Source organism: Dyadobacter jiangsuensis, assembly GCF_003014695.1.
Lineage (GTDB): Bacteria > Bacteroidota > Bacteroidia > Cytophagales > Spirosomataceae > Dyadobacter > Dyadobacter jiangsuensis.
The window spans coordinates 1-57,671 of record NZ_PYAS01000019.1 but is presented as its reverse complement, the minus strand read 5'-3'; the positions used below and the strand labels follow the sequence as shown (position 1 = coordinate 57,671).

Genomic DNA, 57,671 nt, shown 5'->3' with positions numbered 1-57,671 from the left:
GATCCGGAGTCGACCTACTCGAACGGAAACTCACAAGGCTTCGACTATTTCGGTTTCCCTTCTACACGCAGTTATGGTTTCAACCTGAGAGCAACATTCTAATTCCAAGAACATGAAAGACTTCAAGAAATATATCAAATATGGTTTGGCAGCGGTGTTGATAACGGGTTGCGATACACAGGAACTGCATGACCTCAACATCAACCCACAGGCGCTGAACCAGGTGGACCTGAATTTTATCTTTACTTCTGCGGAGCTGGGGATTGCTTCCAACGGATCCAGCGGTGATAACCGTTACATCGACTGGCGGACGAATATCGGCTGGTGCGCCTACGCGATCCAGCAACTGGGCAATGCGAGTGGCGGCATCGCTCCCGGTGACAAGTACACGGTGAATCTCGAAACCAATGCAGCCCCGTTTGAATTTACCTATAACGACCAGTTGAAAAACATCGCCGAGGTCCTGAAACAATCGGGTCCGGGTGGATTTGCGGAGGGCAAGTATGTGAACATGCGCAATGCAGCCCGCATTCTCCGTGTGTTCAGCTTTGCCCGCCTGACCGATTTCTACGGCAGCGTGCCGTACACAGAGGCCAACAAAGGTACCGAGGGCATTTTCTTCCCTAAATATGACACGCAGGACGTCATTTATGCCGACTTGCTCAAAGAGCTGGACGAGGCAGCCGCAGCGATGAACACCTCTAACGGGGACGAAGGTTTTTCCGATGCCGACTTCATTTACAAGGGGGATATTACCAAATGGAAGCGTTTCAGCTATTCCCTGATGCTACGCCTGGCTATGCGCATTTCGAATGTGGATGCTGCCAAAGCTGCTACTTATGTCAACAAGGCGGTAGCCGGTGGCGTTTTTACCAGTAACGCCGACAATATGTGGGTTCCCCTGGCCGACGGCCCCAGCGAATGGGTAAATCAGAACGGTATTTCACGTGCATTTGACCCTGGCGATGGCGGACAACCCGCGTTCCTGAGCGCTACGCTGGTGAATTTCCTGAAAGGCGCCAATGCAAACAGCGCAGCCGACGATGACCCCCGTCTGATGATCCTCAGCAGTGGTATCGGCGACTGGGCGGGAGGTGTCTTCACGCCTGTCTCCGTCGACCCGCTGAAACAAAAAGGACTACCAAACGGATACGACCAGGCCATGCTGGATCAGCTGGAAGGCAAACCGGTGATCGCTTCAAAGACCTACTCCCGCATCAACGTCAAAATGTTGCAGGATTCCGATCCTTACATAATCATGAATTACGGTGAAGTGGAGCTCCTGCTGGCCGAGGCGATCGAAAGGAAAATCGGAAGCGGAATCAGCGGAACGGCGAAATCGCATTACGAAGCGGGTGTGAAGGCGTCCATGCAAATGTACACGCCTTACGATGCCTCCCTGACCGTCCCGGATGCCGCAGTAACTGCTTACCTTACCACCTATCCTTATGGCACGGCTAAACCGGCCCTCGAAATGATCGGTGAACAAATGTGGATCAACAAGTTCTTCAACTGGTGGGAAGCATGGAACGATTGGCGCAGAACCGGCTTTCCCAAGCTGACACCTACCAACTACCCGGGCAACGTTACCAACGGAACGATCCCCGTAAGGCTCAAATATCCGACCAGCGAAGTGGCAGGCAACCCGAACTATCAGACGGGCGCCACATTGCCCGACGACTTTACTACCAAAGTTTGGTGGGACAAATAGGAAAAATTAGTAGATATAATTCAAAAGGTGCCCTGAATATTTTGGGGCATCTTTTTGTTTTTTATCCTAATTTTGAAATTCACCTGAATCACTAATTACTCACGGTTATGATACAATCCTTTGCGGCTGATGCCGATAAAAATGAGGTTTTCGAAAAAGTACAGCAGTTTATAGATGAGCAGGGATTCACGGTCGTAGCCAAAGACCACTCCCGTCCGTGGGGCGGTTTCTTCGTACTCGACGAAGCCCAGGCTCCCAAATTCATCTCTACATTTTTCCCGCATTTGTCGCTCGCCGACTTTGCCGGATATGAAAAATTGAGCCCAAAAATCCTCGTGGTGGCGCCCAACAAACGCCTTTCATGGCAGTACCACCACCGCCGCGCCGAAATCTGGAAAGTAATCGGTGGAAGCGCCGGCATCGTAATCAGCGATACCGATGAAGAAACCGAATTGCAGCAACTGCCGATCGGCACGGTTATTAATCTCAAAAAAGGAGAGCGTCACCGCCTTGTGGGTGTTAATGAATGGGGTTTTGTAGCTGAAATCTGGCAACATACCGACCCTTCCAATCCTTCGGACGAAGACGATATCGTTCGCGTGCAGGACGATTTCGGAAGATAATATCGCCATTATCAATATCTGGCAGGTCGGAGAGGCCTGCCAGATCGGTTTTTACTCATCCTAACCTGACCAGTCATGAAATTTGGAAAAGTCGACGACGCCGAAAATATAGATTTTACATTACCGCCCGAGAATCCCGCCAATCAGGCGCTGCTCAATGCGGCAAAGGGCGGGAAACCCGGAATCTACATCGGATGCGCCAAGTGGAACAAAACCGATCTCAAAGGTTTCTATCCTAAGGGCACCAAAGACGAACTGGCGTATTACGCTACGCAGTTCAACAGCATCGAGCTGAATGCGACCTTTTACAACAACTTCCCGGTCGAAACCATCGAGTCGTGGTACGGAAAAACACCGGCCGGCTTCAAATTTTTTCCAAAGTTGCACCAGGGCATTAGCCATTGGAAAAGACTGAAAGATGCCAAGGAACCGACAGATATTTACCTCGACGGCATCGCCCATTTACAGGACAAACTCGGAATGCTTTTCCTGCAAATGCCTGATAATTTTGGTCCTAAAAACTGGGAAATACTGAAAGCGTATCTGGAAGAATGGCCCTCGGGTTTTCCGCTCGCACTGGAATTGCGGCATAAGGGCTGGTATGACGATTCTTTCCATGCCGACGACCTGTACAGCGTCCTCGAAAAAAAGAACATCACGCATATCGTCACCGATTCGGCGGGCCGTCGCGACCTGCTGCATATGCGACTCACCACCCCGACCGCATTCATCCGCTACAACGGCGCCAACGTGGATTCGGATTACACGCGCCTTGACGACTGGTTCGAAAGACTGAAACTCTGGATCGAAGAAGGCATTCAGAATATCTACTTCTTTGTGCACCAGAACCATGAGGAAGCTTCACCATTACTATCCTCGTATTTAATCCAAAAACTGAACAAAGAGCTTGGAATGGAACTACAAGTCCCTTACGACCCCAGGGTCGCGAGTGGGCAGGTTAGTTTATTCAAATAGCAAAAGAGGCAGTCCCACAATGGACTGCCCTTTTGCTTTCTATTTTAGCTCGAATTTTACGCCTTGCTCCGGGAAGATCAGTCGCAGATCCAGATTATTGGCCGCCTTTAGTTCCTTTCGGATCGTTTCTTCATTATTTCCCACGGGTTTAATGTGGGTGACAACCACATTCAGGTTCCTTAAATGCTGCTTTCCGGCGAGTCCTGCCAGCACCTCAAACTCTTTCATAAACCATTTCGGTGTCAGGTGGCCGTATAAATGTCGATCGGGTTGTGCATTCGGATAGGAGACTTCCAGAAAAATCCCTTTCAACTTTCCCGATTTCACAATCGGTGCCACCGCTGTCCAAACCCGCTTCATATGGTCGGTCTGCTCCACCTCATCCGCACCGGTATCGCCAAAATAGAGTATATAATCACCTTGATGCTTTACCAGAAATGCCGTACTCGTGTAAGGCTTTGAATGGCTCAGCGGGAATGCCTGCACCGACATTTGCGTTTCCCTAACCGGCATTTCCACCCCTTCCGTCAACTGCTGGTAGCGGTACTTGTTCAATGCGGGAGCATTGCCATCACTCGCCAGATTGGGCCAGCTTTGCCAATTGAAGTAGTGCGCTTTGATCACATTAATGCAATGCTCCATAGCGTAAACCTGCTTCACCGTATCGTCCACCGAATTGATAATCATCCCCGAAATGTGGTCGAGGTGGGGGTGTGAGATGAGGTAACCCTTGATGTATTTTTTCAGAACTGTCTCCGCATTTGCGCTAAACGCCTTCTTCTCAATCGCTTTTTCGATCCCATTACTCACCGTGCCCGCATCCAGGCACACGTACGCATCCGAGCCCGCGGGCGCGAGCATGTATGCGGAGAGGTTTCCATCAGTAGCGCCGCCATTGACGCCTAATGGAATTATCTCAAAACCTGTTTGCGCAAAAACGGTGAAGCATTCTAGCAGGGATATCAGCAAACAGAAAATACGGAACATATACAGGTAGGGGTAGACTTCCCGACAAAGCTAAGGGACGTTAGCATAAAATGCACATGCTATGCAAATACTCCTTGGCTTTGCATTGTATTCAAATACACCGTTGGAACCAAATATTAACTAGCGCCAACCGGATATTCATTCGTCTTTAACAAGCTTTCAATAAGTGCTGTAATTAGCCACACTAATTGTGAAAAGCGCAACACCGATAAAAAACTGCTCTATGAAAAAAGTTCTTCGCGTATTGGCCATCTGTATAATAGGTATCCATGCTGCTTACGGTCAGGTTTTTCCGGAAACTTTTACAAGTTCGGTGTGCAGCAACTGTGCACCTTCCGGATATAGCATCGTTTCCGGAGAGCCGGCTATTTCGAACATCGTTGGCTATCCTGGTGTCTGGTGGGGCTTCGGAGTTCCAGATCCTCCGTCCAAAAATGAAGTACTTTTCCCCAACACAAATGGGGTATTTGTCTCGTTAAAGAGTATTGGCAATCAAAGCGCCAAAGTCTCAGTCGTTTCAGGAGGCTTCGTCCCGGGGTTCCAATACACCCTGAAATACTATGTACTTTCTTCAAAAGAGCAGTCTACGCATTACGGCACCAGTGCCACCCTGCGCGTCGCCACCACCGATCAATTCCCGGCAATTATTGCTACCAAGGTAACTACTTTCGACGCGAGCAACATCCATCAATGGTTACTACAAGAGCTAACCTTTACAGCTACGAACACGCAACTCGAATTTACACTTTACGGAGCTTGCAACGCAGGAACCGGCTACGTGAACTTTGATATTTACTCAAGGCCGTTTGCATGTAAGATCCCCGGTGGGCAGGTTAAATTCATAAGAGATTCGGAGGTAACACCATTTTCCTGTGCGACAGAGAATCTTTACGAAAATGTACAACTCCCCATTCCGACAGGCACTCAGGTAATATGGAAAACCAACCCAAGTGTATCTTGGGGCACACTAACAACGCAGCAAGCCCCCCAGGCAAGTCCATTGCCTTCCGGACAGTATTACTATGCCTTTTTAAAAGGGGAAAATATCTCTTATGAATGCTATAACACAGAAGTGTCCTCAGCCGCATTTTCTTTTAACACTGCTGAAACGCAAGCCGCGCTTAAAAGCAATACGGCTGCGATTAATTGTGTCGACCAGAGCTCATTCAATCTGAAAAGCCAGGAAGCGCAATCGCAATATGAAGTTCGATGGTTCAACAATGACAGCCATGTCGGCCCAATGGTTGCCAACCCGACGCAAGTCCCTATTGGCAGTTATTACGCGTTTTACTACAACCCTACCGGCAACTGCTATTCCACAAACAAAGCGTTGCTAACTTCCGCCTTTTCGGTTACGGCGGCCACGATCTGCTGCAACAATCCCAACAATCCGGCCAGTCAAATAGCACTTTCCGGTTCCAGTATCAATGTCGCGTGCCCTATGCAGACAGCCGACCTGATGAGTTTCCTCCCTCAGCCACTGAGCCTGCCACCCAATACAGTCGTTGAGTGGTTTACGAGCCCCGACCACACGACTGGCAAGGTCGATAATCCTTCGGCGGTAACCACTGGCACCTACTATGTTTTTGCTCACGATCTTACTTATGGCTGTTACAACACGAACCTTTCGACTTCTTTTATAAACGTCACTACTCCGTGTGCGGCAGCGGAACTATCTCCCACATTGGAAATAGACGGGTTGAATTTCAACGAAGGAGCCGAACGAGATTTTATCGTTAACATTTTTGAAACCGCAGGCTTCGGCACCAATGGGAATGTTTCCTTCCGAATTGGTAAAATCGGCGCTTTCGATATTACCTACCCTACAAGCAGTGGGATTTCAAACGTATCAGGAGGCGTAAATAACAGCAATGGTAACTGGAGCTTTTCAGAAAACGCTGATTTCATCACTGTCAGCTCGAATATGGTTTTGCCCGCCAATAGCCAGTCAACGATTGGATTCAAGATCACCAGGAAAGCTGACAAGCCCGCAGGTGTGACGCAAAATTTGACCACCGTAATCGTTACCGACTCGGGAGGAGAGAAGAATAGTTACAACAATGTGGTTGTAATGGCTGTTTCGACAAACTAAGTGGCTTTCAACGATGAGCACTGTACAGTCTACACACACTTCCTATCCGACCATGAACATAAAAATCAGAGTATTAATCATACTGCTGGCATTCAGCTTGTTTGCGCGTAAAGGCAACGCGCAAGACCTCGACATCAATCTGAATCCGCAACAGGCTCTTATTCTGGATAAGACTAATGGAGCCTTAGAAGTCAAGATATGTAATTGTCACACCGCAAATGTTGCTTCTGGGAATGATAAGCTCAGACCACAAATCAGTTTCCCCGAAAATCTCACGATTCAAGATATCACCAACACCGACGGTTCGGCACTAACAGGCTTCTCGATACAAAGTTTGAACAACGCCCCCGGCAATCATACCGTGCGTCTTTTGATGAACACCTCGCTAGCAAATGCCTCATGCGCTTCATTCTTAATACAAGTTAAGGGCAATGGCGTGGGCGCCGGAATCATAACAGCGACACTCGGCTTCCAGGGGCCTCAGACCGTTGGCAATTTCACTGCAAACGATAATGCACTGGCTACAATACCAGTTCAAGTAAATTTCCCAGTTGAACTTAAAGAATTCCGGGCAAAAAAAGAGGGAGGTAGCACCATTCTGGAATGGACAACCAGCGAGGAAATCAATGCAAGCCATTTCGACGTCCAACGTAGCGGTAATGGACGAAATTGGCAAACGTTCGCAACCGTGAAAGCCAAGGGAGATTCAAAGTCGCAGATCAACTATACGACCAGGGATTCCACCCCATTAAATGGTGAAAATTTTTACCGCCTTCACATGATCGACATAGATGAATCATCCACTTATAGCGCCATACGCAAAGTGAGATTTGAATTTGAACCAGTACTGGTCTTCCCTAATCCTGCCACAAATATCCTAAATGTCAAAATCAATGATTGGAGCAAGGTTCGCTACATAATCATCAGAGGTATAAATGGGCAGGAATTTTATCGTTCCACAGACAAGCGAACCTCACAGATAAATCTGATGCCGTTCGCCCCTGGTAGTTACATTGTAGAAGTCACTATGCACAATGGTGAAGTCAATACATTCCGAATTGCCGTTTCAAAGTAACATTAGGCCAATGCTTTCCTGGTAATGAAGCTGTATCTTCGTGAAAATTATCAGGTACCAACCAATGCCCCAATTCATCCGCACCACCAGCGACAATCCCGATTTCCAGAACCTCACCAGCGAGCTCGACGACGAACTCTGCCGTATTTACAATACCAACAAAGAAGATTACGAAGAATACAATCGCATTACGGGCTTACCTACCGTTGTGTTGGCATACGAAAATAATGTAGCCATCTCCTGCGGCTGCTTCAAACAATTCGACACCCACCGCATCGAGCTGAAAAGGATGTTCGTAAAACCCGAATTCCGCGGCAAAGGCATTGCTTCGGTCATGGTCGACGAGCTTGAAAAATGGGGAAAAGAGCTTGGTTACGAAACGATGATCCTCGAAACGGGCAAAGGACAACCCGATGCAATTGCATTGTACCGGAAGCTGGGCTACACCGACATTCCGCATTTCGGAGAATTTCCGGAAGAATCGCGGAGTGTTTGTTTGGGGAAAAATTTAATTTAAGGTGTTAATAGCATTAAACGCAACGTGAACACCACCGCCCCACAACCCTTCTACCAAAAACTCTCCCTGACTCTCCTCGCGATTGGTATCATTATGCTCGCGATTTTTCTTGGGCAGGATATTATTGTACCGCTGGCCCTAGCCGGATTGCTGGCCGTATTGCTCCGACCGCTCGAAAGGGTGTTTATCCGAATCGGGATTCCGAAACTGCTTTCGATCACACTGGCACTGTTGATCGCAATCCTCGTCGTTTCGGCAGTAACAGTGCTTATTTCCATGCAGCTGGCCGACTTCTCCGACGAATGGCCAAAGCTTAAAAGGAACATCGACCTCTTTTACCGCGACGCACGACGGTGGATCCGGCGCGAGTACAGCCTGAGCTACCGCCAGCAAGCCGAGTATTTGAAAAATGCCCAAAGCAAAACGCTCGAGACATTCCAGGGACCAGAAACACTTGGCGTAGTAACCGGCCCACTGGGCACGTTGGTACTCATTCCCATTTACACCTTCCTGCTGCTTTACTACCGTGCTATGCTGATCCATTTCACCGTCGTGCTTTTCGCAGAAGAGCAAAAGCAGCGCGTACTGGAAATACTGGGACAGATCAAATCCATTATTCAGAGCTACATGGTGGGGCTCCTGCTGGAAACGACGGCAGTAGCAGTCCTCAATTCCGCGGGATTGCTGATCCTGAATGTACAATATGCGATTCTATTGGGTGTAATGGCCGCGATTCTCAACTTGGTCCCCTACATCGGCGGCCTCGTTGCGACGGCGCTGGCAGTCATGGTGACGTTCATCAGCCACCCTGAAATCGATGTGCTGTTGGGGGTTGTGGGGGTATTTATAGCCGTGCAGGTGATTGATAACAATTTCCTGGTACCATTCATTGTAGGCTCGAAGGTACGGATCAATGCGCTGGTATCGATCGTGGGCGTGCTCGTGGGCGGCGCGCTTGCGGGATTGTCGGGGATGTTCCTCTCAATCCCGGTGATTGCCATGATGAAAGTGATTTTCGACCGCGTACCGGGGCTCGAACCGTGGGGCATTCTACTCGGCGACCAAACGCCCGAGCAGGCCAACAACAACCTGTTCCGTTTCGTGAACCTGAAAAAAACGGCGACCGGCGACCCGGCGGCAGGCGATCCGGCGACCGGCGATCCGGCGGCAGGCGACCCGGCGACCGGCGATGATAATGGGAAGTCGGAAGAAGAAAACCAGTCGTGAAAGATCCACGACCGGTTATGATTGGTGTCAGCTTACAAATTGCTTGGTATCCACCACCGCTTTAAGGTCATGCAGCAGGCTGAACAGCCCGAAGAACGTGCGGTTGATGTAAATAAAATGTTTCGAGCCACGGTTCATATTCATTTTACGCAGCTCTTTATCATTGGCATATTTCTCGCCCAATGCAGCTAGTTTCAGGAAGAATTCTTCATCCGAAAAATCAAAAGTCTCGGCCTGGAACGGCTGTGTGAGCAATGCCAGTATTTCTCTGAAAAGATTAGAGAAATAGATCGTTTCCGCCTGAGTATCCCTCTCCGTGAGGATTTCCAGTTCAACCAGCTTGGCGTGGAAAATCGCGGGATTATTCAGGTTTTCAGGTTCGGCGAGCTCGAAATACGGGATGTAGAAATCCTCGGGAATCTCTTTGATACAACCAAAATCGATGGCGATCAAATTGTCGTTTTCATCAATCAGGAAATTCCCCGGATGCGGATCCGCGTGGACTTTGCGAAGCTGATGCACCTGGAACATATAAAAATCCCATAATGCCTGCCCTATCTTATTGGATGTGTCCTGGTCGGGATTCGTTTTGCAAAACTCCGACCAATGCTGACCGCTCATCCAATCCATCGTGATCACGCGCTCGCTCGAAAATTCGGGGTAATATTTCGGAAAACGGAGATTCGGGATATGCTCGCAAGCCTCGGCGATTTCGGTGCTATTGGCTATTTCGAGAATGTAGTTCGTCTCTTCGGTCAGCTTCGTTTCGACCTCCTTGAAATACTTATCCGAATCCTTGGCTTGGATATTGAACATCTTCATCGCTATCGGCTTCACCAGCGCGAGGTCGGAGGAAATGCTTTCCGCCACGCCGGGATACTGGATTTTCACTGCCAGCTCTTTACCCTCATGCACGGCCTTATGCACCTGACCAATGCTTGCCGCGTTGATCGCATTCGGATTGAATGTATCGAACAGTTCCAGCGGCGACTTCCCGAAATACTTCCTGAAAGTTTTCACCACCAATGGAGCCGAAAGCGGCGGTACCGAAAATTGTGAAAGCGAAAACTTCTCGACATAAGCCTGCGGTAGGAAGTTCTTCTCCATACTCAGCATCTGAGCGAGCTTCAACGCACTGCCTTTCAAACTTTTGAGGCTGTCGTAAATGTCTTCTGCATTGTTATTATTGAGATTATCCCGTGCCGTTTCAGGGCTGGTAATCTTCTCACCGTAATACTTCAGATAGTTCCCCCCAATCTTGACCCCTGTCGAAATAAGCCGGGTGGCACGCCGTATTTTGGAAGTAGGTATGCTATCAATTGTCTCCATTCCTACTTCAATTTTTCTTTAATCAAAAACTTCCCGAAATCGATCACGCTTTCCAGAGGCGTTGTATCGATCAGGTCAAACGTAGCGCGGATCGATTTTTCGATGAACAGGTCCGTTTTCTCAAAACCTACGGATTCATCGTCGATCCAGAATTTCAATGTGAGTAACAGCTGAATCCACGCACCTTCTTCCAGCGCGTCCTGCTGTGCCTTGCGAATGCGTTCACTTTTTGCTTTCAAGTAACCGTCGCTGATTTCATGGATATAATCCTTAAAACTATTGCGGAACTCTTTCAGCTTCAGGATGCCGTTCAGCCTATTCTTTTCTTCCTTTAATGCAAAAACCACGTAGCTGCGGTTGGCAGTCAGTATTTCAACCAGTGTAAAGTAGTAAGCCAATAACTTATCCCGAAAACCGACACCGTCGATCTCACCGCTCTGGTTAATCAGGTTTACGGCCAGGTTATGGAAACTCACAAAAACGCGTCTTTCCAGCGATTCGATGGAAGTGAAGAACTTGTAAAAATCCTTTTCCGCAAAACCGTGCTCCTTGGAAAACAGGTAAACCGATTCCGGCTTCTTGTGATTTTCCAGGCAGTAATGCATGTATAACTCGGTAATCTTGTCGGCGGTGAGGTCCACGCCAGCGGGTGGTAATGCCTTCGTTTTGGTAGCCATCAGAAGTATTTGTTTACTTATGGAAGATGAGTCACGTTTAAGTAAACGCTCTACGCAGCTATTTAATTCGCAAATACATTCAAATTCAGGAACGCATTGCGAAATTTCCCTTTCGGATCCATCTGCGCTGCCAGCTCCCTGAATTCCGGCAGTTTCTCGTACCGTTTTTCCAGCAAACCGGGCGAAACGGTAAACAATTTCCCCCAATGCGGCCGCGGATTGAACGGCGCCAGTTCCTTTTCAATAACAGGCAGTAATTTACTCACAGCCGGCCAATCCTGCTTCCAGGTAAAATGGATCGCCACAGAATCCTGTTTATAACACGGGCTCAGCCAGAGATTATCCGCCGCGATAGTCCTTACCTCAGATGTAAACAAATGCGGGCTGATTTGGCTGCCCATTTTTGAAATGGCCAAAATGGCATCCACCGCATTCTTCCGCGGAACGAAGTATTCCGTTTGCAATTCCTTCCCGCTGCTGGGCGTAAAACCCATTTTGAAGTGCGGCATACGCTCATACCACGGCCCCGGCACGCCCATCTGCTCGGTGCAGTTTTCAGCCGAAAGTTCGGGAATTGGATGGAGATTTTTGGTAGCCAGTTTTCCTCCGAAAAGCTCCTTGTCGGGGCGTGTTTTCAAAGGCTTGTCACTATTCGTCTTATACTTTATCCAAACCTCCGTTATGTCCTCCGTAGCCCAGTTTGTAAAAAGGCTTACGCTATCGCCTCTCGATTCTATCTCATCAAAATGCGCCTTCAACTGGCTTAAAGGCAAATTTTCATACACAACCTGAGCCATAAAAAACGTCGGCTGCACGTCCAGTGTCACCTTTGTCACCACACCCAACGCACCCAAATGTACCACCGCCGCATTGAATTTCTCCCCGTCTTTCTCCCTGTTCAACTTCACCAACTCTCCGTCCGCAGTCACGATTTCCATTCCCGAAACAGCCGTGGCGAGGTTCCCATTCTTCTCGCCCGACCCGTGCGTGGCCGTAGCACACGCGCCCGCAACGGAAATGTGCGGTAACGACGCCAGGTTATGTAACGCAAAGCCCTTTTGATGGAGATAAGGTGCCAGCTGGCCGTATTTCAACCCACCATTCACTGTGACGGTTTTATTTTTGGTATCCAAATCAATATGCTCTTCTGCGCCTACGACCGTTATGAACTGGTCTTTGGTATCCGCAATATCGTTGAAGCAATGCCGCGTACCGAGCACTTTCAGTTTGGGATATTTCTTAACAATTGCTTGTACCTGCTGTAAATTTTTAACCAAATCGAGCTTTTCGGTGCTGTATTCGAGGTTGCCTGCCCAGTTGCGGAGCTTGTCGCCATTGGCCCAGCCGCTCAGCGGGGAAAGTAAAGGAGCCGTCATTAATGCGGATGAAAGTTTAATGAAAGTACGTTTGTTCATGCGGAAGTCAGGTTGAAGTGCACGAAATAGGAATTTATTCCAAATTAATTGAATAAATCAGCATTCCAACCGCAGCCGCTGTATTAGCTGGTCTTTTCCAAGGCCACTTTCAAAATGGAAGTAGCCTCCCGCAACTCCTTCTCATCCAGGCTGCCGAAACCCAGCCGCATCGCGCTGAGGCGTCCGGTCTGAAACAGCAATGTTTGCGGTAAATGCAGGTTTTCGCGCAGGCACTCCTTGCTCACACGCATGAGGTTAATGTCGCGCCGCCATTCCGTCCAGATCGCCAGACCGCCCGGAGGGGCTTTGAATGTCAGATAGGGTTTAAAATCATATTCCAACAGTTCGGTAAACAAATCACGGCGCTGGTGGTAAACCTTTTGGGCCTTCTTGATATGCCGCTGGATTTCGCCTTCGTCAAGTAATTCCGCCAATGCCTGTTCCATCATCAGATCGCCCTGCCGGTCGATAATACGCCGCATTTTGCCCAGCTCCCGGATCAAATTTTGCGGCGCGACCACGTAGCCCGAGCGCAATCCCGGTGCCAACGCCTTGCAAAATGAACCTACATAAACAACCATTCCGGCTCCATCGGCACTCGCCAGCGGCAATACCGGACTGCTATTGTAATGGAAGTCGTAGTCGTGATCGTCTTCCAGGATAATAAATCCATATTCTACCGACAAATTCAGCAGCTCCACCCGTCGCTCAGCGCTTAGCGTCACCGTCGTAGGGTAGTGATGGTGCGGCGTAATGTACAGCATCCGGATCGGCGTGCGTTCGCAAAGCTGGCGCACGGCTTCCACCGAAATACCCTGGTCGTCCACTGGCACGGAAAGAATATTCGCACCTGCCTGTTGAAAGATCATATTAGCAACGTAATAACTCAAATCACCCACTACCACGTTATCGCCCTTTTTCAGCAGCAACGTTGATGCCAGGTAAATTCCCATCTGAATGCCCCGTGTGGTGATAATATTTTCCGCGCCGATATGCAGGCCACGGGTATTATTAAGATAGGTCGCCAGCCGCTCGCGAAACCAGATATTCCCTTCCACGTGTGAGTATGTAAGGTATTTCCGGTTGTTGTTTCTTCTCAAAACACTGGAATAAGCCTTCGCGAGCTTGTCCATGGGCGCGAGGCGGACATCGGGCAGGCCATCGGTGAATTCCAGATCCACGCGCGAGAGCGACAGCGGGCGGTCGAGCAGCATGCTTTCCTCGAACGCAAAGCCCGTTTGCTGCGGGTATTGCTTCAAATCGCTCACATTCGCCGACAATGCGCTGCCCCTTACCACCGGACTTTTCCGGGTCACAAAAGTTCCGCGGTTCGGCAGCATTTCGATCCAGCCTTGTGCGTCGAGTTCGTTGTAGGCGGCCACCACGGTTTTTCGGTGCACATCGAGCATCTCCGCAAGTGCGCGGGTACCAGGCAGTTGCACACCCGTCACGAGCACGCCACGTTGAATGGCGTTGATCATCTGGTGCGCAATTTGTAAATAAACAGGTGTCCCGGACGCACGGTCCAGCAGGATCACATTTTTGAATGGTATTTCAACCGGACTACTCATTAGATTTAAACCGGAGCATATAAACGGGCCGGCAAGATAGTAGTTTTGTTTGAGAAATGGCCGCCAACCATGGTCGGATTCAGACAATCGGCGGTCCTCGGTCGGCCGTCGGCGGTCAAAAAAACACCAATCGTTACCAATACCCCATGAAGCAACATTACGCAATTACCCTCTTACTATCCCTCATCGCAAACCTGGCCCTGGCACAGGAAATATCACTTGACCCCGTAACGGTCACTTCCTCCCTCGTTGAAAAGCGCGCTTCGCAAACAGGCCGTAATATTGCCGTCATCAAAGGTGAATATTTCCAGCAATTGCCGGTGCATAGCATCGACGACCTGCTCCGGTATGTACCGGGCGTCGAAATACAGGCTCGGGGGCCCCAGGGCTCGCAGAGCGATATTGTTTTGCGCGGCGGTACTTTCCAACAGGTGCTTGTCATTCTCGACGGTATTCGCCTCAATGATCCTAATACCGGACATTTCAACAGCTACATCCCTATTTCAGCCGCCGAGATCGATCGGATCGAGGTTTTGAAAGGCGCTTCCTCGGCATTATACGGTTCCGACGCCGTGGGCGGGGTAATTCACGTGATTTCCAAAACATTTGCGGCGCGTTTGAATGGCGCAACGGATGGTAATGCTCTACAAAAAACACAAGTAAACGGCGGTGTTAGTGCCGGTGAATATGGGTTGTTCAATGCCAATGTGGGTGCATTTGTGCAGCGCAACAAGCTCGCGGTTTCGGGAGGATTTCTTTCCAACAATGCCTCCGGCGTACAGCAGCGCGGTATTAAAGGTTATTTCCACAACAATACGGCCTCACTGTCTCTAAGCTATGCCATTTCACCCAACTGGAACGTAGCGGTCCGCAGCTCTTACGACCACCGCGATTTTGCGGCCCAGAACTTCTACACCGTTTTGAAATCCGACACGGCCAGCGAGAAAGTGAAAATGTCGTGGAACCAGGTAAGACTGGGTTATCAGAAAAACAGAACAGCGTTTTCGATCGACGGTGGCTTTAAATCGGTACAGGACACTTACCTTTTTAACCCGCATTCCATTGCCAACAGCAGCAAATCAAAATTATGGCAGGGCCTCGCTACGTTGCAGCAGGGTATTACTTCAAGTACCAACCTGATCGCCGGCGTCAATTTTCAGCAGCGTAACATCAGATCCAACGACCGTGGCAACCATACGCTGAACCAGCTTGCGCCGTTTGTGTCGGTGGTACAGAATATCGGTGAGAATTTTACCGTGACGCCTTCCGTGCGTATGGACTGGCGCGAAAGCATTGGTACCGAGGTTTCGCCCCAAGTTAATTTGTCTTATAAAAAAGCGGCCTGGCAACTGCGTGCAAGTGCCGGTAGAACCATCCGCGACGCCGACTTCACCGAACGCTTCAACAACTACGCGAAGAAACTTGTTACAGGCGGCAGCGTCGGCAACCCCGACCTGAAAGCCGAGCGCTCGTTCAGCTACGAAGCCGGTGCCGACTGGTTCCTTACCAGCAGCCCTGCCGCACAACTCAAAGTTTCGGGTACATTTTTCCAACGTCGCCAGAAAGACCTGATCGATTACGTGACCACCCCCTATGCGCAAATGCCCCGCAAGGATAACCTCTTGCCTACCGGCACATTCGGCCTCGCATTGAACATCGCCGAGGTGAACACCACCGGTTTCGAGCTCGATATCCAATCGGCGAATACTATTTCCGACAACCAGAAATTGCTCGTCAATGCAGGTCTTACCTGGCTCGACAGCGACAACAAAAGCCAGATTCAGTCATTTTACCTTTCTTCACACGCCGAATTCCTCGCTAATTTCTCGGCCATTTATCAGATCGGCGGGTTTTCAGTCAGTGTTAATGGCTTGTACAAAAAGCGGGCAGAGCGTGAAGCGTCGGCCATCGAAGCTTCTGTTTCAAAAAACTACTTTATACTCAACGCCAAAGCCGAATATGCTTTCCTGAAACGCCAACTGGGCATTTTCGTCCAGGCCGACAATGCCTTCGACAAGCAATACAGCGACATCCTGGGCTCGGTAATGCCCGGCCGCTGGCTAATGGGCGGCGTGCGTTTCAATTTTGCAAAATAGCGGCACTATTTTTGCAGGAGTTCGTATATTCAAGTGAAAGCACTCCATCATGTTTTCGGATATACGTAACTCCTGTTTTCTATTGGCTTTACTTTCGTTTTCGGGCCCCACGGCTAAAAGCGCCACCGATAGCGCTGCAACAGACGTTTCTGCGAAGAAAATGAATGTGTATTTTATCAGTGGCCTCGGCGCCGACGAGCGGGTTTTTACCAAGTTGAAACTCGATCCGAGGTTGAATGTGAAGTATATCAAATGGGTCAGACCGCAGAAAAAAGAGTCATTACAGCATTATGCCGCCCGTCTAAGCAAGCAGATCGACACCTCTCAACCTTTTCAATTGGTAGGCCTGTCTTTCGGCGGGGTTATTGCTTCGGAAATTGCGGATATCGCCTGTCCGCAGCAAGTAACGCTCATTTCGAGTATGTCAACCGGCGTTCCGCTCTCGAAGTTTTACCAGGTAATGATCAAGTTTTTGCTGGCGTCGCCATTGTCGGCACCGTTACTGAAATCGGCCAACCGAATCACTTACAGCTATTTCGGTGCGGACACGCCTGAGTTGAAAAAGCTGCTCAAACAGATCCTGCACAATACCGACAGTAAGTTTCTGAAATGGGCACTGACGCGTATGAGCGGCTGGAAGCGCAAGGAGCGCGTGGAGAATCTCTTCCACATCCACGGAACAGCCGACAAGCTTATCCCGATCATTATCGTGAAACCGGATATCATTATTGAAGGCGGGGGGCATCTGATGGTTTACGCCCAGGCCGACCAGATTTCAAATATCCTCAACGACCGGCTCACGACCATTCATTCAGCAGAATAATCTTGCCGATGTGATCACTGGTTTCCATTAATGCGTGTGCTTTTGCGGCTTCGGTCATCGGAAATGTCTGTGCAATCACCGGTTTGAAGAGTCCTTGTTCCAAAACCGGCCACACATTTTTTTGAATATCGGAGGTTAATGCGGCTTTGAAGGCACAATCGCGGTTACGCAGCGTGCTGCCGGTGACGGTCAGGCGCTTCCGCATAATCAGGCCGAAATCCACCTCATCGGCACCTTTCACTTTGCTGCCTTTCATTGTGTTGATAAAAACCAGACGGCCTTCTTCCTGTAATAATCGCAGGTTTTTCGGAATATAATCACCGCCGACCATGTCGAGGATCACGTCCAGTCCCAGCTTTTTCAATACTTCTTCAAAATCGGAGGTTTTATAATTAATACTAATATCGGCCCCCAGTGCATTGCAGGCTGCGCATTTTTCGTCCGAGCCTGCCGTTACAAACACTTTTGCGCCGAATGCCTTGCCCAACTGAATAGCGGTAATACCTATACCACTACTGCCGCCGTGCACCAGAAAGCGCTCTCCCGCCTGTAATCGTCCTCTTTGAAATACATTATGCCAAACGGTGAACACTGTTTCGGGTAAGGAGGCCGCCTGTGCGTAGTCCATACTCGCAGGTATAGGCAGGCAATGCGCCGCCTGTGCGGGTGCATACTCCGCGTAGCCTCCGCCCGCGAGCAGCGCACACACACGATCCCCGACCTTCCACCCGGTCACATCTGCACCTGTTTCTTCGATCACACCGGCTACCTCCAGTCCCGGAATGTCCTGCGGGGCGCCGGGCGGAGGCGGATAGTTACCCTTTCTCTGGAAAACGTCGGGGCGGTTTACACCCGCTGCATATACCTTAATCAGGACTTCGGAAGCGGTTGGCCGGGGCCGTTCGCGTTCCCGGATTTGCAGGACTTCCGGCGCGTCGGGCTCGGTGATGACAATCGCTTTCATGAATAAATTTCTTTTCCAAACGGAGCAAAAGAGAGGCTCATGAGCTTGAAATGCTGTTTTGCAAACGGCAGACCTATTATGGTAATCGCAAGTAAAATCCCGAAAACCAAATGCGTAAGTGCAATCCAGATTCCGCCAAGGAAAATCCAGACGATGTTGAAGATAGTCGATAAACACCCCGAGTCACCCGGTACCTCCCGCACATGCTGGCCGAAGGGGAAGAGCGTCATAATACCTATTTTGAAACACTGGATCCCGAACGGAATGCCGACGATAGTCAGGCAAAGCGCGAGCCCGGCGGCCATATATTCGAGAAAAACGACAAATCCGCCGAAAATAAGCCAGATAATGTTTCCAATGAGATTCATGACGCGATCAGTTTAATGTGAATGTGGATTAAAACTAATGCTACCCACAACTAACAAGCCGGATTTTCGATGGACGGCTCCAACAGAAAATCGTCGGACGAAATCGCTGACTTCCAGTTTTCTATTTTCAACAATCTGAAAAACGTCTCCTCTTCGATCTCCTTCACTCCGCCCGGCGGCAGATCGCCCAATTCCAAGTCCTCGATACTCGCACGGATAAGGCGCCTGCAACGGTGGTTAGCCTCCCGCACCATCTTACGCACCTGGTGATATTTACCTTCTGTGAGCGTAATACTCAGCCAGGTGTTAGGTACATCGGGCTGGGTTTCGTTTTTATGTTTGCTTAAAATCGCGGGCCGGTCGATGATTTCGACCTCGCAGGGCGCTGTAATGTAATAGCCGCCACCTTTGATGCGGATGGGAATGCCCGTGCGTAAAAGCTCCACCGTTTCCGGCGGCACAACGTGACCGACATTCACCCAATATTTGCGCTTATGCGGCACTTCACCCAGAAAAAGCAGATTGGTTACTTTTTTATTGGTCGTAAGGATCAGCAGGCCTTCCGAAAGGCTGTCCAGCCGTCCCACAGCATGCGTCCCTTCCGGAAATTCAAAATCAAGCGCTCCCAGCAACCGCACATCATGCGAGCTGACGAACTGCGAGACCATGTTTTGTGGCTTGTTAATGATAAAGTAGCGGTGCGGTGTCATGCTCAAATTTACGATCGGGAAGGAATATGTTGCCGGATCGTTTCAAGAACTTTGTCTAGGTCGTCAAAAACCTCGTCGTTCCTGAATCGGATTACTTTGATATCCAATTGATTAATCAGCATCGTTCGTAATTCATCATAGTCTGCCTGTTCCGCGAGATCGTGTATCGAGCCATCTAGTTCGACTACAAGCCGTAATTCATGACAATAGAAATCTACGATGAAGCGGTACAATGGATGCTGTCTTCTAAACTTGACCCCAAGTTGTTTGTTGGCTAGTTTTTCCCAGAGAATTTTCTCTGCCTCGGTTTCTCGCTTTCTCAGATCCTGTGCTCTTTGAAACAAGATGGGTTTGGCTCCTTCGTGCATCATGGTGATAGTGTGTTTTGATCGTTAGTCTTTCAGCCCCAGCCCTGAAGGGTGGTGGCCGTGTCGAGAGGAACCTGCTTACTTAGCAAAGTCCCCCTACAAAAGGGGGATTCAGGGGGCCTTCTTATGCCCCGCCTCATAATGCGCCTGCAACAAATCTTCCCCAAAATCACTCGTCAGATCCCGTACCACCGAGTGAATATGGTTCCCGCCATTCTGCGTATTATCAAATTCGATAAGGAACGTGGGGCCATGGATGCGGTAGTAATGCCCGTGACCGGTACCGATTTCGGGTTGCTGGTCGCCAAGCCAGGCGAAATGAATTTTGTCGAGGCCGTTCTTTTCGAGTTCGGCCCATTGCTGGTTTTTAAGGATCACGTGGTAGCGTTGCAGATAGGCCATAATCAGTTTTTTGAATGCCGCTTTTTGGTTCGCATTCAGCTCTCCCATGGCAATGCCTTCCATTTTGGCGAGGGAGGCTTTTCTGGCATTAGACGTGAATATTTCGTTGGGCGCTTTCGCACCGAGGTTTGCTTTGTCGAGCTGGGAGGCATCTAGGGTATGCAGGAGGTCGAATGCCAGATCTTGCTCGGCTTTGAGTATTCGCTTGCCTTTTTGCGGTACGTCCGCCATTACCTGCCCGGGATTGCTTCCGAAAAAACTGGGCGTGTAAGTTACCTGATTGTCAATCGACGAGAAATGGAGCGACAAATGGTGCCCCTCCATCCGCCATCCCCAGGGATCATTGCCAGGCGTACCGAACACCAGGAATGCATAATTTTCCGGATCGCGGTAGGTGTCGTTGGCAGGGCGCGTTTCTACAACCCGCAATACATTTTCCAGGTCGATGATCTGCTCGGCCTTACTGTACCCCTCCTGGCTGAGTACCACGCGCACCATCGCCATCGCGACTTTGCGCTGGGCAGGGGTCAGGGTTTTGAAGGTAATGCCTTTACGGGCACGAGGTGTAAAATTCCAGTCGAAACGGGCCAGGTCGGCATAGGGAAGTTCGGTTTCCTGGCGCTGCTCGGGAGTGAGCACTTTGAGGAATGTGGTTACGGCGTCGCGCATTTCGTGGGCCAGCTCTTCATTCTTCTGGGCCGACGCCTCTGTACCGCTCAAAAGGTTCGCGATCCCCAAAAGCAAACATCCTACTAGCTTTTTCATATTGTTCCGGTTTGAAATAAATCCCTATTAATGACTCCATTAAAAGCCCGCGCAGCGCCGGTTTCTACCTGAAATCTGCATTACGGGTCTTTCCCTGCACATTTTCGCCGAAAGCCATTAGTTTTGCCGTTTATTTGAGATCAATATGATGAAGTGGGAACAATTGCTGTCGGCCAAACGCTGGGGCAGCGAAGACAAATACAATTCCGATCCGACCGAGGCCCGCTCGGAGTTCCAGCGCGATTACGACCGGCTGATCTTTTCCTCGCCCTTCCGCCGTTTGCAGAACAAAACGCAGGTTTTCCCCCTTCCCGGAAGCATTTTCGTCCATAACCGACTTACCCACAGCCTCGAAGTAGCCAGTGTAGGCAAATCGCTCGGACGGATATTTTATAACCATCTGAAAACTGAAAATCATCAGGTCGACGACGCGTTGCCGCTGATCAGCGAGATCGGTAATATCGTTTCGGCCGCGTGCCTCGCGCATGACCTGGGCAACCCCGCATTCGGGCACTCGGGCGAGGCTGCCATTTCGCATTACTTTACGGACGGCGATGGTTTGAAATACCAAAACGACGTCAGCGAAGCGCAATGGGCCGATCTGACGCATTTTGAAGGTAACGCCAATGCAATCCGCATTCTCACGCACCCGTATGCGGGTAAGGGTTACGGCAGCTTTGCATTGACCTACTCTACATTGGCAGCCATTGCCAAATATCCCTGTGAAGCACTTGCCGGGCACAGGAAAGCGAATATTTATACCAAAAAATACGGTTTCTTCCAGTCGGAACAGGCCGGTTTTCAGAAAATAGCTTCTGAACTGGGCTTATCGCAGGTTTCCGAAGCGCCGTTGGTATACAAAAGGCATCCGCTGGTGTACCTGGTTGAGGCCGCGGACGATATTTGTTACAATATCATCGATCTGGAAGACGCGCACCGACTCAAAATCCTATCCTATCAGGAAGTGGAGGCTTTGCTGCTTGCATTGTGCAACGATGCCCGAATGCCTGCCCGCCTGGCGGATATCGACGATGACGATGCTAAAATAGGCCTGCTGCGGGCCAAATCGATCAGCACGTTAATCGGCGCTTGCTCGGAACTGTTTATCAATGAGCAGGAAACAATCCTGAATGGTGATTTCAATGCAAGCCTGATCGACCGGATTCCCGAACCGCACCGCTCAGCGATGAAGGAGATCGAGCGGATTTCGATCCAGAAGATCTACAATTACTCGTCGGTGGTGCAAATCGAAGTAGCGGGTTATAAAGTAATGGGCGGGCTGCTGGAAGAATTTGTACCGGCTTATCTCAACAATAACTCCCATTATACCCGAAAGCTGGTCGACCTGATTCCCAAGCAATTCATCACCACAAAAACGGACTCCTATTCCCGCATACAGACTGTCCTCGATTTTGTGTCGGGCATGACAGACCTCTATGCGGTAGAACTATTCCGTAAAATCAAGGGGATTTCGTTTCCATCTATTTCGTAGCAAAAACCGATATATCACGGCGGTGCAGCGTGAAGCGTAAAAATAATTCGTTCTCAAAAGTTTTATGTAAATTGTAGATCGATTTATAAAGCCGCAACCACCTGTATCTATGCAGATTGAACAGTTTATCTATTCGGATAGTCCCTCTGAAATCCCGTTTTCGTTTTCCCCGCAGTTGCTGTTCATTTTCGGCGACCGGGAACTGCTTGAAACAACGGGAATTTCGCACCAGCTCGCGTTGCAATATCCCGATGCTGTTTTTTCCGGATGTTCTACCGCCGGGGAAATCGCCAATGAGTCGGTAAGGGAGCATACCATCATTGTTACGGGTATCGCATTCGATGATGTTTCGGTCAAAAGCTCTAAAATCAGTCTTGAAGATATTGATTTCGACAGCTCGGAAGCGGGCAAACAGCTCGTTTCCCAACTTCCGGCCAAAGGCCTGAAACACGTGTTCGTCGTTTCCGACGGCCTCAAAGTAAATGGCACCGACCTCGTAAAAGGCATGACGGAAGGGTTGACCGACGGCGCCACGATTACCGGCGGCCTGGCCGGCGACGGCTCACATTTCGCCCGTACGATAATTATTGAGCCCGATGGAAAAGTCGCAACAGAAAGTGTGGCAGCTATTGGCTTTTATGGTGAAAAGCTTTCGATCGGATACGGCTCACGCGGCGGCTGGGACAGCTTTGGGCTCGACAGACGCGTAACGCGTTCCAAAGACAATATCCTTTATGAAATCGACGGCGAGCCGGCGCTCGACCTCTATAAATCGTTCCTGGGCGATAAAGCGAAGGAATTGCCCGCGTCGGGCCTGCTTTTTCCGCTGAGTATGCGCGATAATGAGGACCGTGCACCGGTGGTACGGACGATATTGGGGATCAACGAAGATGAAAAGAGCCTGACATTCGCGGGAGACATTCCGGAGGGCTCGTTTGTGAGATTGATGAAAGCGAATAACGACCGGCTGATCAACGGGGCTGAAGAAGCGGCCCAGGAAGCCGCAAGGGCCTTGGATAGCCATGCCGAATTTGCTATTCTGGTGAGCTGCGTCGGACGTAAGCTGGTTTTAAAACAAATGGTGGAAGAAGAAGTGGAATCCGTCTCCGAAGTATTGGAAGGTCCGGTTATGACGGGTTTTTACTCCTACGGCGAGCTGGCGCCATTCAACCGTGATTCGTTGTGCGAGCTGCATAACCAAACCATGACCATTACCACTTTCCGCGAATAACCGATGCAAACGCTCGAACTAACCGAAACCAATTACCACCGCCTCTTAAAACGACAAATCAGGAAATCACTACCTCCCGATCTTGCCGAGCACCCCGACATGCAGGACTTCCTGATGGCTGTTAATCAGGCATATACAGAATACCAGGACGATCTGACGCGGATGGAGCTGATACTGGAACAAAGTTCCGGTGAGCTTTTTAAAGCCAACCGCGAACTGAGCCGCATTGCGCAGGAAAAGACGGAAGAAGCCGCTCTTACCAGCAAACGATTAGAAGAAGTAGTGGGCAGCATTTCGGAGGTGCTGGTACAACTGGACCGCGAGGGCAACTTTACCTATCTCAACCAGGCATGGGAAAGCATTACGGGCTACCCTGTGGCTGCCAGCCTGGGCCAGCGTTTTGCAGGCTTTCTACCCCCGCTCGAATCCAGGGAAAAACTGGTTGAAATACTTAATAATGAAACCCAGGCAAAGGAGGAAACACTTCGCATTTTCACCGCCGACGGGCAGGAAAAATGGCTGGGCGCTTCACTAAGCCCCTATTATGCCAATGGCACACATATCGGCTTCACTGGCACGCTCTCGGATGTAACAGCACGCGTAACGGCCGAAACCAAGCTAAAATCCTACACCCGCGACCTGGAACGCATCAATGCTGAACTCGACCAGTTTGCCTACGTCGTGAGCCACGACCTGAAAGCACCGCTGCGGGCGATCAATAACCTTTCGGAGTGGATTGAAGAGGATATTGCCGATATGCTCGAAGGCGAAACCAAGGATCAGTTCAGGCTCCTGCGCGGGCGAGTACACCGGATGGAGAACCTGATCAACGGTATTTTGTCCTATTCACGGGCAGGGCGGATCAAAACCGTAAAGGAGAAATTTCAGATCAGAAGCCTGGTAGATGAACTTTGTGAATCGTTCAGTACAAAAAAACCGCTTTCGTTCCGGATCGAGGGAGAGCCAAATACAGAAATCGAGGCCGAGAAAATAGCATTGACGCAAATCCTGCAAAACCTGATTTCAAACGGGATTAAGTACAATGACAAGGCGGAGATCACAATCACTATCGGCTGGAAAGATCTCGGCAATCAATTCGAATTTTACGTGGGCGATAATGGCCCCGGCATCAGCCCTGAATTCCACGAGCGCATATTCGTGATTTTCCAGACGCTCCAAGCCCGCGACGAGGTGGAAAGCACCGGCGTGGGCCTCGCCATTGTAAAGAAAATTCTAGACGAAAAGCACAGCAAAATAAGAATTGAAACGGTCATGGGCGAAGGAACCACATTTCTTTTTACCTGGCCCAAAAACGAAGCAAAAGACATCCAGTAGTGTCGGATAACCCATTTTAACTATAAATTCAATTTTAACGAAATGTCCTTTACCAATCCTGTCCCGATGACCATACTCCTCGTAGAAGATGACGAAGTTGATGTGATGAATGTCAAGCGGGCATTCAAGAAGAACAATATTTCCAACCAACTCGTCGTCGCATCCAACGGCATTGAAGCATTGGCGTTGCTCCGTTCCGAAACGCTGGATTATCCCAGACCGAAAATTGTATTGCTGGACCTCAACATGCCCAAAATGGGCGGTATCGAATTTCTGAAAGAAATCAGGCAGGACCCGTCGCTCGCCTCGTTGTCGGTGTTCGTGATGACTACTTCCAATGAAGACAGCGACAAGATCGAAGCGTTTAACCTGAACGTGGCCGGGTACATTCTCAAACCGTTGTCGATGGACCGGTTCATTGCAGCGGTTTCCACGCTGAACAGCTACTGGACACTCTGCGAATATCCTCAGTAGGATTCATTCACCACTATTAGCCATCATTTATGCCTCCTTTATCCATCCTGCTTGTTGAAGACGACGATATCGACGCTATGAAACTGAACCGTGCCATCGGCAGGGCGCAGGTGGAAATAGGGGAGGTTAGAATATCCAAATACGCGGAAGAGGCGCTCCAGATGCTCGATGTCTGGACGCCCGGCTGTATTTTTCTCGATTATCAGCTTCCTAAAACCAACGGTCTGGAACTTCTGAAAACCGTCAAGGAGCGCGCCCCGCACCTGCCGGTGATCGTGCTCACATCGCATGGCGACGAGCGCCTCGCCGTTGAAATGATGAAAGCAGGTGCTCTCGACTATTTCCCCAAATCGGAAGTTACCCCCGAAAAGCTGACCAAGGCTTTCCACACCATGAGCCAGATGCTCGAAATGGAAAAAGGCCGGGAAGTAGCTGAGCACGAATTGGCTGAAAAAGAAGAATTTATCAATAAAGTAGCGCTTCTTTCTCCAAATATCATTTATGTAATCGACATCGAGAAATGGACCAATATTTTCCATAACAAACAGATATGGAAGATATTGGGTTACTCGGAATGCGAAGTTGAAACCGACACCCGCAAAGGCCTTGCCCGAATCATCAACGAGCAGGACCAGCACACTTTCCGCGAGCATTACAACCATATGCGGTACCGCGTGAAGGACGGGGAAGTCGTGGAAAAGGAGTTCAGGCTGAAACACAAGGATGGCTCGGAAATCTGGATCATCACCCGTGAAGTACCTTTTAAAAGAAATGCGAGAGGGCGGGTGCAGGAAGTACTGGGCACGGCGATCGACATTACTTCGCGCAAAATAGCCGAACGGGAACTGATCCAGGCCAAAAGGCACGCTGAGGAAGCGACGCGTATCAAATCCGACTTCCTTTCCACTATGAGCCATGAGATCCGCACGCCGATGAATGCGATCATTGGATTCACGGACCTGCTACTGTTGAGCGGTTTCACGGGAGAGGAGCAGGAGCATTTGAACACGATTAAATACTCTGCTGACAATCTGCTGGTTATCCTGAACGACATTCTTGATTTCTCGAAAATTGAAGCCGGGAAATTCGGGCTGGAAAACTTCGAGTTCGACCTCCGCGAGAAGCTTGGGTATCTGATGAAAACCTTTGAAATCCGGGCCAGGGAAAAATCCATCGATTTTACATTCGATTGCAGCGACAAAGTCCCGCAAATTGTGATGGGCGATCCTTACCGGCTGAATCAGATCATGGTCAATCTGATCGGTAATGCCATTAAATTCACAGAGGAAGGCGGTTTTGTAAAGGTCGCTGTGGAACTCGCACACGACTACGGCGACAATATCGATCTCCAAATAGTCGTGTCCGACTCAGGAATAGGCATTTCGGCAGACAACCTCAGTGTCATTTTCGACAGTTTTTCGCAAGCTCACAACAACAACGCCGCGCGTAATTTCGGAGGTACCGGCCTGGGGTTGAGCATTACCCGAAAAATCACCGAGCTCATGAACGGCTCCATTTCTGCCAGCAGCACGCTTGGAGAAGGCAGCACATTTACGGTAGTGCTGAATTTCGGGAAGGGTAGCACTTCGTATGAGGAAGAAAAGACGAACGCCCCTGCGACATTATCACTGAAAGGTTACCGCATTCTGGCCGCCGAAGATATCCTGGCAAACCAGATCCTGCTCAAACATCTGCTCAACAAATGGGAAGCGGAGTTTGTGATTTGTAATAATGGCAAGGAAGTGCTGCACGCCCTCGAAACCGCCGATTTCGACCTGATTTTGATGGATATTCAAATGCCGGTCATGGATGGTGTAACGGCCATGAAAAAAATCCAGAGCTCCTACCCCAGGCACCGGCACGTGCCGGTAATCGCCCTCACAGCCGACACTTTCGCCGAAAAGACCCCCGAAATAGCCGCCTGCAATTTCAGCGGGTTTGTCACAAAGCCTTTCAGAGCAGAAGAATTGATCAGGGTGATCAGCAAGCATTTGAAGGTGAAAACCCAACCTGCGCAGGCGGCGGTTAGCTGAGGGCTTATGATCTATTTCGGATTGCTCCGGATGGAGCCTTCTTTGCGCAAAAGACGTTACACACCCCGTTTTAACAACTCAAACCAATTCAGAACGGTGATGCCATTCGAACGCTCTTCGATCTGATTCCCGGCGTAGGCGATGTAGCCCTTCGTCGCGCCGCTCAATTTGTTCCAATAGGCGATATTGCCGAAAAACTCGTTGTTAACTGTCTTTCCGGCTTTAATCTCGACAGGAACTAGTGAAAGGCCATTATCAATTATAATGTCAACCTCATGCCCGGTTTTGTCGCGCCAATAGTAAAGGTTGACGGGCTTACCGGCATTCGTCCGTTGCTTCACGAGTTCAGTAACCACCAGCGATTCAAAGAGTGCGCCGCGCAACGGATGTAACGGTAACTGTTCCACATTGGAAATGCCAAGCAGCGAACAAACCAGCCCGGTATCGTAAAAATATACCTTGGGGCGCTTGATAAGCGTCTTATTAAAATTTTTGTAATGCGGCCGCAGGAGGTAAATGATAAAACTACTTTCCAGAATGCCTATCCAGGACTGGATGGTTTTCGTGTCCACACCTGTGTCGACTGCAAGAGAAGTCAGGTTCAATTCCTGCCCATTCCGTCCGGCGAGGAGTCGTATGAACCTTTCAAATACGATGAGATCGGTAATGTTTTTGATTTGCCGCACATCGCGATCAATGTAAGTCCGCAAATAGTTGGGAAACCAATCTTCCGGCGGGATTCCAGGCTCGTAAATCGGCGGGTATAGCCCTTTGAATATAAGCTGGTTTTCATCCGGCACATTGCTTACTTCACTGTAAAGCTCCTCGGTGCTGAACGGCAACAAGTTAAGAATAGCAACGCGACCAGCCAGGGTTTGCGAGATGTTTTGCTGCAATAGAAAGTTATTGGAACCTGTGAGGATAAAACGGCCCGGTTCTGGCGAGTCATCCAGGATTTCCTGTAAATAGGAAAACAGCTCGGGCGCCCGCTGTACTTCATCAAAAATGGCCCCCGATTGATACCTTGACAGAAACCCACGAGGATCTTCTAATGCAAACCGTCGAACGTCCGGGTTTTCGAGAGATAAGTACGCTTTTTCAGGAAACAATGACTTTGCTAATGTCGTTTTGCCGGACTGCCGCGGTCCGGTAACAGCCACAGATTTGAATGTGGCTGCCAATTGCTCAATTTTTGATGCAGCAATTCTATCTATCATACATCAAAAATAGACAAAACTGGAAAAATATGGAATCCGATTCCATATTTTTCCAGTTTTGACATAATAACCTAAAAATCAACCACTAACAAACAGAAAAAACCCGGGTCTCAGTGGTAATATAGATCTTACGATCGTCGGCAAGCCCCATTAGATACCCCCCGGTGAACACGCCGAAGCTAGGGAGAATGGCCTGATACTTATCAATGACGAAACAAGGTAGCCGCACGCTCTGCCGGCCTTTTCCGTAAGAAGTGAAAACCGGGTGTACGTGGCCTGCGAAAACGAATTTGGAGATATCGAATTCTACTCTGGGATGGTGCGTAAATATGAATACATCTTCCTCATAATCATTTACATATACCTGTAAATCACATTCCAGCAACAGACTTACCGGCAGGACGTCGTGATTACCCATGACGATGATCATTTCAATGTAGTGATGCGCGGCTCGCCATTCGCGGAAGGTTTCCCATTCTGCATTGTATTCGGCGTGGAAAAGATCGCCGAGAAAAATGATACGGGTAGCCCCGGTTTGCCGGACCAGCTCATCGAGCCGCTCGAAGTTGTTGGCAGCGGCGTTGTGCGGAATAGCTATGCCTTCTTTTCTGAAATGCGTTATTTTCCCTAAATGCAGGTCTCCGATCAGTAATGTTTGCGTTTCCTCCCAAAAAATCGCCCGCTGCGTCAATAATATAAAATGGTTGCCTCTGATCTCAATCTGCATTACCGTACTGTTTGATCATTCGCTGAATCCTGTCGTCCAGCTTTTCCGAAGTTAATTGTTCCCGAAGCCTGTCGACCATAATCGGGAACGAGAATGGCGTCGGTCTGTCGGTGTTTTGTATCACTATTTTCTGGTGTTCGATCCGCGCAAGCGCCTCCCGCATGCGTACCTCTTCAAGTTGGTAGGTTAGTACTTCCTGATATGCCTGTTTTATGAGCAAGTTGTTGTCCTCATACTTACTCATCACATTGAAAAGCAATGAACTTGACGCTTGTAATTGCCTCGTTTTGACATACTTGCCCGGGTACCCTTGAAACATCAGTCCGGCGATAGCGGCAATCTCCCGGAACTTCCGCTTCGCCATCTCTGTCGCATTCACGCTCTGGTAAATGTCATCGACGAGATGTTTGGTCGAGAACAGATCTGTTTCACCCAGGATTTCGGCCAGGTCGACATACTGATCACTTAACAACTCAAAACCGTAATCGTTCATCGCTACCGAAAACGTGATCGGCCGCAGCTGGCTAATGCGATAGGCCAGTAAAATCGACATCCCCTCGTGCACCAGCCTCCCTTCGAACGGAAATATAAAGATATGATATCCCTCACGGGTTTCGCATTGCTCGATCAGCAGTTCATTGGTTTTGGGAATGACCGAGCGTTTTTCCTGCAATTCGAGCAGCGGCTGCATTTTGGCCAGTTCCACTTCCTTATGCGGATTTTCTATCGCGTCGGCGAGGCGCTCGCGGATAAATGCCGAGAGTTGGGACGACAGCGGCATCCGCCCACCTACCCAGCGGACGAGATACCCTTTTTTCCCCTCGGCCTTTTTGACCGTCACGGTCATTTCATGGATTCGTACAAATTCCACGCTCATTCCCGCGAAGAAGAACACGTCGCCTGCCTTCATCCAAGTTACAAATGATTCCTCTACCGCTCCCAGGTATTTGCCGCTCTGCAACTTCACTTTCAGCGAAACCTCCGACACGATTGTGCCCATGCTCAGCAAATGCCTGTGCGCAATACGCCGGCTGGTGACCACGTAGCGGCCATTCACGCGTTCTACTTTCTTGTATTCGTCATAAACCGTCAGCGACGAGCTACCCGTGGTAATGTACCCCAAAAGCCACTCCCATTCCTCCCGATTCAGATACTGATAACCATATGCGTTCCGAACCTCTTCAAAAAGCGTCGCTTCATCAAACCCCTCGCCCACCGCCAGCGTGATCATCCATTGAGCCAGTACATCAAACGCATGAGCAACCGGCGGCCGGTCCTCGATCATATTTTTGATCACGCCCTCCCGCAACGATACGGCCTCGATCAGTTCCAACGCATTGGTGGGACAAAAATAGATTTTACTATCGACGCCAGGCTGGTGCCCGCTCCTCCCCGCACGCTGTACGAACCGCGCAATGCTTTTGGGACTTCCCACCTGAATAACCGTGTCCACCGGTCGAAAATCGACTCCCAGGTCAAGACTGGCCGTGCAAATGACCAGTTTCAACCGCTCATCGTGCAATGCCTCCTCCACCCAATCGCGAATCTCGCGGTCGAGCGAGGCGTGGTGCAGGGCCATAATACCGGCAAACTCGGGATACTTCTCAATGATCGTACGGTACCAGATCTCCGTTCCCGACCGGGTGTTTGTAAAAAGCAGCGTCGTGCGGCTCTTGTTCACCACTTCCACCACCTTATCCACCAGCCGGATCCCCATATACCCCGACCACGGCAGTGTCTCCACCCTTTCAGGAATGATACTTTCGACCAGGATTTTCTTTTCGGTATTCGCCCTGATAATCACCGAATTCTCTTCCGGAAAACGTATACCCAGAAGTACCTTCTTCGCCTCTTCCAGATTTCCGATCGTCGCGGAAATACCCCAGGTTTGCAAATCCGGGTTGATGGTTCGCAACCTGGCCAACGCAAGTTCCGTCTGCGTGCCGCGCTTACTGCCCATGAGCTCGTGCCACTCGTCCACAACCACCGTATGCAGGTTTTTGAAAAATTCGGAGGCATTTTTTTGCGTAAAAAGCATATGCAGGCTCTCCGGCGTGATAATGAGAGCATCGGGCATCTGCCGCTTCTGTTCGTTGCGCTCGCGCGTACCTGTGTCGCCCGTACGTATGCCCACCCGCCACGTGAGGTTCATTTCAAGCGCCGCCATTTCCATGTTCCGAAAAAGGTCCTTCGAAAGCGCACGAAGCGGCGTAATCCAAAGTACTTGCAGCCCTTTTTTTGTTTTGAGAGGCTTTTTCGGAAGCGAATTGATATGCCTGATCAGTATCGGCAGCCAAAGCGAGTAGGTCTTTCCGCTGCCCGTAGGCGCATTCACCAAGCCACTTTTCCCCGCCAGATAAGCCGCAGCGGCCTCCTTCTGAAAAGCCGCCCATTTCCACTTTTTATCTTTAAACCATTGCTCAACAACGGTATGTCCGCGGGATTTGGTCAAGGGAAGAATTTTTGATTTGAATTAACTAAAACTGGTTTGTAAAAGCAATCCAACTTCTGTGCCATGTAGCCTATTAGCGGCTCCCTAATCTCATAAGTCGAGGTGAATTAGTATATTTGTTTAAAAGAATCAACCTGTTAAAGCCATGCTTACCACCATTGAGGGAGTTTATGAAAACGGGCAAGTTATTCTCAAAGAGTCGCCGCCCGTGAAAAAAAGCAGTAAAGTACTGGTCACCTTCATGGGTGATGACAATAATACATTCACCGGTCAAAAACGCCAGCTAGGCAGCATGGCGGGCACTATCAAAACGGCAGACGATTTCAACGACAGCCTGGATGACTTATCCGACTATATTTAATGGCATACCTACTCGATACACACACGATACTTTGGTGCTTGGGGCAAAAGCATAAACTTTCCGAAAAAGCCAGGGTGATAATTGAAGACATCCATTCCGTTTGCTATGCGAGTTCGGTTTCTTTCTTTGAGATGGCCATCAAAAAGAAGACCGGGAAGCTCGAATTGCTACACCCCATTTCCCGCTATCACGAAGAGGCGCAAAAGATCGGTATTCAACCACTGGCTATCAAGCCGGAGTACCTGGATCTTTATGATGAATTACCGCTTTGGGATAATCATCGTGATCCATTTGATAGATTGCTGATCGCGACTGCCGTTGTGGAAAACCTGACGATCGTCTCAATCGATGGAAAGTTTACTTTGTACGACAACGTAGAAACATTATGGTGAAAAACGGCTCACCACCTCTTGCATCATATTAACGAGTGAAGTTGCCACAATGCCATCACCCATCGGATTACAAACCCTTCCCAACTACCGCCTACTACCGGATGTGCCAACAGGTTATTGAAAGTTTCTATTCCCATTAAAGCATGCGTAAGACCACTATCCCGCACATAGATCTTTGGACTTCGCACTAATCTCTTGCCGGCATTCGAAGCCCATGGCTGCAATCGTCTTACGAGGAGCAAGTCGACCATCAAATCCAGGTAACGGCTGATAGTCACGCCGGAAACGTCGAGATGTCCTGATAAAATCCTGCCGCCATTCCAGACTGTCGCGATCCGAAGCGGCCAGTAAACTTTCCGGAAAGCCTCCGCGAAGCCATAATGTATTTACCTGCTGAAAATCCCCGGACGCATATTCAATAACATCTATCGGATAAAGTTCCAGATAGGATACACGGCCGGCGAGCGACTCGCCCGATTGTTGAAGTAAATCAATATAAGCATTATAAATATTATATAAATTATAGTTTATTTATAATTATACAAAATATCCCGCAAGCTCCCCAAACTATCTGCATCCTCCGCCTTCTTATCCTTCCGCCACCGCAAAATCCGCGGAAACCGCACGGCTATTCCCGACTTGTGGCGCGTTGATTCGTTAATTCCCTCAAATCCGATTTCAAAAACCAGCTCCGGCTTTACGGTGCGAACAGGACCGAATTTTTCAAGGACATTACGCTTGATAAAATAGTCAACCTGCCCGATTTCCGCATCTGTGAGCCCGGAATAGGCCTTCGCAAACGGCACGAGCTTCCCTTCGTCACCCCAAACAGCAAAGGTATAGTCTGTAAAAAGTTCTGCACGGCGGCCGGAGCCTTTCTGAGCATAAATAAGTACCGCGTCAATACTTAAGGGATCGATCTTCCATTTCCACCAGTCGCCTTTTTTACGACCGACCTGATAGGTGCTGGCTTTACGCTTGATCATAAAACCCTCCGCGATATTTTCGCGCGATTGCGGGTGGAGGTCACGCAGGACCTGCCAATTTTTGAAATCGATCAAGGGCGACAGGTTAAAATAGCCTTGTGCGGGCACATTTGCATGCACCGCTTCCAATTGCACGCGACGCTGCTCCTGCGTAAGCCCCCGGATATCCACACCGTTCGCTTCGAGCATATCGTAAGCCAAAAATGCAACCGGCGCTTCTTCGAGTACTTTTTTGGACAAATTTTTACGACCAATGCGGGTTTGCAGCACATTGAACGGCATAGGCCGCCCCTCGGCATAAGTCACAATTTCTCCGTCGAGTACCGTACCATCGGGAAGGACCTCACTCAAAAAATGCAGCTCGGGGAATTTTTCAGTGGACAGTTCCTCTCCCCTCGTCCATATAAACAGCTCCTTGTTTCGATAGATAATCTGAGAGCGGATACCATCCCATTTCCACTCGGCGAACCAGTCGCCGGCGTCGCCGAGATCCGCCACGTCACCCTCGATCGGATAGGCGAGAAAAAACGGGTACGGGCGCGATGCATTGTCGTTTTCACCTTTATCGAGGATTAATTGTTCAAAAGTCGTTTCCTGCGGATCCCATTGCCCCATCACCCGGTGAGCGATCACATTGGAATCGGTTTCAGTCGCTTCCGCCAGCGCACGAACGACCAAAGTCTGTGAAACGCCGATACGGAAACTCCCCATGAGCAGTTTGTTGAATACGAATGTCTCATGCTGCGAAAGCTGCATCCAGGCGCGGGTAATATGATCCCGCTTTTGTTCATCAGTCATGCCCGGCAGCATTCCCAGGTAATGGAACCACTCCGAAAGCGATTTTTCCGAGCCTCCCGGACTTGTGCGGGGCAGGAGCAACGAAATCGTCTCGCCCAAATCCCCTACGCTATGATAACTTTCCTGGAAAAGCCACATCGGGATACCGGCCTCCTCTGCCGCCCATTCTTTCACCTGCGTGCGGTTGACCTTGAATGACGGCCTGCGGCCAGTAAACAATGTAAGCGCCCACAGCTTATCGTCGTCTGAAGCCGTCAGAAAGTAGTTTTTCAGCAAATCGACTTTCGCATTTGTCTTATTCGTGCGGTCGAGGCTCATGAAGAGATCTGCAAACTGTTTCATAATCCTTTACCTTCTTTATTTACATTCGCTGCTTCGTCAAGCTCCTGCTTGTGCTCCTGATAAGCGTCTTGCCCGGCTGATACGTCCTGCACAGTCTCCTCTTCTTCATTTTCATCCTCATTACCGTACATCGTGTTCACTTCGGCCGCTTCGATGCCATTTTCGTTGAGCCAGCGCGCGTAAATGCTTGTATAACCATGTGTAACGTACACTTTTTCCGCCCCGGTTTCTTTCACGGCGCGGTTCAGGTCAGGCCAGTCGACATGGTCGCTTAATACAAACCCCTGATCCACCGCGCGGCGGTTTTTGGCGCCCCGCAAAGCCATCCAGCCCGAGCAATATCCCACCGAATAAGGTGCAAACTTTCGTATCCACGTCGTTCCGTCCGCCGAGGGCGGCGCCAGCACAAGGGCCCCTTTGAACAGTTTCCGGTCCATATCTTTGGTAACCAATGTCAGTTCGGGCAGATCGAAACCCGCTTCTCGCAGGCGTTCATTCACAGTATGAATAGCCCCGTGCGCATAGATGACTGAGTCCTGCAACCGGATATTCTTCAAAATCCGCTGCATTTTCCCCAGCGAATAGCCCATTAACACACTGGCCTTATCCTCGGCACGGTTATGCGCCCACCAGTCGTCGATTTCCGACATCACCTCCTGCTGCGGCTGCCATTTGTAAATAGGCAATCCAAATGTAGACTCGGTGATGAACACATTGCATTTCACGGGTTCGAACGGCGTTGCGAAATGGTCGTCTTCCAGCTTGTAGTCGCCGCTAGCCACCCACACCTCGCCCTGATACTCCACCCTCACCTGCGCCGAACCGATGATATGACCAGCCGGATGCAAGGAAAACTTCACGCCGTTGATCATGAATTTCTCACCATACTGCACGGTTTGGAGATCGATATCCTGCCCGAGCCGCAGCCGCAGAATGGGCTCGCTATCCTTATGCGCGAGGTAATGCCGGCTTCCCCAACGCGCGTGATCGCTGTGCGCGTGCGTGATGATCGCCCGGCCCACCGGTATCCACGGATCGATATGGACGTCGGCAATGGCGCAGTAAATACTTTTTCCAGTGAACTGTAAGAGAGGCTGCTTTGGCATATTTCTGAATTTATCAAAAGTATGCCAAAAGCTTCCGAAATTTATGGGTAATCTGAATGTTACTTTTTTCGAAAGTGTTCGTATAAAGGTTAGGTAAACCAACACAACACTATGGCACAACAACACAATCAGCCCCTCACACCTGCTCAGGAAGCCGAACGCTACCTTGAAAACGCACGCCAGATCCTCACTGAAAAAGCGGGTAAGAAAGACGGCCTGTATGCCGATGTTAAATATGTTAAAATGGCCGCGGGCACGGCCTATTCGGCTGCATTGCTCATTCTGGATGAATATCTCCTGCAAAAGGAAGGTATTCATTTTACGAAACCAAAGAGCATCGAGGACTACACAAACCGGCTTCGGAAATTGGACAAAAAATTACTCGCTTTACTTGTCGATGTTTATGATGAATTACACATAGCTGGTTACTATCATGGAACCCAGTCAGTGAACACGATTCAGACTGGTCTTAATAATGTAAGGCAAATGTTGAGTTATATTTGAGCCAAACAAATCATTCCTGAATGTCCAAAATTCTTTGCCTGCTCATTTTCACAGGCTTGCTGATACAAGGCTGTGGTCCATCCGGACATGAGCAAAAAGAGCAGACGGCAACTGCCGATTCCACCAACCGGTTTGTCCAAACTGAAATTCATCACGCTCGTGGATTCAACATTGCGTATTTCAAAGACTTCAAACTGGTGAGCATTATCAACCCATTCGGCGGAAAGGGCGATACTTTACAATATATTCTCCAAAAAAACGGTGCCGCAATGCCCACGGGTTACCCACACGCTCAGCGGATTGAAATACCGGTAAAAAGCCTGGCCGCGATGTCGTCCATGCACGTCGGATTACTGGGCTTCCTGGATGCTGAGCATGTACTGACAGGCCTCGGCAGTTTGCAATACGTGTATTCCCCGAAGGTTATCGGCATGATTAAGGCAGGTAAAATAGTGGAAGTAGGGCGCGACCAGGGCCTGAATGACGAGAAGGTGATCGAAATGCGACCGGATCTGGTGATGACCATCGGTAATCCTGGCGGAAAAATGGATCATTACCGCGTATTGAAGGAAGCCGGGATACCCGTCCTGATCAATTCCGAATGGGTAGAGCAAACACCGCTGGCCCGTGCGGAATGGGTGAAGCTCATGGCCGCATTGCTGGATAAGGAAGCACTGGTCAATGAAAAATTCACACAAATAGAAACTGAATACGAGCGTCTTTCGGCCCTTACTCAAAAAGCGGCCAAGAAACCAACGGTACTTTCCGGCCTGAATACCAAAGATGCCTGGTTTCTGCCTGGCGGCAACAGTTACATGGCCCGTTTTTTCAAGGATGCCGGTGCCTATTACCATTGGGGGGCCACACCCGAAACAGGGAGCCTCCCCCTCAGTTTTGAAGCCGTTTATCCACTTGCCTTAGCGGCGGACTACTGGCTGAATGTCGGGTTCGACAATCGCGATACGCGTAAAAGTATCATAGCCCAGGATGCCCGATACGCCGATTTCAAAGCAGTGCGAACAGGCATGTTGTACAGTTACAACCGCCTTGTCAACGAACAGGGCTCGAACGATTTCTTCGAATCGGGCAGCGTAAATCCGCATACTGTACTGGCCGATATGATCCGGATTTTCCACCCCGAACTGCTTCCGGACCATCAGCTTGTTTACTACAAACAGCTTCCCGAATGACGCAGCACACGCCAAACAGACGCTGGACATTGCTTTTTTTAGGGATTCTTGCGATCGCATTGTTCTGCCTTGACATCATGCTCGGTTCGGTGGCGATCCCATTCAAGGAGGTATTCCGGATCGTAACTACGGGCGAGTCCGAAAATAGAGCCTGGCTTTTTATCATTGAAAAAATACGTTTACCCAAAGCCATCACTGCTATTCTTGCCGGCTGCGGCCTGTCGGTCAGCGGGCTGCAAATGCAAACACTCTTCCGTAATCCCCTGGCCGGGCCTTCAGAACTGGGCATTACCGCGGGTGCAGGCCTGGGTGTGGCTGCTGTAATGCTCGCAGGCGGGAGCAGCGCGAGCATGTACGCGATCAGCCAGTTGGGGATATCCGGAAGCTGGCTCATCATCGGCATGGCTTCGCTAGGCTCGGCAGGTGTTCTGGCATTGATTCTCCTGATCGCCGGGCGTATCCGCGACAATGTGATCCTGCTCATAGTAGGTGTCATGATCGGCACGATTACGCTTTCCATTGTCAGTATCTGGCAATATTTCAGCCAGCCGGAGCAGTTGCAGGAGTACATCATGTGGACGTTCGGTTCGCTGGGCGGCGTTACGGGTTATCATTTATACGTACTTTCAGGCGTAGTCACAGGAGGTTTACTGCTCGCATTTGCATCTTCCAAATCGCTCAATGCATTATTATTAGGTGAAAATTATGCGAGAAGCATGGGGCTTACGGTCGGGCGGACGCGCTTGCTAATCATGCTCAGCACGAGCCTTCTCACCGGCAGCATTACAGCCTTTTGCGGGCCTATCGGCTTTGTTGGAATCGCTATTCCGCACATTACCCGTTCGCTGCTCGGAACGTCCAACCACCGCGTGCTAATTCCCGCGACATGCCTCACCGGAACCGTGCTGCTACTCCTTTGCGATATCATTGCCCAGCTTCCCGGCTCGCAAACCGTCATCCCAATCAACGTCGTGACATCATTGCTTGGCGCTCCGGTGGTGATCTGGATCATCGTCCGGCGCAATAACTTACGTTCGTCATTTTCATGAAAAATCAGAAAGCCATTGTGGAGACTCGCTCGCTGGCGATCGGTTACCGGTCGTCCGGTACGGAACGAACAATAGCAAGCCATCTCGATTTACAGCTAAGACCGGGCAGCCTGGTGTGTTTACTGGGTTCAAACGGCGCGGGTAAATCCACATTAATGCGCACACTGAGCGGCCTGCAACCGGCATTGACGGGTGAAATTACGATCGATAACCGCCCGCTCGACGACTTAAAACCAGCCGAGCTTGCGCAAAAACTCAGCCTCGTGTTAACTGACCGGATCGATGCAGGCAACCTCACGGCCCGCGAGGTAGTTGCCTTGGGCCGCACGCCCTACACCGGCTGGCTGGGCACATTGACAAAAGATGATCATTCCCAAATAGCCCACAGCATTGAACAAACCGGCATCACGCCGCTGCTCGACCGCCATATGCATCAGCTCAGCGATGGGGAAAGGCAAAAAGTAATGCTCGCCCGTGCTCTCGCGCAGGACACGCCACTGATCCTGCTCGATGAGCCCACCGCCCATCTCGACCTCCCCAATCGCGTGGAAATGATGCGACTCCTGCACACGCTCGCGCGCGGCATGCACAAGGCGATCCTGCTCAGCACGCATGAGCTGGACCTCGCACTGCAAACCGCCGATGAGCTCTGGCTAATGCACCCAGACGGCAAAATCCTGGCCGGGCTACCCGAAGACCTCGTGCTGAGCGGCGCATTCGAGGCTACCTTTGCCCGTAACGGCTTTTCATTCGACCGGACTACCGGCACGTTTATCATTCACCAACCCGCGGACAATGCGCAGATTTGCCTGGAAGGTGCTGCAAAGCCCCTTTTCTGGATAAAGCGGGCATTGCAAAGGGAAGGGTTGGGTATCAGCGCCCACCGCGATGCCCCCTGCCTTATCAAAGTATTCGAAGCGGAAAACGGATTTGAAGCCGAAATAAGCTTCCAAAACAAGCAGGTAAAAGTATCCTCAGTTCAGGCACTTATCGGGCAAATGCATGTGTTTTTCCCCTCCCCGCACATCCGCGTATGACGAGTTAATGCGGTTCTTTGCAACGAAATAGTTAGTTTGCAGCTCATATTTGCCGAACAGGACTTCCTTAACTATGATCTTTTTGATCCCGACGGCGATGGTGCTGGCCACAGCAAATTGCTACGTGGCATTTTACAGAAACGCGGAGCAGCTCTTTCGCCGTTCGCTGATTTCCGCCGCCATTGTTATATTTATCTTCATCGCCATCAGCACGGAGGCATTAGGATTATTCAATCTGATCAACCGGATTGCTATCGCCGCCATCTGGATCGTTTTCAATATCACCCTGGCCATCGCATGGTTTCGGCTGAAAAGCATTCATGGCCTGACTTTCGCGGCCATTGCGGAGCGCTGGCTGAATGGCACCCGAAATTTTTGCCGGGAACTCGGCACTTTCACAGTTGCCATGCTGGCCGTCCTTGCCTCGGTTACCCTGATAGTTGCCGTAGCCGCGATTCCAAATAACCAGGACTCCCTCAGCTATCACCTGAGCCGGCTGGGCTACTGGATACAACAAGGCAACGTGGCGCATTATGCCTCGCACATCGAGCGCTCGATCTCTTTCAGTCCTTTTTCAGAATACGTTCATCTGCATACCTTTCTGCTCTCAGGCTCGGAGCGGTATTTCCAGCTTTTGCAATGGTGCTGCCTCGCGGGCGTACTGGCGCTGGTCTCCATGATTATCCGGCTTTTTTCAAGCACGCCGGCAACGCTTCGTATCGGCCTGTGCTTTGCCGCCACTCTGCCGATCGTCGTCCTCGAATCGATGACGACCCAGAATGACCTTGTTGTGGCTTTTTTTGTCCTGGCAGCCGTATTTTTTATTTTTGATTATATCCGGAATCACCATCTGGCTAGCCTGTACCTGATTCCGCTGTGCTGTGCGGTCGGGATGATGACGAAGGGAACATTCCTCTTTTACGTGCTTCCGTTCGGCATCTACCTGTTTATTGCGATGGTTCGCAAATCGGCCTTCCGGAAACACATTATCACGTTCGTCGCCGCTGCCCTAATCCTCACGCTGGCCGTCAATGTTCCGTATTGGTACCGGACCTACGAGATCTTCGCATCACCCGTAGGCACTCTCAGTTCGGGGAATCAAAACACTTTTACCGGCCCGGCCGATTACATTTCATCAGTCAGCAAGCACACTTTTCTTCATCTGGGCTTCGTCTCGCCAGGGAACCGGTACAACGACTTCCTCCTGAACCAGCTACAAAATCTCCACGCCGCGATGGGCATTCCGCTTGATGTACCGCGCCTTGGGATGCCGTTCAAGATGAACAAGCTGAATTTCAATGAGGATTTTGCCCATAATTTCTTTGGAATCTGGCTGATTATTTTCAGCATTCCGCTCCTGATTTTCACACGCCTGCCCAAAGCCGCCAAATGGTATGGCTGGCTGAGTTTCCTCAGCATACTGGTTTTCTGCTTTTTTATCAGCTACCAGACTTACGGCTCACGGCTGCACATTCCATTCTTCCTCCTGGCAGCTCCCGTTGTGGGCCTTACTTACGGCTCGGTCTTGCCCGCATGGCCGGCCCGGCTGCTGCCTTTCCTGCTTTGGATAGCGGCGCTGCCGTTCGCATTACTCAGCTCGGCACACCCGTTTCTTTCCACGAAATGGTTTTTTGAGAAAATTTTCCCGCCTATCAATTCGGCATTGCATCTCAACATCCGCATCGACGCTGCCAACCTGAACCTCAAACAGGAAAGCGTCTTTTACGCCAGTCCGGGACGGCTGTTCTGGGGCGACCACTGGCCCGCAACCGAAATACTTTTAAAACAGGTGAATGCACTCAATCCGCAAAAAATCGGTTTTGTTTTTACAGAAGCCAGTTTCGACTATGCTTACCAGTTCCTGTTAAGAAAACCCGGACGCACATTTGCGCACGTACGCGTGGCGAATCCGTCGCAGATACTGGAAGACCCGACATTTCAGCCCGACGTGATCATCGCCGAGAAGAATGACGGACCGGGATTTGACTATCACGAAAAATCCTATCGGCTCGCGATGGAAAGTGACGGCAAGTGGCTCTATGTTCCGTCAAAATGACCCTATTTAATTGCTATGAAGTTTTTTAAGAACAAAAAGAATGTCTTGCTGCTCGCATTGGTAGTCATTATCGGCTACATCGTTTACGACTCCGCTTCGCAGCCTACCGTATCCGACTTGCAAGGCGGGTTTCGGGAAGTAGCTATGTACCGGAATGCGAACAACACCGGGCCGATCGTCCGGGTATATGCCGTGAGTGTCGTGGACACGCTTTCAAAGGAAATGCGCCAATACGGTGACCTTATGCCGTATACCAAATATGGCACTACGACGGTCTATTTTTTCAACGCCGCAAAACCGTCCCCGAACACCCTGGCCGCCACGGAGCCGCATTTCGACGCGAAATTCGCCTCCGGCTGTATTGCCGTGTATCGCAAAGACGCCAATGGGCAGGTTTCACTGGGCCCTTTACATTGAATAGTTTTTGAATAAATATGAAACAAATGACTGCACTCGAAATCGTACAACAATATTATGAAGCCTTCAATGCGAAAAACTGGAAAGGCATGCTCGCATTGCTCCACCCGGAAGTAAGACATGAAGCCAACCAGGGCGACGTGCGCATCGGACTGGAAAAATTTACGGCATTTCTCCAAAAAATGGACGAAGCCTACGAAGAAACCCTGACCGATATGGTGTTTTTCAGCGAACCTCAGAATAAACGTGTTGCGGTCGAGTTCATCGTGAATGGCATTTACAAGCAGGCAGAAGAAGGGCTTCCCGAGGCGCACGGGCAATCATACGTTTTACCGGCCGGGGCATTCCTCGAAGTAACCGACGGCAAGATCAGCCGCGTAACCACCTACTACAATCTGCCGCTCTGGATCGAGCTCGTTTCCAAGCCATGACCTCCGAACTGACATTCGTCCGGAAAACCGGTGCAGACATTGCAGAAGTTTTCGATGACCTGGCCAAGCTGCGCATTGCTGTTTTCAGGGACTACCCCTATTTGTACGAGGGTAGTGTGGAATATGAACTAGGCTATTTAAAAACCTACCTGCAATCGGAGCGCTCCTTTCTTTTTGCTGTTTATGACGGCGATAAAATGGTGGGTGCAACGACCTGTATTCCGCTTCAAGACGAAACAGCAGAAGTCCGTAAACCTTTCGAGGATGCCGGTTTCGACATCGGAACTATCTGCTATTTCGGGGAAAGCATCCTTTTGTCTGCCTACCGCGGACATGGACTTGGGCACCGCTTTTTCGACGAGCGCGAGGCCCACGCACGTAACCTGGGTGTTTTCGAAACCTGCTGTTTCTGTTCCGTCGACCGGGGCGATAACCACCCGCTTAAACCGTCGGACTATCGTCCGAACGACGCATTCTGGCTCAAACGTGGTTACCGCAAGGAACCGGCATTACAAAGTACCATGGAATGGCCCGATTTGGGAGAAACTACCTCTACTCCTAAAACCATGATTTTCTGGACCAAACCGCTCAACCATTAGCCCTTATGCACCAAGTAACCATCGCTTCGGCACAATATCCCATTACCGAGCATCGGGATTTCACCTCATGGCAGCAGCATACCGAAAAATGGGTGGCCGATGCGGCCATTCGGGGTGCTGAGCTATTGCTTTTCCCTGAATACGGAGCCATGGAGCTGGTTAGCATTTTCGAGGACGATGTGCGCAACGATATCCGGCGCCAGATACATGATTTGAACGGCCTGAGGGCCGATTTCTGTGCGACTTTCGAAGCACTTGCCCGCAAATACCGCGTTATCATCGTCGCTCCGAGCATTCCGGTGATCGAGGGTGATAAGAAACTCAACCGGGCCTTCGTATTCTCAACCAACGGCCTGGCAGGCTACCAGGACAAATTTTTCATGACCCGCTTCGAAAACGAACAATGGGGCATCGACAGCGCTCCCAAGCAGCTTACGGTGTTCGAGGCATCGTGGGGCAAATTCGGCATTCAGATCTGTTACGACGTCGAATTCCCGATTGGCGCACAGAAACTCTGCGAAGCGGGCGCCAGTCTGATCCTCGCGCCGAGCTGCACGGAAACCATCCGGGGTGCCACGCGCGTACACGTAGGCGCCCGCGCCCGCGCACTCGAGAACCAGGCCTTTACAGTCGTGTCCCAAACCGTGGGGGAAGCATTATGGTCGCCTGCCGTGGATCTCAACTACGGCTTCGCGGCATGCTACACCACCCCTGATAAGAACATGCCCGAAGAAGGCATTATCGCCGACAGAACCCCGCAGGAAGAAGGCTGGCTGATTCAAACGGTCGATTTTTCGCTTACTGACGAAGTCCGAAGGGACGGTCATGTGTTCAATTTCAGGGACCAGGCGCGGATGTCGATAGGGCTGGTGGAAGAAACAGTTTCTGTTGTTTTCAGATCCTTATAAAACAAAATAGCTGCATTCAAGTTGAATGCAGCTATAACCTTCTCTCTCTCTCTCTCTCTCTCTCTCTTAAACCTCTATTTTGCCATTGTTTCAGCGCGTTGTGACGATAGCTGGTCAAGCCGGGTTACGATCGTGGCCAGTTTATCATTCATTGACTTGCTTTCCGCCCTCAAAGCAGCATTCTCTACTTCCAGCTTTGCATTCTGCTTCGCTAACTCCTTTACCGACTCGATCAAATGGGGAATCAAACCCGTATAGTTCAGTGATTTGAAGCCCTTCTCGTCCGTTTTTACGAGCTCCGGAAACAGTGCCTCCACCTCCTGGGCAACCAGACCTGTTTGGAGCGATTGATCGCGGTCTTTGTCTTTCCAGTAGTAATGGTACCCTTTCAGATGTGCGAGTTTTCCGAGGCTGGATGAAAGTGTGGAGAAGTCGCGTTTGAGGCGGCGGTCGGACGATTGACTTAATGTGCCTCCCAAAGCACCATTCCCAGCGTTGTCAACCCAGAAGCGCCATGCATTATTGATGAAAAAACCGATTTGCGCATCTGTTTTCATTCCCATGAAGCCATGCTCGATGTTTTGCGAGTTATTGAAATGTATACCGGATGTGGTGCCGTTATGCCTAATGCGCATGCGGCCGCCCAAGTCCAATAAATATTCGGGTGCCAATACATTGTTTCCTATTCCGAGATTTCCATTACGTAACATGGAGATTCCGCTCTTTCTGTCGTTCTGACTACTTCCATATCCCACTTGGAATATGATATCCGTCGGAAGAGGACTGGTTGGGTTTGGTATGTCGGGGGAAGCATTATACATTCCTACGGAGACGGTGCCATAGCCCTTGCTTAACGACCCCAGGCCACAGGCGACGCCGGAAGTACCGGAAGCTGACGAACTTTGTCCTATCGCGGTGGAAAATAGACCTGTTGCCGACGCACCCAAACCCACTGCGAAACTAAAATCTCCCTTAGCCAAGTTATCTCCACCAAATGCAACCGATTTCGCACCAATTTCAGAACCTTCCCATTTTCCATTAAGTGACTCACCGACTCGCAATGCCCCTTTAAAGGGATACCAAATCAATCGGTGCCCATCCCCTACCGCCGGTAGATAATATTTCTGTATATCCGGATCATTAACGTCGTTCGGGTCAATATCAGGTGCGAATTCAAACTTCTGCACCACCGGATAACCATCATTCCATTTGGTCGATTCCTTTGCTTGCATGGCATAAGGCACACTGAGCATTTGCGTGGTACCTAAGTCAGTATACGCCGAACCGCCGAGCGGGTCCATTTCCAGTTGAAGGAAATGCGGAAACGTTTTCCAGGGTATCGCTGCAAATGTGCCGCTTACAACATTGCCGCCGCCTATCTGAATATTGAAAATGCCGCCTGGGTTTGTCTGCGTGGAATGCGTTTCCTGATAAACCGTTGTGCCACCGATCGCTTCCGAATGAATTGTGAGACGAACGCCTATGATGGCGCTGGAAACTACCTTGCCATCCGCCTTTTTGGCTACGCCTTGAAAACTGAACTGCTGAGGAGCCTGCGCCAGGGCGAGCGTGATGTGCATTATCAAAGTGGTGCAAATTAAAAGTGCTTTCATCGTGTGCTGTTTTAGAATGATGGCGGCGAGTCTTGCCGGATGTCCGAACTCGACTGCTAAAAAGGGGTGACGAAAGCGGGGATCGCAAAAAGAATGAGCGAATGGCTGAAACAGATATGGCACCGGCAAATTATCTCCTGCCCGAAGCAAAGGTCTGGGTTTAGAATGGCAATGAAGGGCAAAAAATAGCAAATTCTGTCACACGCTCATGACATCTCAACGTATAGTATTACTTCACGGTATCAATCACCGAAGCATCCGCTCAAAGTAGGACTCTGCCAAGATTCACCCGGCCCATAAAATTGCACTTTTACAACACATCTACCTAACCAAGGCGAGGCTGCTCGCTAACCAATTAGATATATTTATAAATAGTCTTATTAAAATCAATTAAGGTTACAAAATAGTTTGAATCTTACATAAATAACTGTCAATCAGTTATATAAAAATAAATGTACGCAATTGGATACATTTATTCTATATCAATAAACAACTAAATTTACTGCAATAAGTATTATTTTTACATTCACGTATACTATCGAATCGTTTAGTAAAAAATACTTTACCAAGTTTACAACTTTGTAACTATTTCAAGATATTGGAAGTATATTGTTCTATCATTATTTAGTCACTAAACGTCCTCTATCATGAAATCTCTCTACCTCTGGGTATGTATTGTCCTTGCGGCAATTTCTATCCCTGCTAAGTCGCTCGCGCAGTGCGCATTGGTTGAGCCGGCAATTGAATTAAACAGTGTTTCTCCCAGCGGCGACAATTGCAATGTGAACGTCAACCTTTCGTTCACGATCGACAAAAACAATGGCAACAAGTTCACCTATGTGCATTTGTGGAAACCTGCCGACTATCCTGACATTGATTACAAAAAAGCACCGAAAGCAGCCGACCTGGGTGCCGTGCTTGCGACACTGGCTATTGATACAGACGGCGCAGTGTCATTGTTGTCAACTTACAGCGCCGACGGCACTGTTATACCTTTATTTACTGGACTGACTATCATGGAAGAAGACTTGGGAGGAGGAAAGTCTCGTATTACAATTAATAACATCCAGTTCCCGGTCCCAGGTGCATGTGAGGACCTTCCTATACTTAAGGGAGACGTGTGGTCGAGCCAGGCATCCAGCGCAAACCCTCCTGTGCATTGCTATGCAGAAGGTTTCAATTTGCAAATCAATGACCCCGTTATTACCGGCAAAATTAACTGTAATGAGCCCGAAGGCCCTCGTACTTATGATTTGAGTATCGTTTCCACCAATCCTACCGCATTTGAAGTTTCATATACCTTATACCTTGACGACGGTGTGTTGACAAACGGAATGACTACTTTCGGTGCTGGCGATGAGCCTTTCTACACAAGCGGCGCTACTAACCTTTCGTCATCCCAGCCTATCCAAAGTAAGGACGAAGCTTATCCATATGATTTCCTGGAAGATAAACGTACAATCTGGGTCGTGCTGACAGGCGCGAGCTTACCCAATGCAATTGTAGCCGAGCTGCAAAACGGCTGTACCATCACATTGCCCGTTACCTTGGCGCGTTTCAACGGAACGCTGCTGGATAATGCAGTCAGTCTTTCTTGGACTACTACCGAGGAAAGCGGTAGCAGCCACTTCAATATTGAGAGAAGTGCTGATGCGAAAGAGTTCGTTCAACTTGGCCGCGTAGAGGCAAAGGGTAATTCCTCCGCAACGCAGCAATACAAATTCCTGGACAGCAGACCATTTACGGGAACGAACTATTATCGCCTCAAAATGGTCGATGCGGATGGGAAGTTTGAGTTTTCGCGGATGATTTCCATTGATAATGGTGCCAACAGCGTTGCATTCGAGCTTCTGGGCAATCCAGCCTCAGGACGGGAGATCAAATTCCTGCTTAAAAACGAAAATGCAGCAAACGTGAGCCTATTTGATTTGTCGGGTAAAGCCATACGGTTCTCGCTAAGTCAAACCGGCAACGAATTTACCCTGAAACCTAAGGGCGGCATTTCGTCAGGGCTTTACATTCTGTCATTGCAACGTAGTAATGCCAGTGCGATCACCAAGAAAGTACTGCTGCCTTAATCCATTGAATCCATCTTTTGACACGCCCGCCGGAATATTTCGGCGGGCGTTTTGCTTGTGTTAGTTACCCAATACCCGCTGCACGTCGCTTACCGAAATGGCATCGGCATCATTTCCGAAATTCTTGCGGATATAGGTAAGCACCTGCGCCATTTCCTCCGCTTTGAGGAAATCGTGCTTCGGCATCAGATCATTATAAGGTTTACCAGCCACCTGAATTGGCCCTTCCAGCCCCTTGGCAACCACCTCTATCAGTCGTTTTTTATTACCAGTCACCCATTCGGATCCGGCAAGCGGCGGAAAACGGCTGCCGTCGCCAAGACCGTTCCGCTGATGGCAAGGCGTGCAATAGGTATTATATATGCGCTGGCCAAGTGCTTTGGTCTTAATATCAAGATTATCAACTATTTCATCAGGTGTACGGATGTGTGCAAGCTGTTTATGCTTCTCCATCGATGCGAGCTGATTTGCACCAAAACCCTTCTTATCGCCTTTAAACATAATCCGCCACACCTTGCCTTTGCGCGAATCGGTGATATACAATGAGCCATCCGGCCCTTCGGCGAGCCCCATCGGCCTGAATTTCGCGTCGCTCACATTGATAATCGGGTCCACTCCCGCAAAGCCGTCTGCAAATACCTCCCATTCGTCGGAAGGCTTACCATTGCGGAACGGAACAAAACATACAAAATAGCCAGCCTGCGGATAAGGCGCCCGATTGGTAGAACCGTGGAAGGCAATGAATGCTCCATGTTTGTAACGCTCGGGAAACTGGCTTCCCTGATAAAAAAGCACGTCGTTAGGCGCCCAGTGCCCCGGAAACCCGATCAGCGGCTTTTGGAATTTGGCCCCTTCCCCTTCCTTTTTACCGTCACCGCCATATTCCGGATTGAGCATTTTCTTCCCTTTCATCTGGTCGTAGTAATAATACGGCCAGCCCACGTTGGTTCCCTGGGTTACTTTCACAAACTCTTCAGAGGGAAGCACCGCACTCTGCCAGGCAGTGAAAAGCTCCGGAAACAGGCGGTGGAGGTTGTCGCGGCCATGAACCACCGCGTAGAGGCTCTTGTCAGAGGGATTCCAGCGCATACCTACAATACTTCGCAACCCGGTGGCATACAACGATCCATCGGCCTGCGTCTGGTTTAGCTTGTCGGCGCTGAACTTCCATATTCCACCGTGTTTTTCGAGATCCGGACACGGGTTTATTCCGGCACTGCCCGGTTTTCCGCCGGGCGAATTCACCATATCCTGGCAGGCATCCGAAGGCGCGCCGAAAGGAACGTACATATTCCCCTCATCGTCGAAAGCCATGGGCTTGGTAATATGCCAATGCGCGCCATGTTCGTGATCATCCTGGAGAATCAGCTCGGTTTTTTCGTCAGGCAGGAGCTGACCGGGAATGAGTTTACTACGATAAACCGCAAGAGAAGAGCTGTAATAGAGGTACCCATTCCGAATGGTGATCCCATTAGCGAGGCTGCTATGATCCTGGTAGTTGCCGAAATTGCGGATGATATCGGCCTTACCGTCGCCATTGGTATCCCTGAGCGCTACCGTACCGCCGCCCTGGCCTTTGCCTAAATAGCGGAGTTTGATATAAATGTCGCCATTGGTGTTCACAACAATGTGCCGTGCCAGACCGGTGCTGTCGGCCACCACGAGCGTTTCAAAACCATCGGGTGTTGTGAGCCCGCCATTGTTGGGATCACCGGCGGGCAGCTTATCCTGCCGCAAATGAGTAGCGCCCGCCAGTGCGAGCGTGACAAGCACAAGGCTGAGGTACGTACCCGGTATTGTAAATTTGATATGACGAAAATGCATAACGAGTTCAGTTAAAATCCTTTTTTCTTTGCGGCTAACCCATTCAGATCCCAAACGATCTTGCCCTGGCGGACTGTCAGCTCGACTTCCAGCTTACGGTTACCCCGAAGGCTATTACCTGCAGAATCCATAAATCCGAAATCGCCTTCCCTCAAATGGAACAACACGATATCGGCAGGATTACCTTCTTTAAGACTGCCCAGCTCCGGATGCCGGATAGCCCTTGCGGCGTTCGACGTCGCAATTTCCACCACCTGTTCGAGGGAAAGACCCATTGCCATGAATTTCGACATGACATTGGCCATATCTTTCATACCCGAGTTCATGCTGAAACGGTGTAAGTCGGTACCAAAGGAATTCGGGTAGAAACCCTGCTTCACCGCCGGTAGTGCCTGATCGAACCAGAAACCGGCACCACCATGACCGAGATCAAACAAGATGCCCCTTTTCCGAGCCGCGAGGACAAACGGGCGCACCTGTCCATCTTCCCCGACTACCGGCATACGCTCTTTGATATGTTCGAAGGTGTGGGTAATGATATCGCCGGGCCTCATCCTGGCCAGCTGATCTTCGAGGGAATATTCGGGCAAATGGCATTCTACAAAAAGCGGCTTGCCGGCCTGCCTGGCGGCATTCAACGCGTTGTCAAACGGCGTCCATTCCTTGCCGTTATAATGCCCGATCTTCACGCCGGTAATAATATCTGGGTATTGCTTTATAAGTGCGACGGCAGAGTCGACATTCATATCCGACAAATCCTGCTCATGCGCCGCACCAGTCATTCCGCCACCGGAAATGTTCAAAAATGCGAGAATACGTGTTTTGGACTGGTCGATCACCTGTTTCTTGAATGCCGGAAAGCTGCGCCAACCCGAAGTGCCTGCATCCACCACAGTGGTAACGCCGGAACGGAACGTGAAATCATCGGGGGAAACGCTGTTGACACCATTTGCGAACTGCCCCGCCTCCGTACCTACGAAAACGTGCGTATGCGGATCGATAAAACCCGGACTGAGATATAGACCGGCCGCATTGATCATCTGCGCAGCTGTTTCGCCGATATCCGGGGCTACTTTCGCGATTTTGCCCTGATTGATCGCTACATCCATTTTACCAGCCCTCGAATTAGCGGGGTCGATTACCTGCGCACCTTTGATTATCAGCTCGTAGGTTTGCGCAAAAGCCTTTGGAGATACCGCCCATACAAGCCACAAGCCGATCCAACCTGCAACGCGGACTTTTGAGATAATCGTTCTCATATCGCTCACTTGCCTTGTATTTCGGACTCCCATGCGGCGGCAGCGATTCCATTCAAATCCCACACGACCTTGCCCGCACGGAGTGTCAGCTCTGCTTCGAGCTTTTTATCCCCTTTCATCTTCAATCTGCGGGCGTCGATAAATCCAAAATCGCCGGTGCGAACACTGAAAACCGTAATATCAGCCTCCGAACCTACGCTCATACTGCCCAACTCGGGGCGCCTGATCACTTGTGCCGGGTTCCAGGTAACACGCAGGATCGCCTCTGATAATGGCACGCCCATGTTCAGGAACTTGGAAATGACGTTATCGAGGCCTTTCATGCCGCCGTTCATGCTGTCGGTGTGCAGGTCGGTACTGATCACATTTGCCAGAAAACCCTGCTTAATGGAAGGTATCGCCTGTCGCCATGCGAATGCGCCACCGCCATGTCCCACATCAAACACCAGGCCTTTTTTCTGCATTTCCAGTACGAAAGGCTTCACTTTGCCCTGCTCATCGACTACTGTTTCCCGATCGTTGGGTCCGTGTGCGTACGTATGTGTGAAAATATCGCCGGGCCGCAGGTACTCCCTGAACAGCTTTTCGATCGATAGCGGCGGCCGATGCTCCCCAAAATCGACCATTACCGGTACTTCTGCGAGTTTCCCGGCTTCCACGGCGCGTTGCACCTGGCTATAATCGCCCCAGTAATGTGCAGATTTGATGCCTACAATGATATTAGGATACAACCTTTTGATCATGTTAGCCACCATTTGCGGGTTCATATCGCTCAGGTCTTGCTCTTCATAGCGGCTCGCCATGCCGGTGCCGACAATGTTCAAAAAGGCCAAAACCCGCGTCTGCGCGCGGTCGATGGTCTGTGCCTTGAACTGCCGGAAATTTCGCCAGCCCGACGAACCTGCATCCACCACTGTCGTAACGCCCGTACGAAATGTAAAACCATCCGGAGCTACGCTGGTGGCGGCATTAGCGATATAGGCTTCCGGTGTGGTACCATTGAAAACGTGCACATGCATGTCAATAAAACCTGGCGCGACGTACATCCCCTTGGCTTCTACCACCTTTTTCGCTTGGGAAGCTGGAATCGCCGCTGCGACCTGTACGATCTTGCCGCCGGTAACGGCCACGTCCATTACACCGTCGATGCGGTTTTTAGGATCAATTACATGACCGCCTTTGATCAGCAGATCAATCGTTTGACAATAAGATGTCGCGGAGAAAAGTAGCATGAGCAGCCATGCCGCGGGAAACCGGATGCAAGCAGCCCGGAGCCAGAGCGAGTTGAAAAGTTTCATGAGAGGTTCAGGATAGTTGGACACGCTTAAAAAAGCACCCAGCTGCAATAATATAGTCTCTCGTTTTGAAAAAACTACAAAAAACCAACGATAATACCGCCACAGGCAGTTATTCCCAATGAATATTCACAATCACGATAACGCTACCAAAGAACGGCCCCAGCCGGACAGACTATTCCAGAAAAAACGACATTCTCTTCCCATCCGGCCATGTTACTTTTAAAAGAACAATTTTAAATATTCACTTTTCCATAAATCTAAATATCTCACTATCAATTATTTATAAAGTTGTAGAGATATTTTTATTTTGAAATTGAAATCTTATCCTTTAAACTTGTTGTAGATTTTATTTTACACGTAAGAAATGCTAAGTAAAATAACGTCTACATATTGCTAGTGGAATTCCAATTTGAATGGAAGCTCTGTCTGGATAGTAACTCACTCAACGTTAAAAGACATGATGGAAAATCCTTACCAACGGCTTTCGCCACGAGGCAATGTACCGCCCTTTCCGGCGGGGCTCTATCCGGGGCAACCGGATAATCCTACCCTACATTTTAAGTATTCAATTTTACGGACTTCCGTTTCGGGAAAGTCCCACCAACTTCCTCTTACTGATAATTGCGAAAATTCCTTTTGGAATGCGGGACAGGCGCGTGTGGTCATGATCATGCTTCATAACCAAATGGGTTATCAGATGATCTGACAGGAAACATATAGGAGTATCCGTTCGCTTATGCAGCTTGCCTTTCAAAGGCAATGCGTGCTATTGCCATGCGATTGGACACACCAGACTGTTTACACCCGGTAATCAGCCGACATTGGTCAGGCCTTCACAGGTTCACTGACCCGGGAAGATATTGCACTTATAGAACCAATTTAATAATCCGCCGAATATCCTTTTTCACTAAATCTAACTCGTATGAAAACACGTACTCTGAGATTACTTACCCTTCTGACGTTCCTCACATTCTTCCTTTATGAATGTAAGGACAAAGAAGCGGATTCACTCGAACCAGCCAACACTGAGCTTTCCAGCCAACTGGACAAGCTGGAAATGGCTCCTACCACACTCGAAGAAACACCGGACATCAAACTTGTGCCCGGAAAAGTGGAAGCCTCGGTTAAAACGCAGGAATTAAACAAATCGCTCAGCACAGTTACTGCCAGCAACATCCCTGCGAGCGTTTCAAAAGCGGCCGAAGAAGTATCTAGCTCGCTTTCACAGGCTGATATCAAGGCACTGAACGAAGTTTCGCCAGCACAAGCTACCAAAACAATGCTCAACTCCGAGCAGGTGCGTGCGATTCTGAGCAAAGCGTCTGCCGACGCGAAACTCCAAAGCTACCTTTCGTTGCTTACAGCGGCCAAGGTGGACGGGCTTCTTGACGGCAAGAGAACCGGCTCTGTAACTGCTGGATCTACCACCGGCCCGGCTATCGAAGCTGGTAACACTGACGACTGTATCGCCCGTGCGAACGAGAAGTTCGAAAAAACCAAGGAGCGCCTGGACGACAGCAAAGCAAAAGACCTGGGAAAGATCAATGACAACTACAACAAGGACCTGGAACGCATCCAGAAAAACCTTGAAAAATGTACAGGTGAAAACAATGCTGCGTATTTCGAGGCACTTCGTCAGGCCGGCATCAAGGTCGCAAACGACGCACTGGCAGCATTGGAAAAAGTAAAGCCATTCCTGCGCCCTGGCCAGTATGAATACCTTAAAGCGCTCATCAATGTTCAGTTGCTCGATTATCTGGACAAAGTGAACCAGCTGGAAGCAGCGAAAACTGCTACTTGTACTGAAATCGCTGAAAAAGCGAAAGCACGTGCAGAGGAAACCAAAAACTCAAACACTGCCCGCGTAGAAGCTAACTACAACGATGCTCTCGCAAAGGCAATCGAGTTGAGAGATAAAATGATCGCAAACTGCCACAACCAAGGCGGCGGCAAATAACGATACGGCGGATGATTCAATTTGTTAGAGGCAGAAGGGGGAATGTATTGTTTCCCTTTCTGCTTGCTCTATGTCTGGGCTCTCACGTACACGCACAAACGAATATTTCGGGTAAACCAGGACTGATCTACATCCCGTCGGCCCGACAGACGGATGACGCGGCATTTCAGTTTGGTTACCATTTCAATCCGATCCGATACGGGTTCAGGTTCAACCGCAAGAATTCGGAAGGAATTTACTTTGCCAATGTGACATTGCTTCCGAGGCTGGAAATCAACGTGAACCTGCTACGGATCAATCACGAGCTGAAACGTGGACAAAAAGGCATTGGAGACCGCCAGCTGGATATTAAATATGTCCTATTAAAAGAAACAGCCAAACGTCCCGCCGTTGCTATCATACTTTCCGCTCCCTTCGGAATCGACAACTCCTTATCCACCAATGCGCTCGTAGCGAGCAAAACGTTCTCGCTTGGCAACCGGCTCTATGCAGACGTTACCGCCGGATTCGGCAGCCCCATTTACGTTCAGCGCGACGAATCGGAAAAAAGCAATTACAATATTTTCGAAAGCCTCGAGATCATCAAGAAAAAGGATCTGTCCTACCGCTACCTCTCGGGACCGTTCGGAGGTTTCAACTTGCGGTTCGACAACAAGGCAGGTTTCATGGCCGAATGGGACAGCCAGCATATCAATGCGGGCCTCTATGCTACCCTTTTTAAACGCTGGACCGTTCAGGCCGGTGTATTGAACTTCGATCAGATTACCTTCGGCACTTCCTATGCGGTGAATATGCTCCCGCTTCCAAAGCGGTTACGCACTTACCAGGAAGCAGCCCGTGCCAAGCCGCCCAAACCTGCACCTGCTTCTGAAAAAGAACGTTTACTCAACAATTTTGAAAATCTGACCGTCGATTCCACATCAGGAAAGGTAGCCTACGAGCAGCGAATTTACCGCAATCCGTACATCGGTATGGTCGAAATGGAGCGTGCTCTGCCCGATTCGGGCAGCAGGGAGTTTATTCCTATGTTTCAGGGTGCGCCAATAGGAGCTTATAAGATGGGCAAAAGGATCAGTTACCGCCAACTTACGAAAGACGAAACCCCACGCTCAGGCTTTTTACTTAGTAAATACAAACTTGATTTCTGGCTTCAACCCGTATTTGCAGCCAATTTCGGCTACCGGGAAAAAACATTGCAAAGCAACACAAGCCTTTTACTCCAAACCCAGTTTTACCTCTGGAAAGGATTGGCTCTGAATGCCGGCGTGCTGTTCCCGATCACCAACGACATGGATAACCGCCCGAAGATCATCCGTCCGGCTCCCGTTTTTCTGAATCAGTTTCTTGCATTCGGGAAGCATTTCATCAGTGCATCGGCAGGCTATTTTTACAATGATCAATACGGTGCGAATATCCAGTACCGCCATCATGACCTCACCGGCCCGTGGTCGTTCGGCCTGGAAGGTGGCCTCACAGGGCTTTACTACTATACCAGAAGCGGAATTTATTACGAAAAAATGGATAACCTACTGCTCATCGCCGATGCCGCTTACCGGCTTTCCAAACCTGATCTGACATTGAAACTATCAGGCGGCAGATACCTTGCCGGCGACGAAGGAGCTCGATTTGACCTCATACGCCAGTTTACCAATGCTGAAATTGGCTTGTATGTAATGAAAACCCAAAACGGGACAACGGCAGGCTTCAATTTTGCGGTACCTATTCCGCCTGGAGGGATTGCTCAGGGGAGGAAAGCGAGATTTCGAACTACCGACGAGTTCCGCTGGGAATACAGCTACACCCGAGGATTCCGGATAGGCGAACGCTACCGCACAGGTTACCAGCTTGACCAAAAGCTACGGCAATACCACACCGACTATCTCAACAGACAAAGACCATAAAGCAAATTGCCCTGTGAAACGCTTTCACGATTCACAGGGCAATTTGCTTTTCTTTGCTTTATGGGCGCTCGAAGGTGAAGCTCTTAATGTCTCCGTACGCCACCGATCCGTCCGAAAGCAGTGCATAAGCACGATAGAAAAAGAAGTACTTCCCCTGAAAAGCATTACCCGTATAGATGAAATTGTTAATGCCCAGGGCAATTGGCTGATCAAACTGCATTCGGGCCCCGTGTTCAATCCGCGGCGTGTAGTCGGTATCGTTTTCCGCCCGGAAAAAACTCAGGTGCAAAATACCGTACTCTGTAACCGGCAGGTCGCCCAGCGAATCAACCTGCACTTTGAATCGCATTTTGAAGTCATCGGTATACTCGAATGCGGGCGTACTCAGCTTTATTCTCTTTGGGATAACATGATCCTGTAATGAACATGCATTGAGCCCTACCAGAAAACAAAGCGCTACAAATGTTCGTAAATGGCCTTTCATAACATCTTTTTGCTAATGATAAATAAGTTTCCTCTATCATCACAGACCAGACTACCTACCGAACCGCTGCCTTCGCTACGCCAATTTTTCCTTAAAAAAATCGATCGTACGTTTCCAGGCCAGTTCGGCGGCTGCCTTGTCGAAACGGGGAGTCGTGTCGTTGTGAAAACCGTGGTTTACCTCTGGATACATGAACGCCGTGTATTCCTTATGGTTTTCCTTCAGTGCCTTCTCATATGCGGGCCAACCTTCGTTCACACGCGTGTCCAGCCCTGCATAATGCAACAATAGCGGTGCTTGGATTCTCGGGACATCCTCGGTAGCTGGCTGTCCGCCATAAAAAGGTACCGATGCCGCCAGATCAGGAATGCGTACGGCCATCATGTTGGCAATACCACCACCAAAACAGAACCCAACCACGCCGATCTTTCCATTGCAGTCCTTGTGTTTTTTCAGATAATCAAAAGCAGCAATAAAATCTTCCTGCATTTCGTTCCGGTCGCGCTTGCTCTGCAATTCACGTCCTGCGTCGTCATTGCCTGGATACCCACCCAGAGGTGACAGTGCATCCGGCGCAATTGAAATGAACCCTGCGAGCGCTGCCCTGCGCGCAACGTCCTCAATATGCGGGTTCAATCCGCGGTTTTCATGTACCACCACAATTCCTCCAAGTTTCCCTTTCCCATCCACTGGCTTGGACAGCAGCGCTTTGATCGTCTTCCCACCCTTAGGCGAATCATAATTTACGTAATCCGATTGCAAGCGCGGATCGCCGACCTGGATCTGAATCTGGCCTTTGTAATCGGGCATCAGAAAACTCATCAGCGAAGCCACTGTAACGCCGCCCACAGCATAGGCTGACAAACTTTGCACAAAGTTACGGCGATCGATACGATCATGTGCATAGTCGTCGTAAAGGTCGAACACCTCCTGCTTAATATCTTCTTTTCTGAGCTCGGACATGGAAAAAAGGGATTATGGTGAAATGGATTTTCATAAAGTTAGGGGTAAAATCAATCTTGTATATGCAACCATAAACTGATTTTATCCTTTCCATTTCTATCGTCCTCATAAGGTTTGCGAGAATCCACACAGAGGAAGTCTATTGGGATTGGTTAGCTCCTTGAAGGTTGAATAATAAATCAACCTTTCAAAACCTCTGTAAACGCAAAAAAGCATCCTTTATGGGGATGCTTTTATTGTTTTTAATAATTGTGGCGGCTACCTACTTTACCGGGTTTGAACCGGGACGCGTAGTTCAAGTATCATCGGCGGATCCGGGCTTAACGGGTCGCGCTCGACTGGGGAGAGGTGAGTAACAGACCCCTAACGCGAAAAGCCCCTCCATCTGGACGGGCTTTCGTTTTTAATAATTGTGGCGGCTACCTACTTTACCGGGTTTGAACCGGGACGCGTAGTTCAAGT

51 protein-coding genes (1 of these 51 running past the window's edge) are annotated in these 57,671 nt (G+C 49.8%); 29 read left to right on the top strand and 22 right to left on the bottom strand.

What is annotated here, in order from left to right:
* The 4 genes from CLV60_RS29870 to CLV60_RS29855 form a co-directional block, all read left to right on the top strand.
* Window positions 1-102, top strand: the final stretch of a protein-coding gene (locus tag CLV60_RS29870) for a SusC/RagA family TonB-linked outer membrane protein (protein WP_229211193.1). It extends 3,060 nt beyond the left edge of the window; the window shows 102 of its 3,162 coding nt (coding positions 3,061-3,162); the start codon falls outside the window, past its left edge; it ends in the stop codon at window positions 100-102.
* A gap of 10 nt (window positions 103-112) precedes the next feature.
* Complete coding sequence (locus tag CLV60_RS29865) at window positions 113-1,711, top strand: SusD/RagB family nutrient-binding outer membrane lipoprotein (protein ID WP_106599076.1); 1,599 nt, start codon at window positions 113-115, stop codon at window positions 1,709-1,711.
* Window positions 1,712-1,818: 107 nt separating this feature from the next.
* On the top strand, window positions 1,819-2,334 hold the full coding sequence (locus tag CLV60_RS29860; RefSeq protein ID WP_106599075.1) for a cupin domain-containing protein: 516 nt from the start codon (window positions 1,819-1,821) through the stop codon (window positions 2,332-2,334).
* A gap of 75 nt (window positions 2,335-2,409) precedes the next feature.
* Entirely contained in the window at window positions 2,410-3,309 is a 900-nt protein-coding gene (locus CLV60_RS29855) for a DUF72 domain-containing protein (RefSeq protein ID WP_106599074.1), read from the top strand.
* 39 nt (window positions 3,310-3,348) lie between these two features.
* On the opposite strand, the gene CLV60_RS29850 is transcribed toward CLV60_RS29855, so the two are convergent.
* Window positions 3,349-4,296 carry an MBL fold metallo-hydrolase gene (locus CLV60_RS29850; protein WP_106599073.1) on the bottom strand — a complete coding sequence of 316 codons (948 nt, stop codon included), beginning with the start codon at window positions 4,294-4,296 and terminating at the stop codon, window positions 3,349-3,351.
* Window positions 4,297-4,519: 223 nt separating this feature from the next.
* Here CLV60_RS29850 and CLV60_RS29845 point away from each other — a divergent pair, with 223 nt between their 5' ends.
* From CLV60_RS29845 to CLV60_RS29830, 4 genes are all read left to right on the top strand, one after another.
* On the top strand, window positions 4,520-6,388 hold the full coding sequence (locus tag CLV60_RS29845; protein ID WP_106599072.1) for a hypothetical protein: 1,869 nt from the start codon (window positions 4,520-4,522) through the stop codon (window positions 6,386-6,388).
* Between the two features lie 52 nt (window positions 6,389-6,440).
* The gene (locus CLV60_RS29840) at window positions 6,441-7,463 is read left to right on the top strand and encodes a T9SS type A sorting domain-containing protein (protein WP_170118900.1); all 1,023 of its coding nucleotides are present in this window, start codon (window positions 6,441-6,443) and stop codon (window positions 7,461-7,463) included.
* Between the two features lie 64 nt (window positions 7,464-7,527).
* Window positions 7,528-7,980 (top strand): GNAT family N-acetyltransferase, encoded by a 453-nt coding sequence (locus CLV60_RS29835; protein WP_106599070.1) that lies wholly within the window; start codon window positions 7,528-7,530, stop codon window positions 7,978-7,980.
* A 24-nt stretch (window positions 7,981-8,004) separates the two neighbouring features.
* Window positions 8,005-9,207, top strand: coding sequence for an AI-2E family transporter (locus CLV60_RS29830; protein ID WP_229211192.1), 1,203 nt, complete (start codon window positions 8,005-8,007; stop codon window positions 9,205-9,207).
* Between the two features lie 27 nt (window positions 9,208-9,234).
* Here CLV60_RS29830 and CLV60_RS29825 read toward each other — a convergent pair whose 3' ends face one another.
* The 4 genes from CLV60_RS29825 to pdxR all read right to left on the bottom strand — a co-directional run bounded on the left by CLV60_RS29825 (window position 9,235) and on the right by pdxR (window position 14,199).
* Window positions 9,235-10,536 carry an ABC1 kinase family protein gene (locus CLV60_RS29825; protein ID WP_106599069.1) on the bottom strand — a complete coding sequence of 434 codons (1,302 nt, stop codon included), beginning with the start codon at window positions 10,534-10,536 and terminating at the stop codon, window positions 9,235-9,237.
* Window positions 10,537-10,538: 2 nt separating this feature from the next.
* On the bottom strand, window positions 10,539-11,213 hold the full coding sequence (locus CLV60_RS29820) for a TetR family transcriptional regulator C-terminal domain-containing protein (RefSeq protein WP_106599068.1): 675 nt from the start codon (window positions 11,211-11,213) through the stop codon (window positions 10,539-10,541).
* 62 nt (window positions 11,214-11,275) lie between these two features.
* Entirely contained in the window at window positions 11,276-12,628 is a 1,353-nt protein-coding gene (locus tag CLV60_RS29815; protein ID WP_106599067.1) for a D-arabinono-1,4-lactone oxidase, read from the bottom strand.
* Between the two features lie 83 nt (window positions 12,629-12,711).
* Window positions 12,712-14,199: a MocR-like pyridoxine biosynthesis transcription factor PdxR gene (gene pdxR, locus CLV60_RS29810; protein ID WP_106599066.1), complete on the bottom strand. Its 1,488-nt coding sequence runs from the start codon at window positions 14,197-14,199 to the stop codon at window positions 12,712-12,714.
* 146 nt (window positions 14,200-14,345) lie between these two features.
* On the opposite strand from pdxR, the gene CLV60_RS29805 reads away from it, so the two are divergent.
* Window positions 14,346-16,295, top strand: coding sequence for a TonB-dependent receptor plug domain-containing protein (locus tag CLV60_RS29805; protein ID WP_106599114.1), 1,950 nt, complete (start codon window positions 14,346-14,348; stop codon window positions 16,293-16,295).
* Window positions 16,296-16,344: 49 nt separating this feature from the next.
* Complete coding sequence (locus tag CLV60_RS29800) at window positions 16,345-17,118, top strand: alpha/beta hydrolase (protein ID WP_106599065.1); 774 nt, start codon at window positions 16,345-16,347, stop codon at window positions 17,116-17,118.
* Here CLV60_RS29800 and CLV60_RS29795 read toward each other — a convergent pair.
* The 5 genes from CLV60_RS29795 to CLV60_RS29775 all read right to left on the bottom strand — a co-directional run bounded on the left by CLV60_RS29795 (window position 17,093) and on the right by CLV60_RS29775 (window position 20,695).
* Complete coding sequence (locus tag CLV60_RS29795) at window positions 17,093-18,082, bottom strand: NAD(P)H-quinone oxidoreductase (RefSeq protein WP_106599064.1); 990 nt, start codon at window positions 18,080-18,082, stop codon at window positions 17,093-17,095. The genes CLV60_RS29800 and CLV60_RS29795 overlap by 26 nt on opposite strands.
* On the bottom strand, window positions 18,079-18,450 hold the full coding sequence (locus CLV60_RS29790) for a YccF domain-containing protein (protein ID WP_106599063.1): 372 nt from the start codon (window positions 18,448-18,450) through the stop codon (window positions 18,079-18,081). The genes CLV60_RS29795 and CLV60_RS29790 overlap by 4 nt, the downstream gene beginning before the upstream one ends.
* Before the next feature lie 50 nt (window positions 18,451-18,500).
* On the bottom strand, window positions 18,501-19,160 hold the full coding sequence (locus CLV60_RS29785; protein ID WP_211302293.1) for a pseudouridine synthase: 660 nt from the start codon (window positions 19,158-19,160) through the stop codon (window positions 18,501-18,503).
* A gap of 8 nt (window positions 19,161-19,168) precedes the next feature.
* On the bottom strand, window positions 19,169-19,531 hold the full coding sequence (locus CLV60_RS29780) for an endonuclease domain-containing protein (protein ID WP_106599061.1): 363 nt from the start codon (window positions 19,529-19,531) through the stop codon (window positions 19,169-19,171).
* Between the two features lie 108 nt (window positions 19,532-19,639).
* The gene (locus CLV60_RS29775; RefSeq protein ID WP_106599060.1) at window positions 19,640-20,695 is read right to left on the bottom strand and encodes a DUF3500 domain-containing protein; all 1,056 of its coding nucleotides are present in this window, start codon (window positions 20,693-20,695) and stop codon (window positions 19,640-19,642) included.
* Between the two features lie 145 nt (window positions 20,696-20,840).
* Between CLV60_RS29775 and CLV60_RS29770 the strand changes: the two genes are divergently transcribed.
* The 5 genes from CLV60_RS29770 to CLV60_RS29750 all read left to right on the top strand — a co-directional run bounded on the left by CLV60_RS29770 (window position 20,841) and on the right by CLV60_RS29750 (window position 27,260).
* Window positions 20,841-22,187: a deoxyguanosinetriphosphate triphosphohydrolase gene (locus CLV60_RS29770; protein WP_106599059.1), complete on the top strand. Its 1,347-nt coding sequence runs from the start codon at window positions 20,841-20,843 to the stop codon at window positions 22,185-22,187.
* 109 nt (window positions 22,188-22,296) lie between these two features.
* A complete protein-coding gene (locus tag CLV60_RS29765; RefSeq protein ID WP_106599058.1) occupies window positions 22,297-23,418 on the top strand; it encodes an FIST signal transduction protein in 1,122 nt (373 codons plus the stop codon).
* 3 nt (window positions 23,419-23,421) lie between these two features.
* Window positions 23,422-24,753, top strand: a complete 1,332-nt coding sequence (locus CLV60_RS29760) for a sensor histidine kinase (RefSeq protein ID WP_106599057.1) — start codon at window positions 23,422-23,424, stop codon at window positions 24,751-24,753.
* A gap of 66 nt (window positions 24,754-24,819) precedes the next feature.
* Window positions 24,820-25,227 carry a response regulator gene (locus CLV60_RS29755; protein WP_310589407.1) on the top strand — a complete coding sequence of 136 codons (408 nt, stop codon included), beginning with the start codon at window positions 24,820-24,822 and terminating at the stop codon, window positions 25,225-25,227.
* A 29-nt stretch (window positions 25,228-25,256) separates the two neighbouring features.
* Entirely contained in the window at window positions 25,257-27,260 is a 2,004-nt protein-coding gene (locus CLV60_RS29750; RefSeq protein ID WP_106599055.1) for a response regulator, read from the top strand.
* 56 nt (window positions 27,261-27,316) lie between these two features.
* Here CLV60_RS29750 and CLV60_RS29745 read toward each other — a convergent pair whose 3' ends face one another.
* The 3 genes from CLV60_RS29745 to CLV60_RS29735 form a co-directional block, all read right to left on the bottom strand.
* Window positions 27,317-28,441 carry an ATP-binding protein gene (locus tag CLV60_RS29745; RefSeq protein WP_229211191.1) on the bottom strand — a complete coding sequence of 375 codons (1,125 nt, stop codon included), beginning with the start codon at window positions 28,439-28,441 and terminating at the stop codon, window positions 27,317-27,319.
* Between the two features lie 121 nt (window positions 28,442-28,562).
* Window positions 28,563-29,204: a ligase-associated DNA damage response endonuclease PdeM gene (gene pdeM / locus CLV60_RS29740; protein WP_106599053.1), complete on the bottom strand. Its 642-nt coding sequence runs from the start codon at window positions 29,202-29,204 to the stop codon at window positions 28,563-28,565.
* On the bottom strand, window positions 29,194-31,656 hold the full coding sequence (locus CLV60_RS29735; RefSeq protein ID WP_229211190.1) for a ligase-associated DNA damage response DEXH box helicase: 2,463 nt from the start codon (window positions 31,654-31,656) through the stop codon (window positions 29,194-29,196). The genes pdeM and CLV60_RS29735 overlap by 11 nt, the downstream gene beginning before the upstream one ends.
* 145 nt (window positions 31,657-31,801) lie before the next feature.
* Here CLV60_RS29735 and CLV60_RS29730 point away from each other — a divergent pair, with 145 nt between their 5' ends.
* Window positions 31,802-32,017, top strand: a complete 216-nt coding sequence (locus tag CLV60_RS29730) for a hypothetical protein (RefSeq protein WP_106599051.1) — start codon at window positions 31,802-31,804, stop codon at window positions 32,015-32,017.
* A complete protein-coding gene (locus CLV60_RS29725; protein WP_106599050.1) occupies window positions 32,017-32,409 on the top strand; it encodes a type II toxin-antitoxin system VapC family toxin in 393 nt (130 codons plus the stop codon). Before CLV60_RS29730 ends, CLV60_RS29725 begins: the two co-directional genes overlap by 1 nt.
* A 23-nt stretch (window positions 32,410-32,432) precedes the next feature.
* On the opposite strand, the gene CLV60_RS35080 is transcribed toward CLV60_RS29725, so the two are convergent.
* The 3 genes from CLV60_RS35080 to CLV60_RS29710 all read right to left on the bottom strand — a co-directional run bounded on the left by CLV60_RS35080 (window position 32,433) and on the right by CLV60_RS29710 (window position 35,641).
* Complete coding sequence (locus CLV60_RS35080) at window positions 32,433-32,744, bottom strand: DUF4143 domain-containing protein (RefSeq protein ID WP_510185978.1); 312 nt, start codon at window positions 32,742-32,744, stop codon at window positions 32,433-32,435.
* Window positions 32,745-32,936: 192 nt separating this feature from the next.
* Complete coding sequence (locus CLV60_RS29715; protein WP_106599049.1) at window positions 32,937-34,535, bottom strand: ATP-dependent DNA ligase; 1,599 nt, start codon at window positions 34,533-34,535, stop codon at window positions 32,937-32,939.
* The gene (locus tag CLV60_RS29710) at window positions 34,532-35,641 is read right to left on the bottom strand and encodes a ligase-associated DNA damage response exonuclease (protein WP_106599048.1); all 1,110 of its coding nucleotides are present in this window, start codon (window positions 35,639-35,641) and stop codon (window positions 34,532-34,534) included. The genes CLV60_RS29715 and CLV60_RS29710 overlap by 4 nt, the downstream gene beginning before the upstream one ends.
* Window positions 35,642-35,752: 111 nt before the next feature.
* Here CLV60_RS29710 and CLV60_RS29705 point away from each other — a divergent pair, with 111 nt between their 5' ends.
* The 9 genes from CLV60_RS29705 (at window position 35,753) to CLV60_RS29665 (ending at window position 43,832) form a co-directional block, all read left to right on the top strand.
* Window positions 35,753-36,145 (top strand): DUF5618 family protein, encoded by a 393-nt coding sequence (locus CLV60_RS29705; RefSeq protein ID WP_106599047.1) that lies wholly within the window; start codon window positions 35,753-35,755, stop codon window positions 36,143-36,145.
* A 20-nt stretch (window positions 36,146-36,165) separates the two neighbouring features.
* Entirely contained in the window at window positions 36,166-37,335 is a 1,170-nt protein-coding gene (locus CLV60_RS29700; protein ID WP_106599046.1) for an ABC transporter substrate-binding protein, read from the top strand.
* A complete protein-coding gene (locus CLV60_RS29695; RefSeq protein WP_106599045.1) occupies window positions 37,332-38,384 on the top strand; it encodes a FecCD family ABC transporter permease in 1,053 nt (350 codons plus the stop codon). Before CLV60_RS29700 ends, CLV60_RS29695 begins: the two co-directional genes overlap by 4 nt.
* Window positions 38,381-39,421, top strand: a complete 1,041-nt coding sequence (locus tag CLV60_RS29690) for an ABC transporter ATP-binding protein (RefSeq protein ID WP_106599044.1) — start codon at window positions 38,381-38,383, stop codon at window positions 39,419-39,421. Before CLV60_RS29695 ends, CLV60_RS29690 begins: the two co-directional genes overlap by 4 nt.
* 73 nt (window positions 39,422-39,494) lie before the next feature.
* Window positions 39,495-41,477: an ArnT family glycosyltransferase gene (locus CLV60_RS29685; RefSeq protein ID WP_106599043.1), complete on the top strand. Its 1,983-nt coding sequence runs from the start codon at window positions 39,495-39,497 to the stop codon at window positions 41,475-41,477.
* A 15-nt stretch (window positions 41,478-41,492) separates the two neighbouring features.
* Window positions 41,493-41,894, top strand: a complete 402-nt coding sequence (locus tag CLV60_RS29680) for a hypothetical protein (RefSeq protein ID WP_106599042.1) — start codon at window positions 41,493-41,495, stop codon at window positions 41,892-41,894.
* Between the two features lie 26 nt (window positions 41,895-41,920).
* Window positions 41,921-42,325 carry a ketosteroid isomerase-related protein gene (locus CLV60_RS29675; protein WP_106599041.1) on the top strand — a complete coding sequence of 135 codons (405 nt, stop codon included), beginning with the start codon at window positions 41,921-41,923 and terminating at the stop codon, window positions 42,323-42,325.
* Entirely contained in the window at window positions 42,322-42,924 is a 603-nt protein-coding gene (locus tag CLV60_RS29670) for a GNAT family N-acetyltransferase (RefSeq protein WP_106599040.1), read from the top strand. Before CLV60_RS29675 ends, CLV60_RS29670 begins: the two co-directional genes overlap by 4 nt.
* Before the next feature lie 5 nt (window positions 42,925-42,929).
* Window positions 42,930-43,832, top strand: coding sequence for a carbon-nitrogen hydrolase family protein (locus tag CLV60_RS29665; protein ID WP_106599039.1), 903 nt, complete (start codon window positions 42,930-42,932; stop codon window positions 43,830-43,832).
* Window positions 43,833-43,906: 74 nt separating this feature from the next.
* Here the strand turns inward: CLV60_RS29665 and CLV60_RS29660 are convergent, their stop codons facing one another.
* Window positions 43,907-45,445, bottom strand: a complete 1,539-nt coding sequence (locus CLV60_RS29660) for a tail fiber domain-containing protein (RefSeq protein WP_106599038.1) — start codon at window positions 45,443-45,445, stop codon at window positions 43,907-43,909.
* 647 nt (window positions 45,446-46,092) lie between these two features.
* Here CLV60_RS29660 and CLV60_RS29655 point away from each other — a divergent pair.
* The gene (locus tag CLV60_RS29655) at window positions 46,093-47,523 is read left to right on the top strand and encodes a T9SS type A sorting domain-containing protein (RefSeq protein ID WP_106599037.1); all 1,431 of its coding nucleotides are present in this window, start codon (window positions 46,093-46,095) and stop codon (window positions 47,521-47,523) included.
* A 60-nt stretch (window positions 47,524-47,583) separates the two neighbouring features.
* On the opposite strand, the gene CLV60_RS29650 is transcribed toward CLV60_RS29655, so the two are convergent.
* From CLV60_RS29650 to CLV60_RS29640, 3 genes are read right to left on the bottom strand one after another with little or no spacing between them, the layout of a single operon-like run.
* The gene (locus tag CLV60_RS29650) at window positions 47,584-49,347 is read right to left on the bottom strand and encodes a PQQ-dependent sugar dehydrogenase (protein WP_106599036.1); all 1,764 of its coding nucleotides are present in this window, start codon (window positions 49,345-49,347) and stop codon (window positions 47,584-47,586) included.
* Between the two features lie 11 nt (window positions 49,348-49,358).
* Complete coding sequence (locus CLV60_RS29645; RefSeq protein ID WP_106599035.1) at window positions 49,359-50,606, bottom strand: amidohydrolase/deacetylase family metallohydrolase; 1,248 nt, start codon at window positions 50,604-50,606, stop codon at window positions 49,359-49,361.
* 5 nt (window positions 50,607-50,611) lie between these two features.
* Window positions 50,612-51,904 carry an amidohydrolase/deacetylase family metallohydrolase gene (locus CLV60_RS29640; RefSeq protein WP_106599113.1) on the bottom strand — a complete coding sequence of 431 codons (1,293 nt, stop codon included), beginning with the start codon at window positions 51,902-51,904 and terminating at the stop codon, window positions 50,612-50,614.
* 922 nt (window positions 51,905-52,826) lie between these two features.
* Between CLV60_RS29640 and CLV60_RS29630 the strand changes: the two genes are divergently transcribed.
* The gene (locus CLV60_RS29630) at window positions 52,827-53,861 is read left to right on the top strand and encodes a hypothetical protein (RefSeq protein WP_106599033.1); all 1,035 of its coding nucleotides are present in this window, start codon (window positions 52,827-52,829) and stop codon (window positions 53,859-53,861) included.
* A gap of 11 nt (window positions 53,862-53,872) precedes the next feature.
* Window positions 53,873-55,762, top strand: coding sequence for a YjbH domain-containing protein (locus CLV60_RS29625; protein ID WP_106599032.1), 1,890 nt, complete (start codon window positions 53,873-53,875; stop codon window positions 55,760-55,762).
* Window positions 55,763-55,820: 58 nt separating this feature from the next.
* Here CLV60_RS29625 and CLV60_RS29620 read toward each other — a convergent pair whose 3' ends face one another.
* Window positions 55,821-56,246, bottom strand: a complete 426-nt coding sequence (locus CLV60_RS29620; protein ID WP_106599031.1) for a hypothetical protein — start codon at window positions 56,244-56,246, stop codon at window positions 55,821-55,823.
* 75 nt (window positions 56,247-56,321) lie between these two features.
* Window positions 56,322-57,209: a dienelactone hydrolase family protein gene (locus CLV60_RS29615; protein ID WP_106599030.1), complete on the bottom strand. Its 888-nt coding sequence runs from the start codon at window positions 57,207-57,209 to the stop codon at window positions 56,322-56,324.
* Between the last annotated feature and the right edge of the window lie 462 nt (window positions 57,210-57,671).

Bases quoted from the DNA above. Each gene is read 5' to 3' on its own strand.
- CLV60_RS29630 (WP_106599033.1), top strand. From the start codon at position 52,827: ATGAAAACACGTACTCTGAGATTACTTACCCTTCTGACGTTCCTCACA.
- CLV60_RS29775 (WP_106599060.1), bottom strand. From the start codon at position 20,695: ATGAAAAAGCTAGTAGGATGTTTGCTTTTGGGGATCGCGAACCTTTTG.
- CLV60_RS29765 (WP_106599058.1), top strand. From the start codon at position 22,297: ATGCAGATTGAACAGTTTATCTATTCGGATAGTCCCTCTGAAATCCCG.
- CLV60_RS29645 (WP_106599035.1), bottom strand. From the start codon at position 50,606: ATGAGAACGATTATCTCAAAAGTCCGCGTTGCAGGTTGGATCGGCTTG.
- CLV60_RS29710 (WP_106599048.1), bottom strand. From the start codon at position 35,641: ATGCCAAAGCAGCCTCTCTTACAGTTCACTGGAAAAAGTATTTACTGC.
- CLV60_RS29730 (WP_106599051.1), top strand. From the start codon at position 31,802: ATGCTTACCACCATTGAGGGAGTTTATGAAAACGGGCAAGTTATTCTC.
- CLV60_RS29790 (WP_106599063.1), bottom strand. From the start codon at position 18,450: ATGAATCTCATTGGAAACATTATCTGGCTTATTTTCGGCGGATTTGTC.
- CLV60_RS29760 (WP_106599057.1), top strand. From the start codon at position 23,422: ATGCAAACGCTCGAACTAACCGAAACCAATTACCACCGCCTCTTAAAA.
- CLV60_RS29715 (WP_106599049.1), bottom strand. From the start codon at position 34,535: ATGAAACAGTTTGCAGATCTCTTCATGAGCCTCGACCGCACGAATAAG.
- CLV60_RS29670 (WP_106599040.1), top strand. From the start codon at position 42,322: ATGACCTCCGAACTGACATTCGTCCGGAAAACCGGTGCAGACATTGCA.
- CLV60_RS29655 (WP_106599037.1), top strand. From the start codon at position 46,093: ATGAAATCTCTCTACCTCTGGGTATGTATTGTCCTTGCGGCAATTTCT.
- CLV60_RS29620 (WP_106599031.1), bottom strand. From the start codon at position 56,246: ATGAAAGGCCATTTACGAACATTTGTAGCGCTTTGTTTTCTGGTAGGG.
- CLV60_RS29750 (WP_106599055.1), top strand. From the start codon at position 25,257: ATGCCTCCTTTATCCATCCTGCTTGTTGAAGACGACGATATCGACGCT.
- CLV60_RS29820 (WP_106599068.1), bottom strand. From the start codon at position 11,213: ATGGCTACCAAAACGAAGGCATTACCACCCGCTGGCGTGGACCTCACC.
- CLV60_RS29700 (WP_106599046.1), top strand. From the start codon at position 36,166: ATGTCCAAAATTCTTTGCCTGCTCATTTTCACAGGCTTGCTGATACAA.
- CLV60_RS29850 (WP_106599073.1), bottom strand. From the start codon at position 4,296: ATGTTCCGTATTTTCTGTTTGCTGATATCCCTGCTAGAATGCTTCACC.
- CLV60_RS29815 (WP_106599067.1), bottom strand. From the start codon at position 12,628: ATGAACAAACGTACTTTCATTAAACTTTCATCCGCATTAATGACGGCT.
- CLV60_RS29690 (WP_106599044.1), top strand. From the start codon at position 38,381: ATGAAAAATCAGAAAGCCATTGTGGAGACTCGCTCGCTGGCGATCGGT.
- CLV60_RS29615 (WP_106599030.1), bottom strand. From the start codon at position 57,209: ATGTCCGAGCTCAGAAAAGAAGATATTAAGCAGGAGGTGTTCGACCTT.
- CLV60_RS29855 (WP_106599074.1), top strand. From the start codon at position 2,410: ATGAAATTTGGAAAAGTCGACGACGCCGAAAATATAGATTTTACATTA.
- CLV60_RS29650 (WP_106599036.1), bottom strand. From the start codon at position 49,347: ATGCATTTTCGTCATATCAAATTTACAATACCGGGTACGTACCTCAGC.
- CLV60_RS29865 (WP_106599076.1), top strand. From the start codon at position 113: ATGAAAGACTTCAAGAAATATATCAAATATGGTTTGGCAGCGGTGTTG.
- CLV60_RS29660 (WP_106599038.1), bottom strand. From the start codon at position 45,445: ATGAAAGCACTTTTAATTTGCACCACTTTGATAATGCACATCACGCTC.
- CLV60_RS29780 (WP_106599061.1), bottom strand. From the start codon at position 19,531: ATGATGCACGAAGGAGCCAAACCCATCTTGTTTCAAAGAGCACAGGAT.
- CLV60_RS29705 (WP_106599047.1), top strand. From the start codon at position 35,753: ATGGCACAACAACACAATCAGCCCCTCACACCTGCTCAGGAAGCCGAA.
- pdeM (WP_106599053.1), bottom strand. From the start codon at position 29,204: ATGCAGATTGAGATCAGAGGCAACCATTTTATATTATTGACGCAGCGG.
- CLV60_RS29860 (WP_106599075.1), top strand. From the start codon at position 1,819: ATGATACAATCCTTTGCGGCTGATGCCGATAAAAATGAGGTTTTCGAA.
- CLV60_RS29840 (WP_170118900.1), top strand. From the start codon at position 6,441: ATGAACATAAAAATCAGAGTATTAATCATACTGCTGGCATTCAGCTTG.
- CLV60_RS29675 (WP_106599041.1), top strand. From the start codon at position 41,921: ATGACTGCACTCGAAATCGTACAACAATATTATGAAGCCTTCAATGCG.
- CLV60_RS29770 (WP_106599059.1), top strand. From the start codon at position 20,841: ATGATGAAGTGGGAACAATTGCTGTCGGCCAAACGCTGGGGCAGCGAA.
- CLV60_RS29805 (WP_106599114.1), top strand. From the start codon at position 14,346: ATGAAGCAACATTACGCAATTACCCTCTTACTATCCCTCATCGCAAAC.
- CLV60_RS29640 (WP_106599113.1), bottom strand. From the start codon at position 51,904: ATGAAACTTTTCAACTCGCTCTGGCTCCGGGCTGCTTGCATCCGGTTT.
- CLV60_RS29800 (WP_106599065.1), top strand. From the start codon at position 16,345: ATGTTTTCGGATATACGTAACTCCTGTTTTCTATTGGCTTTACTTTCG.
- CLV60_RS29665 (WP_106599039.1), top strand. From the start codon at position 42,930: ATGCACCAAGTAACCATCGCTTCGGCACAATATCCCATTACCGAGCAT.
- CLV60_RS29785 (WP_211302293.1), bottom strand. From the start codon at position 19,160: ATGACACCGCACCGCTACTTTATCATTAACAAGCCACAAAACATGGTC.
- pdxR (WP_106599066.1), bottom strand. From the start codon at position 14,199: ATGAGTAGTCCGGTTGAAATACCATTCAAAAATGTGATCCTGCTGGAC.
- CLV60_RS29795 (WP_106599064.1), bottom strand. From the start codon at position 18,082: ATGAAAGCGATTGTCATCACCGAGCCCGACGCGCCGGAAGTCCTGCAA.
- CLV60_RS29755 (WP_310589407.1), top strand. From the start codon at position 24,820: ATGACCATACTCCTCGTAGAAGATGACGAAGTTGATGTGATGAATGTC.
- CLV60_RS29625 (WP_106599032.1), top strand. From the start codon at position 53,873: ATGATTCAATTTGTTAGAGGCAGAAGGGGGAATGTATTGTTTCCCTTT.
- CLV60_RS29835 (WP_106599070.1), top strand. From the start codon at position 7,528: ATGCCCCAATTCATCCGCACCACCAGCGACAATCCCGATTTCCAGAAC.
- CLV60_RS29845 (WP_106599072.1), top strand. From the start codon at position 4,520: ATGAAAAAAGTTCTTCGCGTATTGGCCATCTGTATAATAGGTATCCAT.
- CLV60_RS29685 (WP_106599043.1), top strand. From the start codon at position 39,495: ATGATCTTTTTGATCCCGACGGCGATGGTGCTGGCCACAGCAAATTGC.
- CLV60_RS29695 (WP_106599045.1), top strand. From the start codon at position 37,332: ATGACGCAGCACACGCCAAACAGACGCTGGACATTGCTTTTTTTAGGG.
- CLV60_RS29725 (WP_106599050.1), top strand. From the start codon at position 32,017: ATGGCATACCTACTCGATACACACACGATACTTTGGTGCTTGGGGCAA.
- CLV60_RS29825 (WP_106599069.1), bottom strand. From the start codon at position 10,536: ATGGAGACAATTGATAGCATACCTACTTCCAAAATACGGCGTGCCACC.
- CLV60_RS29680 (WP_106599042.1), top strand. From the start codon at position 41,493: ATGAAGTTTTTTAAGAACAAAAAGAATGTCTTGCTGCTCGCATTGGTA.